Genomic DNA, 47,575 nt, shown 5'->3' on the forward strand with positions numbered 1-47,575 from the left:
CCCCCGCCCCTGGCGACCCGACCGCCGCCCCCGCCGAGCCGGCCGCGCCCGCCCCGCCCGCCGCCCCGCCCGGCCCGCTGGAGGTGCTGGAGTCGCTGGTCGGCCTGGCCGAGGTCAAGGAGCAGGTCGCCACGCTGGTCAACCTCAACAAGCTGGCCCGGCGCCGCGAACTCGCCGGCATGCCCGCTCTCCCGATGAGCCGTCATCTGGTCTTCGCCGGGCCGCCGGGCACCGGCAAGACCACCGTCGCCAGGCTCTACGGCAGCATCCTGGCCGAACTCGGCGTGCTGGCCGGCGGCCAGCTGGTCGAGACCGCCCGCGCGGACCTGGTCGCCTCCATCATCGGCGGCACCGCCCTGAAGACCACCGAGGTGTTCCGCTCCGCGCTCGGCGGCGTCCTGTTCATCGACGAGGCATACACCCTCTCGGCCGGCTCCGGCGGCAGCGGCCCCGACTTCGGCCGGGAGGCGATCGACACCCTGGTCAAGCTGATGGAGGACCACCGTGAGGAGATCGTCGTCATCGTGGCCGGCTACTCCACCGAGATGACCGACTTCCTGGCCTCCAACCCCGGCCTCGCCTCCCGGTTCAGCCGCACCGTCGAGTTCGCCAACTACTCCGACGAGGAACTCGTCACCATCGTCGAACGCGCCGCCGCGAACCACGGCTACACCCTCGCCGACGACACCCGGGAGGCCCTGCGCACCCTCTTCGAACGGCTCCCCAAGGGCGAGGACTTCGGTAACGGCCGGGCCGCCCGGAAGGTCTTCGAGGAGATGGTGGACCGGCAGGCCACCCGCCTCGCCGCCTGCCCCGAGATCTCCGACGAGGACCTGGCCCGGCTGCTCGCCGAGGACGTCACCCCCGCCGGACCCGACCCCGCCGCCCGCAAGGACGGCACCGAGCTGCTCGCCGAACTCCGCGCGATGGTCGGCCTCCCCGCCGCCAAGGAACAGGTCGAGGACCTGGTCGACCTGCTCCGGCAGACCCGCCGCCGCGAGGAGGCCGGTCTGCCCACCGCCAGGATCGGCCACCACCTGGTCCTCGCCGGCCCGCCCGGCACCGGCAAGACCACCGTCGCCAGGCTCTACGGCCAACTCCTGGCCGAACTCGGCGTGCTTCCCACCGGCCAGCTGGTCGAGACCGCCCGCGCCGACCTGGTCGGCCGCTACATCGGCCACACCGCCCAGCTCACCAAGGAGGCCTTCGATCGGGCCCGCGGCGGCGTCCTGTTCATCGACGAGGCGTACACCCTCACCCCGCGCAACGGCGGCGGCAACGATTTCGGCCAGGAGGCCGTCGACACCCTGATGAAGCTGATGGAGGACCACCGCGACGAGGTCGTGGTCATCGTCGCCGGATACGAGGACGAGATGCAGCACTTCCTCGCCTCCAACCCCGGCCTCGCCTCCCGCTTCTCCCGGCAGATCGAGTTCGGCCACTACACCGACGAGGAACTCGTCACCATCGTCGGCCGCCACGCCGACCAGGCCGGGTACACCTGCGCCCCCGAGACCGTCGCCGCCCTCGCCCACCACTTCGCCGCCGTCCCCCGTGACCGCACCTTCGGCAACGGCCGCTACGCCCGCCAGACCCTCGAAGGCATGATCACCCGCCAGGCCCGCCGCCTCGGCCGCCTCGACTTCGCCGACGTCTCCGAACTGAGCCTCCTCCTCCCGCAGGACATCGCCGACACCCGCCCCCGCAACCCCGCGTAAACGCACGCCCGGCAGCGCCGCAGCCGACCCGCAGCGCCGCCGCCCCGGGCCGGTGCCTCCGTCCCCGCCGGCACCCGCGTTGGCGCGACGTTGGCGCGACGTTGGGGCGGCCCGCGACGGTGGGCGGCAGAAGACGGTGGGCCATGCAGGCGGCTGGCCCGATGCAGACGATTGTTGTGAAGGGCTCTACCGCTGTGGCCATCGACGTTACTGCTCACCTGAAGGACACCCTCCCCACCACCGGGCCGACCGGCGGAGCGACAGCCGCACGACCGGACACCACCCCGGACACCACCCCGGGGACCGCACCCACCGCGGACGCCCTCGGCGCCGCCCACGCGCCGCGACGTGCCACCCTCGACCAGCAGACCCTGGCCGAGCTGTACCGCCTGCACGGCGGCTACCTGCTGCGCGCCATGCTGCGCGCCACCAACGGCGACCGGGGCAAGGCCGAGGACATCGTCCAGGAGACCCTGCTGCGCGCCTGGCAGAACCCGGACGCGATCCGCCGCGGCCCCGAGCACAGCCGCCCGTGGCTGTTCACGGTGGCCCGCCGGATCGCCATCGACCACTTCCGGATGCAGTCCGCCCGCCCGCAGGAGGTCGCGGGGGAGACCCCCGAGGGCCACGCCGGCGCCCACGACCCCTACGAGGAGGTGCTGGACGCCCGCGACATGGCCGTCGTGCTCGCCGAACTCTCGCCCCGCCACCGCGACGTCCTGGTCGAACTCCACATGAAGGACCGCTCGATGGCCGAGGCCGCCGCCGTCCTCGGCGTCCCCGTCGGCACCGTCAAGTCCCGCAGCTTCTACGCCGTCCGGGCCCTGCGCCCCATCCTCGAAGCCCGCGGTCTCGCCTCCGCCGACCACTGACACCCCCCCCGGTCACCGGGCCCCCACGCCCGCCCGGAACCCTCCCTCGGGCGGGGCGATCCCGTGGACGGCCCGTCTGAGCCGGCGCCCCTCGGGGGAGGGCGACGCCCGACCGGAACCCACGCCCTTGCCCGGCACCTGTCGCGCAGCCACCGACGCCTACGACCTGGGCATTCCCCGGCGTGCGAGCCGGCTGGACCCGGAGCACCTGGAACACCTTCCGGAGGTCGCAACCCAACTGTTCCGGCCTGACCTTGGCGTACTGCGGTGTTCGTGCAGGGCTGTCTCTGACACGCGTGTCCGGAGCACTTCGCCGTGGACAAGGGTGCGGAGTTGCTCGTTTCTCAGGGGCATCCACGCGCACGGTGGTTGGCCCGGAATTCCGCGCGGAGCACCGAGGCGGCGCTGAACGCGACGGGCCCGTTCAGCCCCGGTGGGTATGACTCCCGAGAGGCGGTGCGACGTCGGCAGGAGCGATCGCCCGGTCGGTACGATGACACCCCGTCCGACGGGCTGAAGGGTTCAGTCAGAGATTCGGCCTGGTCTATGTCGACTTCGAGACGCAGCGTCGCACCCCGAAGGCGTCCTATGCCTGGATCGCGACCTGATCGGCGCCCATAGGGCGCGGCACGAGAGATTGGAGCGGCTTCGGGCGCGCGCCGGTATCGAGCAACGGTGCTTACGTCCAGTGGAGTTGGCGAATCTGATCTTTGGTCGCATAGGTTGGCAGGTTGTTCGGCGGGCTGGGAGTCTTTCGGATCGAGCCACATACAGGGGTCGGCGCAGACCTCACCGGAAGTCCGACACGGTCCGCTGCTGGGGTCATCAGGAAGCCGGGGAAACGGACATTCGCGCCATCTCCCGGCCGCTCTCGTCCTCCACGAGTACCACCGTTACGGCCTGGCGTGGTAGGGCCGTCGTGATCCTCATGTGCACGGTCTCGCCCTCGGAGATACGCACGCCGCCGCCCGGGGCGCGGTTCCCAGCGGCGTCGGCGGTCATCACACGGTAGGTCCGACCGGGATTCAGACCGGTCAGTACCACGGGAATTTCGGTCCCCCATCCGTGCGAGACCATCTGCCCCTCTCGGGTCACGGCGACATCATGCTTTGGTTCCGTCGGCCACCGCCCGAGCCAGACCGCGGTGGTGATCACCGCCGCTGCTGCCACGACAGCCGGTCCCAGCAGCAGGCGGTGACGGCGGCGGACGCGGACGCGAGCTGTCTCGGCGATGCCCAGGTGGCCCTTGTCGCCGAGATCAGGCGGGCGCGGCACTTCGAGTGGGCTGCTGGACCGGGCAGGCGACCAGTTGCCGGGCGAGGCCCGTCGCAGCGTTCGAACGACGTCCCGGATTTCGGATGCCTCCCGGCGGCACTCCCGGCAGCCGTCCAGATGCCGAGTCGCGGCCTCCGGCGACGCAACCCCCAGCATCAGGCACTCGGCCAGCACCGGCCGGATCTCCCGACAGGCCGGACTCATGGCGCCAACCATCCGTTCTCCTCCAGCACCAGTCGCAGGGAACGCACTCCGTAGTACAGCCTGCTGCGCATGGTCGAGGCCGGAACACCGAGTTCCTCGCCGAGTTGCACGCACGTCTCGCCGCCGAAGTAAACCCGCACCACGGCCAGCTGCTCGGGTCGTCCGCTGGCCAGCTCGCGGCGGCGCGGAGGGAGTGCGGGGCGGGCCCGCAGGAGAGTGCGACGGCGCCTCGGTCGGGGGGAGTCGCCGGCATCGGCGGATGTCCCTGTACCTGGGGGTGGTGGACCGGGGGCCGCACTTGCGAGGACGCCCGGCCTGTGGACGTTGGGTCAGCGTTCCGAACTCGCCCACAGTCCCGCAGCCACCCAATACCGGTCAGCTCGGCTTGGTGTTGGTGTCCTGGGGTGCGGCGGCGAAGGTGAAGGCGAGTAGGGCGGTGGCGGTGAAGTCGTCCGCGGATTCGACTGTCTGCCAGGCGCCGACATGGTCCATGAAGCCGCCGCCACGACCGTCGAAGGCGGTGAAGGGGTTGCCCTGGTTGGCCGGGCAGGCGCGCATGGTGGGGAAGGCGTTGAGATCCTTGAGCTTGTCTGCCGCGTTGGGGCCGTTGACGACGCCGCCGAGGAGGATGTCGCCGTCCCCGTTGAGGTCGCCGGCGAGGTTGGCGGCCTGGTGTTCGGGGCAGCGCGGGAAGGTGGTTCCGGCGCCGATGACGAAGGAGGAGCCCCACGCGTTGGCCCCCAGGGCCCAGTTGCGCTGCTGGGTGGCGAACGCGGCGTAGCGGGAGTCGCCGGTGACCTGGTGGTAGAGCTGGGCGGTGGCGGCCAGGCCCAAGGTGTGGGGCACGGAGTCGAAGTCGGTGTAGACGGCGCCGGCCCTGAAAGGGTCGCGGGCCGCGCGGGCGCTGCCGTCGTCGAGCTGGCGCTTGAGGTCGGCGGCGAGCTGCTCGCGTGTCACTTCCGTGTGGGTCGTGCCGTCGGCGAGCAGGTGGGCGAGGTCGGCGTGGGCGAGGGCGCTGACATCGCCCAGCCCGAGCGTGCCGAGGCTGTCCGAGGTGATGTACTGCTTGGCCCAGTGTCCGGCCTGCCCGGTCCAGCCGGCCGCGCGCCCGTCCCCCAGGGCCTTGGCGGCGAGGGCGAGCTCGGCGGCGCCGAACTCCATGTCGTCCTGCCAGGAGGCCTCGGGGTAGAAGCCGTGCGGGAAGGCGGTGACCAGCTGTTCGCCGGGGTTGGTGTCGGCGAGGGCGTAGATGTGTGCGGCCTTCTCGAGTTCCTCGCGGGCCCGCTCGGGGTCCTCGGCGGCGTCGAGCTGGGCGGCCAGGGCGAAGGTCGCGGCGACGCGCCCGGCGAGGTTGGGGCTGATCGGCTTGCCGGGCGGTGCCGCACGGAAGACCGGCCGGTGCTTGATCAGGTAGTCCGGGTCCCCGGGCTTCACGTCGAGGGCGTCGTCGGCCTCCGGTAGGCGCCACACATCGTGGTCGGAGCGGATCTTGCCGCTGCCGTCGGCGGTGTCGCCCTTGCCGAGCCCGACCTGGACGTAGAGGGTACGCGACCTGTCGTCCCACATCTTGTCGAGCCAGTCCAGGCCGTGGCGTGCCTCGGCGGCGAGCTCCTGCCCGCCGACGGGGGTGGTGCGGTGCGCGAGCAGGAGACTCGCGGTGGAGTAGGAGGCGGTGTGGGTGAACTTGAGGAAGTCCCCGGCGTCATTCCAGCCACCCGAGGCGTCGATCGGGCCGGCGACGCGCTTGAGGGGAGCGGTCAGCACGCTCTCGTCGTCAGCGTAGGCGGGGGTGTCGTAGACCGTGGCCTGGCCGTCCGCCAAGTGGGACGGCTTGCGGCGCAGTTCCGTGGGGACCACGTCGGCGCCGTCGCGCTGGGCCTGGAAGAAGCGGACGTTGTCCTGGATGAGCTTGCCGAAGAGATCGTCCGCCGCGGCGATGCGGAACGTCGGGGAGACTGCGGTGACGGGTCCGGACACCTCGACGCGGTAGTCGCCGGGCTCGGCCAGAGGAGACAGGTCAAGGGTGTGGACGGCCTTGTACTTGCTGTTCCATCCCCCGGTGGACGAGCCGACCTCGCCTTTCAGGACCTCCTTCCCGGAGGCGTCGAGGACCCGGAAGGACGCCTTGGACACGGAGACGGAGGTCATGAGGTAGGCCTGCTTGGCCTCGTCGGGCGTGTAGCCGACCTGGTCGACGCGCACTACCGCCCGCGGAGCACCCGCAGCCAGCGAGTCCGCGCCCTGCGCGGACTGGACGCAGTAGACCGCGACAACGGTGGCTGCCAGGCCGGCAGCGGTCATGCCGATGATGCGCTTACGAATACGGATCTTTGCCATGCCCGCAGACTGCCAGCGGCTTCATGAGGCGAACATGAGGCAGGCGCGGCACCGACTGCGCGAGATGGTCACTGTCTCAGCTCGACGGCAGGGCATAACGCCCCAATCATGACCACCCCGGCGTTCGTGTGGTTTTCGACCCAGTAAGCTCGCCCGCCATGCGTGTACTTGTCGTCGAGGACGACCTTGAACTCGGCCCCGTGATCATCCGCGGCCTGCGCGAGGCAGGCTTCGCCGTCGACTTCGCCACCGACCTCGCCGACGCCGACTTCAAACTCGCGGTCAACACGTACGACTGCATGGTCGCCGACCGCAGCCTGCCCGACGGGGACGCCCTCACGCTCCTGGCCGCCCAGCGCAAGGCCGGCTCCACCCTGCCGGTCCTGCTGCTCACCGCCCTCGACGCGGTCAGCGACCGCGTGGCCGGGTTCGAGCACGGCGCGGACGACTACCTCGTCAAGCCCTTCGCCCTCGCCGAACTCAGCGCCCGAGTACGCACCCTGTGCCGCCGCGGTCAGCCCGCACGGCTGCCGGAACTGCGCTTCGGAGGCCTGGAGCTGGACCTGCCACGCCGCAGGGTCCGGCGCGACGGTGTGCTGCTCACCCTCACCGCGAAGGAGTTCTCGGTCCTGGAGGTCCTGATGCTGCGCGCCGGGGAGGTGGTCACCCGCACCGACCTCATCGAACGCTGCTGGGACGAGCAGACCGAACCGCTCTCCAACGTCGTCGACGTCCTGATAGGCCAGCTGCGCCGCAAACTGGGCCCACCCGAGCTCATCTCGACCGTACGCGGTGTCGGCTACCGGCTCGCCGACCCTGCCGCTGATCTGTGATGCCGTCCAGTCCCGCCGTCGCACGCCTGAACCGGGTCCGGTGGGCGACGACCCTGCTCTTCGCCGCCACGACCGCCCTGTGCCTGCTGGTCCTTGCCGTCCTGGCTTCGCGCACGGACGCCCGGTCCCGCACGAACGATCTCGACAACGGCGTCAGCCGGCGGGCCGACGGTCTCGCCCGCACCGTCTACTACGACGCGGGCGTCCTTCACCTCGACGCCCTGGCGGAGGACGAGCTGGCCCTGAGTGCGGAGCGGCTCGCCGTCATCCAGGCATCCGTGCCCGGTCGGCCCCAGATCCGTCAGGCACCTACCGCGCGCGCCGCTCTTCCCGACCAGGCCGGGATGGACGAGATCTGGCAGCAGGTCGAGCATGACCAGGAGACCGTCCTCGTTTCCTTGGAGGCCAGCGGGCGGGAGATCCATTGGGCCGCCGCCCCTGTCTGGGACGGCGACCGGATCGGCGCCGCCGTCCTGGTCGGAGCCGACCCCGCCGAGAGCCAGGCCGCCCACGACCGCCTCGTCCGCCGGCTCGCACTGGGCTGCGCCGCCCTGGTGCTGGCCGCCGCCGCCATCGGGCACCTCCTGTCCGGACGGGCCATGCGACCCGCGCTGCGCGGACTCGACCAGCAGGAACAGTTCCTCGCCGAAGCCGCGCACGAGCTCCGTACCCCGCTTGCCACCCTGCGCCTGGTGGTCGAGAGCGGCAGCACCTCCCTCACCCGAGCGCCCGCCGCCCTCGACGAGGCCCTCCGCCTCGTCGACCGCCTGGGCAGGCTGGTCACCGGGCTCCTGGCCCGGGCCCGCGTCGAGGCCGGCACCCAAGAGATCGAGCTCACCCCCCTGCGACTCGACCAGCTGGTCGAACAGACCGTCGAGGAACTGCCGGACAGCACCGGTGTCACCGTCGCCACCGAGCCCGCCGTCGTCAACGGCGACCCCGAACTGCTCGCCCAAGCCGTCCGCAACCTCGTCGAGAACGCGCTCCGGCACGGCGGCGGAACCCCGGTCGACGTGAGCGTCACCCCCGGCCGCATCACCGTACGAGACCACGGCCCCGGCGTCCCCGCCGAGGACCGGGAGCGGGTCTTCGAATGCCGTGTCACCGGAACCACCAGCAGCGGCACCGGAACCGGCCTCGCCATCGTCAAATGGGTCGCCGAACTCCACGGCGGAACCGCCCGGCTCGCCCCCGCACCCGGCGGCGGCCTGCTTGCAGAACTCCTCCTATCTGCAGACCACTGATGGATCACTGGGCCGAGTGGACTGGGCTCGACCAGGAGCAGCAGGATTGACCTGTTGGCCGGCCGAGGGCTGGCGGGTGTCCGTGAACACCGTCGCCGAGATCACGGCCGAGAACGGCTGGTACGGCCGCGAGCCGAAGAAGCGCAGTTCACTGACCCGGCAGGGCAAAGCGGAAGGCCGCCCGTGACTTGGTGGGCCAGCACTTCGACGCGGTATCGCCCGACGTGCTGTGGTGCGGTGACATGACCGCGATCGACACCGGCGAGGGAAGCCCTACCTCGCCACGGTCATCGATCTACTCTCCCGCGGCTGGCCGGGCTACGCGATGGGCGAGCGGCACTACGCCGCCCTGGTTTGTGCGTCCTTGAAGATGGCGCCGCAACCCGGGGCGGCAACGTGGACGGCGTGATCCTTCGCGTCCGCCGCCTACCAGGATCTGTGTGCCCGGCTCGGCGTCGTCCGGTCCATGGGGCGGATGGGGCTGGTCGGCTCGTGCTTCGGCGACGCCGCCGCGGAGGCCTTCAACTCGTAGCTCAAGGTTGATTACGTCCACCGGCACCGGTTCGCCACCCGGACCGGGGCACGCATCAAGATCTCCACCTGGATCGCCGACTTCTACAGCACCAGGCGCAGGTACACCCGAACCGGCGGACTCCCGCCTGCTGAGTTCGAACGCATCATCCGACAGCACCGACAACAGGCCATCCATCAGAGTGATGGCCGCATAGCGACGAACGAGAGGACAGACAACGCATGGATCCCGCGGAACGCCAGGACGGCGGGGCCGCCCCTGCGGGGACCGGCCGTGCGTCGTCAGAGCTGAAGACACCATGACGGCTCTGCCGGTTGCCGATCGATGAGGCTTTCCCGAGATGGACCTCGGCGTATCCTGGGCCCCGTCTCCCGTCAGGCGGACAGAGCCGTGGTGGCCGGCGGGGGCGCGCCGAACGGAGCCGTCCCGATCCGGGTGCCCCTCATCCGGCGAGGGCCGCGAACCCGGTGCAGAGCAGGCGGACGCTCCGGGTGAACTTCTCGTCCTGGCTCAGGCGCGGCAGCAACGGTCCCATGATCAGCGGGAATTGCTCGCAGAGCTCGGCATGGAGTTCGCCAGTGACGGGCGGCGGCGCCGTCGGCTGGTTCTGCTCCTGCAGGACGAATCCGGTGACGTGGCTGAGCAGGGTGTCGGCGGCGATGCCGCAGTGGTCGGCGGACAGACCGGCGTCGAGGAGGGTGCGCAGCAGCCGTTCCATCAGCAGGAGAGCGCCGGTGCTGAGCGTGCCGGGGCTCTCGGCCAGGAGTTGGGCACCGCCGGGGTGCTGTTTGACGCTCAGGCGCAGTGCGGTCGCCTGGGCGTGGACGCGGTCCTGCCAGGTGGCGGCGGCCGGGAGGGATGCCATTGCGTCGGTGCCGGCGTCGTACGCCCGTCGGCAGACGCGGTCGGCCATCAGCGCGAGCAACTCATCCTTGCCGCGGACGTGGTAGTAGAGGCTGCCCGCGTGGGCGTCGAGGCGGTCGGCAACCTGGCGCATGGAGAGGTTGTGGTAGCCGACCTCGGCGAAGACGGCCATGCCCGCGTCGACGATGCGGTCCTTGGTGAGCTTCATGAACCTCACCGTACAGCTACTTCAAACACTGTTCGAAAGCCGTGCTAGCTTTGCGTCGTCAAGTTTTCGAACGGCGTTGGAAAGCGCCGCGATCGGGGGAGAGACAGGCATGGGGGCGATCGTCTTCAACGTGACCACAGCGGCGCTGATGGTCATGATGGTCAACTGCGGGCTCGGGGTGGTCGGCCGCGACACCCTGCGCGGAAGGCCGCTCCCGTGGGCGGCGGTCACCCTGGCCGCACTCGCCGTCATCGGCGTCCTCCTCCAGCTCGTCTGGTCAGGTGCGATGGACGTGCTTGACGCGGACCCCGCCAGGTCCGGCTGGTGGCGCGAGTTCACCTCGGTGTTCATGCAGAACGGCGGCCTCCTCGGCGGGCTGTGGAACCTGGTCACCCTCGCAGCCGTCGCCGCGCTCGCCCACTGGTACTGGGGCGGTCCGCTCACCGTCGGCTTCTTCCTCGTCGGCGTCCTGCTGCCGAGTCGCCTCGACAGCCTGCTCGGCCTTGGCGACGGCCCCAGCACCGACCCTCGCAACTTCGCCGGCAGCTCCGGCGCCACCTACTTCCTCGGCGCCACCCTCGCGCTCGCCTTCCTCACCCGCACCCGCCTCCCCAAGGAGATCGCCTTGGCGGCCGGCGTCCCCGCCCTCGGCCTCGCGATGTGGTTCGCCCAGGAGAACGGCCACGGGTTGGTGTCCGCCTACGGCTTCGCCCTCGCGGCGGCCGTGTGGGCCGTCTGTCGCTGGCTGGGCCGTTCGGCTCCGGGGCAGCCGGCCTGACCGCGGGCCCTGCCGCAGTCGGCCAACTGGAGGGCAGCGCCCAGTAGGTCGCCGACCGCCGCCTCGGCCTCCCGTACGGAACCTACCGACGCCACCTGCGCCAGGGTCTCGACCTGCTCTGCGAGGCTCTGTGGCAGCAGGAACTGCACGGTCCTCGGCAGGTAGGCGCGCGCCTGCTTCGGCACCGGTCCCCGGAGGTCACGCAGGGTAGCGGGCCGGGGCCGCCACGACGGTGGTCGAGAATCGGACGTGGCGCGGGGATGCTGCCGATCCGTGATCCTGTGTCAGGAGCGCGCCGCCGTACCCGCGCGCCTCGTTCCCGCGGCACGCCGCGCGAAGCAGTGCCCGGTGCCGGGCGGCCGAGACCCGGCACCGGCTGCGTGGCCGCGGATCTGCTCAGCGAGCCAGCCGCCTGCCGGCCGCCACGTCGCGTCACAGAGCCGCGAGTTGCGCGTATTCGGCGGCGAGAGACTCAGCCATGGCCGACGCGGAGAACCGGGCGGCCACACTCGTGCGACCCTTGGCTGCGATCCGAGCGAGCTCGCCGTCGGAATGCTCGGCAAGCGCGAGCAGTCCCTTCGCGAGGGCCGAGGTGGACTCTGTAGGGAGCAGGAACCCGTTGGCCCCGTCGCGGATGTAGTGCGGGACGCCTCCTCGGCGCGGTCCGGCGGCGACGAGCCCCGAGTCCATCGCTTCGAGCAGCGCGAGGCCGAACTCCTCCTTGGCACTGGGGCACACGTACAAGACACGGCCGGTTTCGCGGCCGCTGGCGAGCGCGCGTTCGAGGATTCTGACCTGGCGGTTGGGCAGAGCGGGCCAGAGTGCGATGTGTCGGCGGGCTTCCGGCCGGCCGGCGAGAAGCTTGGTGATCTTGGATCGCATCTCCTTCTCGACGGGTGTGGCACCGGCCGCCGATCCGCCGATCAGGAGCATCGCCGTCGAGTGGTGCAGGCCCGACTCGAGCCAGGACTCCACCAGACGGTCCTGCTGCTTGACGGGGTGCAGGCGGCCGACGCTGAGGAACAGGCGCATCCCGCGTGCCACGGGGTCGATGCCGTCGGGGCGCTCCCCGCCCTGGAACAGTCGTTCCAGGAGCGCGGCGCTGATGTGATCGTCGTCGGAGCCCGGGGTGAACGGGGGGATTCCCTCCGGCGGAGAGGCGATGCGGCGCGTGGCCCGCGCGTCGGCGAGTTGGGGGAAGTGGACGGACAGGTCCGAGGAGCCGGTGCCGCTAGGGATGGTGACCAGCAGGTCGGAGCGGGCCACGAGGCGGTCGCCCACGAAGATCCGGTGGAGGTCCAGGCGCAGTGCCGATGCCGGTTCGCCCTGCGAGGTGCGCGGCACTCCCCGGTGCCGTTCCGCCATGGTGCGGTGCGGATCCGGTGTGGCCGTGAACACGAAACGTGAGCCGCTGCGGCGTGCGGCGTCCGCCACGGCCAGCGAGCAGTCGTCGGCGTAACGTGCGTGCACCACGTCCGGTGCCGCGCCGGGAAGGGCCAGCAGGCGTGTCGCCCACCAGGCGATGGCCGGCCGCAGGGCGAGTGCGGTGGCGGGGCCTACCGGATCGCTGCCGGGCACCGGAATCCTCAAGGCCCAGTGTTCGGAACCGAGGAGTTCGACCAGCGGCCGGCCCCTGCGTAGGCCGCGGGAGTCGGTGAGGACCAAGGTGAGGACCCGTGAGACCTGACTGGTCGCCGCCATGGCGTCGCCGAGGCCGGCGACCAGGACGCTCATGCCGCCGCTGAGGCCCGTGCCGGGCTCGTCCAGCTGACCGAGCATCATGGACTGGGCCACCACCATCCCCCGGGCGGGCCGCGCCGGCAGGCCGTCGACGGCCCGACGGAAGTCGGCGCCGAGCAGCCCGCCGGGCTCGGCCCGCTCCCACGCCGCCGACAGGAGAAGCCGCTCGTAGGGGTCCGATGGGCGGATCGGCCGTGGGGGAAGCACCGCAGGGCCGCCGGGAATGCCGGACAGGTAGCGCAGGGCCGCGTGGCGCTGCACGCTGTGGGCGCTGCGTGCGTGGGGTGCGCACTCGGCGGCGGTCAGCGGCCGCTGGCCGTGCGCCTCCGCGAGGTCGAGCAGGCACGCGGTCTCCGCTGCGTTGACGGTGGTCAGGAGCCGGCTCCTGAGGGCGGAGCGGGCGTGCGCGCGGGACCCAGCAGTGACGGTTTCCGCCCATGCTTCGGCGAGGCTGCTCCGCAGCATCGGTGTGCCTTGGGCCGCGGTCACCAGGGCGAGGGGAGGCCAAGGGGCGCCGGAGCGGGCGGCTCTGCGAAGGTCAGCCGCCAGCAGGTCGTCCGGGGGGAGCTTGCCCGCGCCGTGGCGGTCGGATCCGCGGCCGTATTCGGCCCTGGCCAGGAGCGACAGGAGGTCATCGCCCGCGGGAGCGGGCGCCGAGGGGTTCCACCAGTGGTGGCGCCACCGCGCGACCACGTCCGCCTGGGACGCCCTGGCGCGGTGTTCGTGGGACAGACCGAAGGTGTCGGCTGGCATCGTGGTAGCCCTTTCGTCGGCTGCGTTGCCAAGGACGGGTTCGGAGCCGACCGCCGGACCGGATCTGCAGGGGCACGGTTTCCCGAGCCGGGGACCCAGGGGGATGCGTGGCATCATCGAAAGGACAGCCGCTCCCGGCTGCCGGCCGCGCACTGGAACATGTCAGTTGCGGAGGATTTCCGTGCCCCGAGTCGTTGTCATCAGCCCGCCGTTCCGCTCGCACGCCGCACCTCTGAGCATCCTGGGCGCTGCCCTGCGCGACGCGGGGGCCGATGTCACACTGGCCTGCGCTCCGGCCTTCGCCGACTTGGCCGAGCGACACCGTCTCGGATTCGCCCCGCTGACCGTCACCCGCAACGCCAACCACGGCATCGCGGAGCGAACGGCCCAGGCCAACGACGAAGCCGAACGCCTGCGGGAGTTCCTGGAAGCCACACGCGACGGCGCGGTCGCGGCTCTGCTCACCCAGGCGCGCCATCGGCGGGCCGACATGCTCCCCGACCCGGACCGGATCCTGTCGGAGATCAGCGCCCTCGACGACAGCGCGCGGCCCGACTGGTACTTGGTGGACCAGCTCAGCTATCCGGTGACACTGGCCATGCACTGCCTGGGACTGCCCTACGCCACCTTCTGTCCGGGTCACCCCAGCTACATCCCGACCGGACCGGACGCGTTCTTCGGACTGCCCTATGCCTGGCCCGACACGGTTCGGCCCGATCCGCACGCCCTCGCCCGGCTGCGCACCGCCGCAGCCGTCAACGACTTGGCGTTCACCGAGGCGTTCCGACGGGTCGTCCATCGGCAAGCGGTCGAAGTCCCCGTTCCGGAGCGGGCCTTCGCCCTGTGCTCACCGCACGCGGTGGTCTTCAACTACCCTGAGTTCCCCTGGCTCCCGGCCGCGCCCGAGGGCCCCGCAGCGATCTACACCGGGCACTGCACAGCCCGGCCCGCCGCGTCGGGGCTCGACGAGTTCTGGCGGGCTACGGTTGCCCGGCTGACCTCGGGCGGGCGACCGTTGGTACTGATCGCTTTCGGTACGTTCCTTTCGGCCCGCGACGACGTCCTGCGCACGGTCACCGAAGCGGTGCTCGAGCGCACGCAGGCGTCGGTGATCGTGGCGGCGGGGAACCGCATCGAGGACCTCGTGCACGATCCACGGCTCGCGGCGGCGCCTCCCGATCGTCTGTGCGTCGCCGAGGCTGTTCCCCAGCAGGAACTCCTGGGGCACGCTTCGGTGATGGTGCACCACGGCGGCAACAACTCGTTCACCGAGTGTCTGACGGCGGGGGTGCCGATGGCCGTCCTGCCGTTCTCCAGCGACCAGTTCGCCATCGCCCACGACCTGGAGCGGGCAGGGCTGGGCGCCTGCTTGGACCCCAACACCCTCGAGGTCGACTCCATGGGCGCCGCTGTCGGGGGCCTGTTGGCGGGCCCGAGGGGCGCGCACGCGAGCAGGCGCGCCGAGGTCCTCGCCGCGGGCCCGCAGTTTGCCGCCGGGCGGCTGATGTGCCTGATGGCAGGCGTCGCGCGCACGGGTGCCGCGGCGCGGTGACGCCCCCGCTGCGGCTGGGCGGGGGCCGATTGTTCCCCGTGCCGCCTCGGTCGTCCCGCGCCCGGGCGCTGCGTCCGTCCGGGACCGGGGCCGGCGGTGCGGGCGGCACTTTGCGCGACCCGGCTGCCGTGTGGGCCGGGGCCCGCTGCGCGGGCTCATGCGGTGCGCAAGCGATGCGAGTGCCGGTTGGCGCGTGGCTGCAGGCAGGCTGAGCCCGGGAACACTGCTACGGAGTGGAGGGAGTGATGGCCATGCTCATCGTCCGCAAGCTTCACGATGCTGGCATCACCAGTGAGCACGCCTACGCGGCCGCGTTCGGCTCGGTGGGTCTGTCCTTCGTGAGCTGGATCGCGTCGATGAAGGCAGAGCACGCCGGGGTCGAACGGGCCGACCGGTGGGGCATCTTCATCGGTGAGTGGGCACCAACGTTCTTCGGCCTGGGTCTGGCCCTCGCGCAGTACGAGAACGCCCCGGCTGAGGCGGGGGACCACCGTAGCGCGTGGTCCGACCGCCGGTCCGGAGCCGAGGCCGGCTGAGTGCAGGTGCCCTGGGCGGGCGACTGCGCCGTGAGTGTTCGGTGGCGGCAGCCGTCGCGGTCCGGCGTCTCTATGTGCCGGGCCCGGGACTTCCTTCGCTGCTGGCGTCCTGTTCGAGGTAGTGCCGGTAGGCCGAGGCGACGTTCTGCAGGTAGCGCTCGGCGCCGGCCCGTTCGGCTTCGGTGAGGCCGTCGGCTGCGCCGAAGACGAGGCCGAGAAGCGGGGCCAGCTCGCCCATGACGTGGCCGAAGCCGCTCGCGGTCACGTCCAGGACCTGGCGGCGCCTGTCGTCGGGGTGGGGGCCGCAGGTCATGTGGCCCTCGGACACCAGCCGGTTCACCGACTGCGTTCCGGCGGCGCTGGTGACCCAGAGCCTGCGTGAGAGCTCGACCGGCCCGATCGGCTCCCCGGCGCCCGGGTGGGAGAACGGTTGGCTCCCTCCCGCCCCCGCTCCGGGCGCAGGGCCCTGACGCTGGAGGAGGTGCTCGACCTGCAGGCAGAACTGCGAGCCGCTCTCACCCTGCTGCTGCCCGGGCCGGTCGACGTCGGCAGCACGCCGCGTCCTGCTCCGGCCTCCCATCGGCCGACCGGTTGACCGTGCCGGGCGGCACATGGTGGTCGGGAGCGCCGAGCGGTTCACGTACCTGCCGCAGCTTGTGGCCACGGGGCACGGGGGTGGGCGGGCGGTGCAGGCGGTCGGCGGCCGCACCGGGAGCCCGGTCGTCACAGTCCTGGGCAAAACCCTGCCCGCCGACCGGACTCCGCCTACGTGATACGCGGGCTGGCACGTCCGATGGGACGGCCAGGGCCGGTTCAGTCCGCGGTTCAGCGGCACAGGGCGTCCACGGCCGCCGCCTGGTGCTGAGCGGCCGCGCCGGTCGGGATGGTGGTCACCGCGATGTTGACGGCGCGGCCGTCCCCGGTGACGCCCCCTCGGGTCCGGTACCCCGGGATGGTGCCGCCGTGGCCCCAGTACACGCCGCCGCACGACAGCGGCGTGCTCGTCAGGCCCAGGCCGTAGCGGATACTCCGCCTGGCGGCCGCTCCAGGGCGGCGCATCGCGCAGCGTGTGCACCGACCACTGCGCGCCCCTCATCCGCGGCAGCGGCGGACGCATGGTCGGCGACGGGGAGTGGTACTTCCCGCGCGAACGCGGAACACACCGCCGCCTGTTCACCTGGCTCCCCTGACACCTGCTGTGCCGCGGCCGCACCACCCCGGCCGCGGCACACTGGTGGGAGACTGGGTGGCGAACCGTCACACAACAGGGAGATATGCACCGGTGACCACCCCCGCACGCCCGACCGCCCACGCCACCGTCCCCGGAGTGCAGGACGCTCTCGGCTGGCCGGACGGATGGCAGCCCCGCGGCAGGACCGCGTGGATCGTCACCCGCGACGGCGACAGCATCGCCGCCCACCGCATCCGCCCCGAGGCCGACCAGGTCTTCGACGACGGCATCGCGTCTTCCCCGCACCGTTCGCCGAGCACGGCTACGCCTGCCCGAACGCCGACGGCTCGCTGGTGTTCGTGAGCGGGGACGCGGCACTGACGGCCGTCGACACCGCCGGCCGGCGGCTGTGGACCGTGGAGCACACCCCGTGGAGCAGCGGAGGGTCCGGCGACGGGGCGTGCGCTGCCACCCCCGACGAGCGCTACGTGCTCTCCACCATCCCCGGTCCTGTGAACGCGAACGGCTCGTACGACGGTGACCTGTGCATCGCCGTCGACGCGCGGAACGGGGAGGTGGCCGACCGGGTCGCCCTCACCGCAGCGTCGGCGACCTACACCTTCCACGGCCGGCCGACAGCCGACGGGGCGTTGCTGTTGTCGGCCGGCCAGGGACAGGAGGACGCCCTCTCCTACGCCGTCGCTTGCACAGGCGGGAAACTCAACGTCGCACCCGCCGCCCGCCCCGACGAACTCCTCGCCGGTATCAATCCCGACGGCGACCGCCTGATCACCCTCGAGCGCGCCGGCACCCGCCTCCAACTCCACGCCCTCACCGGCGACGGAACGTGGCAGGCCGCCGCGTCGATCGCCATCACGGACATCCCCGGCTCCGGCGACGACCGTCTCGTCAACCGCCCCGGCTTCCTCTCCGACACCGCCGTCATCGCCGCGGTCGCCGAACACGACTTCGCGGAAACCTCCCGCCACGTCCTCCTCGACCCGCAGACCCTCACCCTGCTCACCGAACTCACCTACCCGGCCGTTCCCGGCCCCGACCCGCTCGCTCTCGGCGACGGAACCTGGCTTACCACCACTGCCGGAGACCAGCTTTCCCGCTGGACCGTCGGCAACCTGTAGTCACGGGGGTGCCCTCAGGCATGTCCGCGCTTTCGGGTTGCCGACAGCGAGGTCGGCGCCGACCTGGACCGGGCGGGGAGTGGCAGACCTGCGCCTACCATGTCGAGGGTGCCCAGCACCGGGCCGCGATCCGCCGTCAGGCCGAGCGTGAGCAGGACCAGGATCACACCGAGCCGCCACCCGGGCCCGGTGCCGGCGGCCATCCACGGCCACCCCGGCCCGGTCGAGGAGCAGCGTTCGGCGTACTGTGACCGGCATATGTGGGCCGTGCCGCCGTGCGGCCAGCGTACGTCGCTGCTGGTGGACCAGCCCGCCCTGCTCAAGGTTCCCAAGGCGATCGACGGTGCCGGGCTGCCACCGGTCACGGTCCCGGCCTGGATGACCGCGGACCCCGAGGGCATCAGCCTGCGCGAGCAGCTGGCCGCTCGCGGCCGTGAGCGCGAGCTCGCCGGGAGCCGCTGATGACCGCAGTCACCGACCTCGGCCACATCGTCCTGCTCGCCGCCCGCCAGGCCGCCCGCACGAACGGCAAGGCCCCGTCCCATCGCACCCGCACCGTCCGTCCGGACGGACGGACGGACGCGCCGTGCGGCCGCGGGAGCAGATGCCGGTCGCGGACGTTTTCCTCGCCCTGGTCGCCGCCCACGGCTGGACCCTCGGCATCGCCGGCGGGGGCCTGCGCGGCCACTGGCCCACGATTGTCAGTGCCGAGGCTGCTGCCCACTGGCACCTCGCCGGCTACGACCCGACCACCCGCCGCCTGCGCGTGCTCGCCGACTCCCCGCCCAGCTGCGCCTCAGCGTGCGCCGCATCCTCGCTGCCCTCGAGCAGCTGCGGCCCGGCACCACGACGGCCGTCGACGTCCGCGTCGGCCCCGCCCCGTGGTGCAGCCCGACCAGGGCCCCGACGACCGGCCCACCCACGCGGCCGACCCGGCCCCCGCTCACCACATCTGCCAGGAGCTGAGCCGCCGGATGCGCCAGGACGCCACCGCCCACCGGACCGCGATCGCGGACGGCCCGGCCCCCGACGCCGACCAGCACGCCCGCCAGCAGCGCGAGCGCCATCGCGCCGCGCCCCCGCCGTCGCCTGCGGCCACGCCATCCCGCTGCGCACAGCAAAGGACCGCCTTTGAGACCGGCGCAGACTCGGTAGAGCTTGAGGTCGCAGACTCGCAAGCGGCCGGTCGTTCAGCGGGGCAGGATGCGCAGTACTGCCTCGCGTTCGCCGCTGAGCCGCAGGCCTTGCTGTACCGCGGTGCTCAGATCGAGGTCGCCGAGCAGGGTCGCGGCCAGCAGGTGCGGTGGTCCGGTCAGGGATGCGGTGGGGTGGTCGACCCGGCCGGCGTGGGTGTGCACCGAGCCGTCCTTGACTTCGATGACCAGGTCTTCGTTGCCGTCGGCGTGCAGTTGGAGGGCGATTGCCGGCTGGTCGGGGCGGTGGTCGGTGAGTGCCCGGGCGGGCATGTCCAGCCAGTGGGTGCGGAAGGTGTCGCTGCCGGCCGGCTCACGCAGCAGCGGAATTCCCCATCGGCTCAGTTCTTGCAGCACCGGTTCCAGTGCGCGGCCACGCTCGGTGAGGGAGAACAGGGTGGTGGCCACCGGCGGCGGGGCGGCCTTGCGGTGGATCAGGCCGGCTTCCTCGAGTTCGCGGAGCCGGTCGACCAGCAGGTTGCTGGCGATCCCGGGCAGCCCGTTGCGCAGGTCGGTGTGCCGGCACGGACCCAGGGCGAGCAGTTCACGGACGATCAGCAGGGTCCATCGGTCGCCGATGGTGTCCAGTGCTTTCGCGATGCCGCAGTACTGCCCGTAGGTGCGCATGCCACCACCCTACCTCGCGGCATTGAGATTCAAAACTCTCTTGTTGACTTTCTCAACAACGTCGGTCTAGCGTCGCTGCCCATGACCACCACCCTTTCCGTTCGTCGGCTCGCCTGGGCCGGCGTCGAGATCCGTCTCGGCGACACCCGCCTGCTGATCGACCCGCTCGAGAACGTCGCTCCGCTGGCGCCGGTGATGGGGCCGCCGCACCGGCCGGTCGACCCGGTCGACACCCCGCCCGGCACCCACGCCCTCATCACCCACCTGCACCCCGACCACTACGACCACGACCTGATCGCCCGGATCGCGGCCACCGGCACGATCGGCTGCCACACCCCGAGCGCGGCGGCGCTGCAGGAGGCGGGCATCACCCCCGTCGCCCAGCACCTGGGCCGCTCACGCCGCATCGGAGGGCTGACCGTCACCCCGGTGACCTCGCTGGACTGGCGCGGCAACGACTGCGACCAGGTCGCCTGGGTCGTCGAAGGAGCCGGCCGGCGGATCATCCACTGCGGCGACACCCAGTGGCACGGCAGCTGGTGGCAGATCGCCCGCGACCACGGCCCGTTCGACGTCGCGTTCGTCCCGGTCAACGGCGTCATCGCCCACTTCGAGGGCTACGCGGCCAACGTCCCGGCGACCATGACCCCCGAGCAGGGCGTCGAGGCCGCCGTCGCCCTGGGCGCCCGCACCGTCTGCGCCATGCACTACGGCCTGTTCCACAACCCGCCGTTCTACACCGAGCAACCCGACATCGAGCGGCGCTTCCAGCACGCCGCCGACGAGCGCGGCATCACCGCGGCCATCATCGCCGACGGCCGGCCCGTCCTCTGACCATCAGAAAACATCAGAAACCATCGGAAACAAGGAGCAACACATGAAGATCGTCCTGTTCGGTGCCGGCGGCAACATCGGCCGGCCCACCACCGAGGAACTGCTGCGGCGCGGCCACACCGTCACCGCGGTCACCCGGGCCGGCCACGTCGACGGACTCGAGCACAAGGCCCTGACCGTGACCACCGGTGACGTCACCGACGCCGCCGCGGTCGCCGGCCTCGCCGCCTCCCACGACGCCGTACTGTCGGCCGTCGGCCCCCGGATCGGCCAGGAGGACGACCGCGCCACGATCGTCGGTGCCGCCCGTGCGCTGATCGACGGACTCCGCCGAGCCGGCGTCACCCGCCTGGTCACCATCGGCGGTGCCGGCAGCCTGCGCACGCCCACCGGCGCCCGGGTCATGGACGACCCGGACTTCCCCGCGCTGTGGAAGGCCAACGCCCAGGCCCAGTCCGAAGCGCTCGACCTCTACCGCGGCGTGCACGACCTCGACTGGACGTACGTGTCGCCCGCCGCGGTCATCGCAGCGGGCGAGCGGACCGGGGTCTACCGCAGCGCCGGGGACACCCTGCTCACCGACGACGACGGCAACAGCCGCATCTCCTACGCCGACTACGCGATCGCCCTGGCCGACACGATCGAGAGCGGCACTGCGATCCGCCGCCGCATCACCGTGGCGTACTGAGCCATGAGCAACGACGCCGCCGACCGACACACCCGATTCATCGTCCTGCTCGCAGCGCTCGTGGCCCTGGGACCACTGTCCATCGACGGCTACCTGCCCGGACTGCCGGACCTCGCCGGCGACCTGCGCGCCGGCGCCGCGGCCACCCAGCTCACCATCACCGCCTGCCTGGCCGGGCTGGCCATCGGGCAGCTGATCGCCGGGCCGCTGAGCGACACCTACGGCCGGCGGCGTCCGTTGCTGGCGGGCCTCGCCCTCTACACGATCGCCAGCGCGCTCTGCGCGGTGGCACCCGACGTCCGGACCTTCGTCGGCCTACGCCTGGTCCAGGGCATCGGCGGGGCGTTCGGCATCGTCATCGCCAACGCCATGGTCCGCGACCGCACCTCCGGAACCCGCACCGCACGTCTCTTCTCCGCACTGACCTTGATCACCGGCCTGGCGCCGGTGTTCGCGCCGGTCCTCGGCGGCCAACTGCTGCGCGTCACGGCCTGGCCGGGGATCTTCGTGGCCCTGGCCGTACTCGGCGCCGTGATGCTGGCGGCCTGTTCCGCAGGACTGCCGGAGACCCGGCCCTCCGCGTCACGCCAGCCGCTGCCGGCTGTCGTCGGGCAGCTGCTCGGCGACCGGGTCTTCACCGGGTACGTCCTGGCCAACGGCCTGGTCTTCGCGGCGATGTTCGCCTACATCTCCGGCTCGCCGTTCGTCCTGCAGGAAATCCACGGCCTGTCACCACAGCAGTACAGCGCCGTGTTCGCCGTCAACGCCGCCGGACTCATCGCGGCCGCCCGGATCAGCGGCCGGCTGGTGGCCCGGGCCGGCGCCCGCGTGCTGCTGCGCGCCGGTCTGCTCGGCGCGACAGCCGGTGGCACCACGGTCCTGGGCGCGGTGCTGACCCGGGCACCCCTGCCCATGCTCCTGATCGGCCTGTTCGTCCTGGTCTCCAGCGTGGGCCTGGTCATGCCGAACGCCGCGGCCCAGGCCCTGGCCGACCACGGCGGACACGCCGGGTCGGCCGCCGCCCTGCTCGGCTTCAGCCAGTTCATGTTCGGCGCGGCACTTGCTCCGCTGGCCGGCGCGGGTGGCGCCACCGACGCCCTGCCGATGGGAATCATCGTCGCCGTGCTGCCGGCGCTCGCCCTGCTCACACTCGGCGTCCTCACCCGGTCGACGCCCGGTGAGCGCACCCGCAGGCCGGCTCGCCGAGGACCTGCCGGGCACCGGCGACCGCGCCGGCACATCGATCGCGGACGAGCCGGCATCCGGTGAATCGGGCCGGCGGGCCCGGGCCGCGGTCCTCCGGCACGATCACCTCAAGCTCCTCGCGACGCGCGGGCACGAGGGTTGAGCAGGTGGATCACCACGCGTGGCGCCGAGGCCGTCGCGACTGCCTCGTGCGGCCACAGACGCCCCTGAATGTCATGGCGACCTGATCCCGCGGGCCGTGAGGTGAGCGCGGACGGGCCCGGGGCTCGCGGACGGCGGTCGCTCACCCCGTTCCGGCGCATGCCTCCGCCTCTGCCAGGTACCGCGCCACCGGGCCCAGGGTCAGCATGCCGCTGGCGGCGCCGGCGTGTTCTGCACAGGCATCACGCAGGGCAGCCGCAGCGCGGGCGGCGATTCCGCGCTCGCCGAGGCGTACGGCGGCACGGGCGGTCAGGCACCACATGGCCTCCTGCATGTGGTCACGCGGTGGTTCGGGCACCGCGGCGAGGGTGGCACGGGCCTCCTCGACCCGGTCCTGGGCGAGCAGCACGAGGGGGCGCGTCCACGGCCTGTACGGGCCCCAGTCGAGGTGCTGGTCGGTGGGCGCGGGCCGGTCGTGCAGCAGGCGCAGTCCCAGCAGGGCGAGCGGAAGAAGGCCGCGGTGCAGCCCCGGCATTCCGGCCGTCCGGAGGGTGTCCTCGGCCGCGCGGTAGTGCGCCGCTGCCGTGGCGGCGGTCGGTCCGCCGGGTTCGGCGCTGCGGGCGGCCGCGGCCCGGGCCCTGAACCACCCGGTGAGGACGGGGACGAGGGGCGCCTCGGTGGTGGCGGCGAGCCGGTCGGCTGCATCGGCGTGCGAGGTCGCGGCCTCGAGGTCGCCGAGGGCCGAGGCGGATTGCAGGCGGACGAGTCGGCCGAGTACGGCGAAGTTCGGCAGCTCGTGCCGGGTGGACAACTCGAGGATCTCGGCCCCGGTCCTGTCCCGTGCCGCCGCGAGCCCGGGGCCGCTGAAGGACTGCAGGAACACCCCGTTGAGGGCGAAGGCCAGCAGGGCTGGATCGGCCAGATCCCGTGCCAGCTCCTCCGCCTGACGCGCCGCCTGTTGCGCGTGCTCCAGCTCGGTCCCGGACAGATCGGCGCTGCGGCTCTCGACGGCGACCGTGGCCAGGAGGCGGGCGCGCAGGTCGGCGGGGCCGCCTGGTCCGAGCCCGGTGAGCGTGCGCTCGGCAGCAGCGACGACGGCGCGGGACTGCTCCGGGTCATCGGCCCGGCTCCAGATGGCGGGCACGTCGTAGGCGCCGATGATGCGGGCGGTCAGAAAGAGGTCGCCCGTGCGTTCCGCTGCCTCGATGGCGGCGAGGCGATCGCGCCGCGAGTGGACGAGGGCGTCGCCACCCGCCAGTGCGAGGGTGCGGGCCAGATCCACGGTGGTGCGCGGGCCGAGCCGGACACCAGGGCCGGTCCACGCGGCATGTGCTCCTTCGGCGCGCGCGGACCCGTTGAGGATGTCCCTCTCCAGACGCTGAAGGTCGCCACCGGGGTCGAGTCCGAGTTGGCCGACGAGCATCGCGCGGGCGCGGCGGAGGGCGGCCAGCGCGTCGGCCCGGCGGCCCGCGCGGTACAGCGCGCGGGCAACCAGCTCCCAGGCCGGCTCGCGCCACGGGTGTTCGGCGACATGGGCCCCCAGTTCGGCGACGAGATCCGCCCCTTCCCCGGAGTCGAGGAGGATGCGGGCGCGCAGTTCCACCCCGTCCAACCTGAGCTCCTCCAACCGGGTTTGCTCGCGCTGCGCCCATGGGGAGCCGGTCACATCGGCGTAGGCGGGTCCGCGCCAGGCCGCGAGTGCCGTGCCGAGGTCGGTCACCGCGTCGGGGGTGCGGCGGGCCCGGGCCAGGGTGTCCTGGAACTGGTGGACGTCCACGTGCTCTCGCGGCAGGCGCAGCGCGTAGCCGGGACCTTCGGTGACGATGACGCGCGGCGGCTTGCGCGGCGGCCCGTGCGGGGAGGTCCGCGGCCCCTTGTGCGGTGGCGACCGTGACGCCGTCGGGCGACGGTGTCACCTGTACGACGGCGCCGGGCTGCACCCCGGCGCGGCGCAGGGTGTGCATCAGCCGGAGATCGGCCTGGATCGGCTCTCCGATGCGGTGTACGACCGCGCTCGCGCCGTCCGGGGCCCGCCCGAAGTCGTCGAGGCTGATCAATCCCTTCGTTCCCTCCCCGGGGGACAGTCCCGTGGTGTTCTTCCTGTCGAGCTCCTCCAGGCCCGGGATCGGGTTGCCGTAGGGGGATGTGGTCGGGTGTTGCAGCACGTGCAGGACACGGCGTTCGACGGCTTCGCTCATCACGTGTTCCCAGCGGCAGGCTTCGGTGTGGGCCTGTTCCCATTCCAGGCCGATCACGTCGACGAGCAGGCACTCGGCGAGGCGGTGCTTGCGCATGACACGTGTGGCCAGTCGGCGGCCCCGGTCGGTCAGTTCCAGGTGCCGGTCGCGGGCGACGTGCAGCAGTTCGTCGCGCTCCATCCGGGCGACGGTCTGACTGACGGTGGGTCCGCTCTGGTTCAGCTGCTCGGCGATGCGGGCACGCAGGGGGACCACGCCTTCCTCCTCGAGTTCCAGGATGGTGCGCAGGTACATCTCCGTGGTGTCGATGAGTTGAGACATGCTGCTGGTCAGGCGAGGGTTTCGGCGGTGGCGGTCAGGACGGCGCGGCCGAGGATGTGGCCGGCCATGGTGAAGCCGAGGACGGCGGGGGTGGCGTCGGGGGGGACGCCGATGGTGTCGACGTCGAGGGCGTGCACCACGATGAAGTAGCGGTGCGGGCCGTGGCCGGCCGGCGGGGCGGCGCCGATGAAGCGGGCCATGCGGGCGTCGTTGGGCAGCTGGAACGCGCCCTCGGGCAGGCCGGAGCCGGTGTCGTCGCCGGCGCCTTCAGGCAGCTCGGTGACGGTGGCGGGGATGTCGGCGACCGCCCAGTGCCAGAACCCGGAGCCGGTTGGCGCGTCGGGGTCGTAGACGGTGACGGCGTAGCTACGGGTGCCTTCCGGGGCGCCACTCCAGGACAGCTGCGGAGAGACGTCCTTCCCTCCCGGGATGCCGGAGAGGCCGGAGTACTGCTCGACCGACCATGCGGCGCCGTCGGTGACGGTCGTGCTGGTGACGGTGAAGGACGCCGCCTCCGGGAGGCGGGCGAAGGGGTTGTTGGTGCTCATTGCATCGTTCCTTTTCAGAGCGGGTTGCGGGCGGCCGGCGAAGGGGTCCGCCCGAGTGCCGTCCGGCGCGCAGCGGTGGCGGTGCCGCATGTCGGCGACGACTTCGAATCGACCATAGCAGCAATAATCGATTATTTTCCAGATCGTCTATGGTGGTGGCATGACGACCCACACCGCGGCCGCCTCGGGGAAGCCGATGCTCTCCGAGCAGGTCTACACACGCCTGCGCGACGCGATCATGCGCGGACAGTACGTCCCCGGCGACGCCCTCAAGCCGCAGGAGCTCGCCAAGGAACAGGGCGTGAGCCTGGCCGTCGTGCGCGAGGCGCTGCTGCGGGTGGTCGGCGAGGGCCTCGCCGACCGTCTCCCCAACCGCGGCTTCGCCGTTCCGGCCTTCTCCGACCGCCGCTGGCAGGAGATCGCGGAAGCCCGACGCACCATCGAACCGGTCATGCTGCGCATGTCCATCGAACGCGGCGACGTCGACTGGGAGACCCGCGTGCGGGCCACCCACCACCGGTTGGCCCGCACCCCTGCGTACGCGGAAGGGGAGGGCGAGTACTACAGCGCCGAATGGGCCGAAGCCCACCGCGCCTTCCACCGCACCCTGTTGGAAGGCTGCGGCAACGCCGTCCTGCTGGAGGCCTTCGACCGGATGTGGACCGCAAGCGAGCTGGCCCGCCGCTGGTCGGCGCACCGCGCCCCGGGCCGGGACGGCATCGCCGAACACCGCCGGCTGGAGGAGACAACGCTGGCGCGTGACGCCGACACCGCCGCCGAACTACTCACGCAGCACCTCGCGCTGACCGCGAACGCACTGACCGACTGCCCCGACCACGGACCCGCGAACCACACCTGAGGCCTGGCCCAGCTGGAGGCGTCCCGGACAGGTGAAGTCGCCGGACCTGGTCGCTCCGACCAAAACCCACTTCAAACGCCACAAAGCATCCTCAATCACCAGTACCTGTCGCGTGAGGGCCGCGTCGCCGCCCGGGGACGGCTCAGGCGCATCGACGCCCCGGCGGAGGTCGCGACCGCCTACCGCGGGTTCGCGCACCCGAACCCGCCTGCTGTTGGCGCTCGGCGTCTTCGCACGGCATCTCGGCGTCGGATGGCTGATCTGGGGGCTGGCGACCGCAGTCGGCTGGCAGCTCGTGTTCGCACCTGGGAAGCGCGGCGGCCTGCTGGAGCGCGCCTCTGCCTGACCCGCGCCTCCCAGGACGTCGGTGGTCCCACCTTTTGGGTGGCGTCTCGGCAATCGGGTTTCACGCACCAGGTCGTAAATTGACAGCCTGAGGGCTACCGCCAGCGCTTCGGCCTGGTCGAGACCCAGCGCCGCACGCCGAAGGCGTCCTACACCTGGTACCGCGACCTGATCGCGGTCCACAAGGCGCGGCACGCACGGTAGGTGGGCCTGTGGCCGACCGGCGTGACATGAGAATGGGGACGCAGAGCCCGGCCGCACCGGGCGGCGCCAACGGCGTGCTCGCAGACCTCTTGTGCAGGCTCGAGCCGGGCGGCTCGGTGACGGTCGAGGTCCGACAGCTGCCTGCGGGTGAGCGGGTGGCGTCGGCGTATGCGGGGGCCGAGCGGCAGGTCTCGACGTGCTGACCCGGGTCGAACCGGCAGCCGGGGATGGGGCCGGACGCACGCCTCTCAAGGTCCGCGAGGGTGAGGCGGGCGCGGGCGGAGTCTCTGTTCAAGGTTGCTACCAACCGGTACGTTCGCGGTGGGGAACCCCTACTGCTCGGCGGGCGCGCCAGGAGGCACGATGACGATTCCGTTCCAGGTCCGGGTCCAGGCGGCGGCCGTGAAAGCGGCCTACGCGTTGCCCGGCCCGCTGCGGAGGCTGATCGCGGGCGCGCCGGTGCGGCGGGACGGCCAGGAGCTGGCGCTGGACGCGCAGTTGCTGCTGCGTCTGCAGCAGCTCTCGGGCACCCACCTGGTCAGCCCCGGCGGGGTCGCGCACTCGCGGGCGGCGCTGGATCTGGGGCGGCATCTGGTGAGCGGCGCGCCGATCGAGCCGGTGGCGACGCGGGAGATCCGCATCCCCGTCGAGTACGGCGAGATGCCGGCCACCCTGTACACGCCGGCCGGGCTCGCCGAGCCGTCCGGGCTACTGGTCTTCTTCCACGGCGGCGGCTGGGTGCTCGGTACCCGGACGAGCCACGACAACACCGCGCGGTTCCTCGCCCAGCGGGCGGGCGTGCGAGTGCTGTCCGTCGAGTACCGGCTCGCTCCCGAGCACATCTTCCCCGCGGCCGTGGACGACGCGCTGGCCGCCTTCGACTTCGCCCACGCCAAGGCCGCCGACCTCGGCAGCGACCCGGCGCGGATCGCGGTCGGCGGCGACAGTGCGGGCGGCAACCTGGCCGCCGTGACCGCCCAGCTGGCCGCCCGGCGCGGTGGGCCCATGCCGGTGTTCCAGCTGCTGTTCTACCCGACCACCGACGCGTCGAGGCACCGGCGCTCGCGTGAGCTCTTCGCCGACGGGTTCTTCCTCACCAGCAGGCACATGGACTGGTTCGCCGACCACTACGCGCCCGAAGGCGTGGACCGTACCGATCCCCGGCTCTCGCCGCTGCTCGCCACCGACCTGGCCGGACTGCCGCCCGCGTACATCGCGACGGCAGGCTTCGACCCGCTGCGCGACGAGGGCGAGGCATACGCGCAGCGGCTGGTGGACGCGGGGGTGGTGGTCGCGCTCAGCCGCCAGCCGGACCTCATCCACGGGTACATCAACTTCCTGGGTGTCGGCCGGCGTTTCCGCGAGGCGACGGCGGAGGCGGCCGGTGCGCTTCGGCTGGCGCTGGCAGCGGGCTGAGGTTCGGCGTCTGCCCGGGGCGCTGGCGGGGGCAGGAGTCCGCTCGCCGGCGCGCCTCGGGCGAGCGCTCCGCCGAGTGCTCCGGCCGAGACCGCCGGCCGCGAGCGGGGCCGGAGCGCCAGTGTCCCCACGTCTCTGGCCGCGGAGGACCGCGCCAGCAGTCGCAGCCGGCCGACCAGGAGGCGGCCGAATCGGTGGACCGGACGGAACGTCACGATCCAAGCGTGGGCCGATTCGGGGCACGAGCACTCCCGATGTGATCGCACCGTGGCCCTGTACGCCCCTGGATGATCGACCAGGGTGAGCCTCTTGACCTCGGTGGCCCCAGCCACTAGTTTTCGGTGGAAGTCGACCCATAATCGCCGAAAGGAGGCGACCAGCGGATGTACACCAACTCCGATCTCGGTCGCCTCGCCCGCCGCACGGTCTGGGTTCCGGGGCGGATCGCGCACGGCTGCTGAGTACGCCGTTTCTGATGTGCCCGTGCGTGGCACATCCGGGCCTCCCGTCGCAACCTCCCGGAACGTCGCTGTGGCCTGCCGGCCTGCGCCCGCTCCTCTCACGTGACCTCCCGCCACGCCGCTGTGGCGTGCCATTTTGCGCCCGTTCCTCTCACGTGGCGAGTCTGAATACAGGAAGCTGCCTGAAATTGGCGAAGACGATGAATCGACCGACCGTGCACCGAAACGAAGGCCTGTCATGGTAGCGGCGCGGATCACGGTCAACGGGAAAGAAGCACCGATCTCACCGGCTGCGCCCAACACCACGGTGCTGGCCTTTCTTCGCGAGCGCGGCCTCACCGGCACCAAGGAGGGCTGCGCCGAGGGTGAATGCGGAGCCTGTTCGGTCCTGGTGGCCCGTCCCGGGGTGAACAGGCCCACCGACTGGGTGGCGGTCAACGCCTGCCTGGTCCCGGTCGCGGCGCTCGACGGCCAGGAGATCATCACCTCCGAAGGTCTGGCCACCGCCGGTGAACCCGGCAAGCCGCCCACCCTCCACCCGGTGCAGGAGGAGATGGCGGTCCGCGGCGGCTCCCAATGCGGTTACTGCACACCGGGATTCGTCTGCAGCATGGCTGCCGAGTACTACCGGCCCGACCGCTGCGCGCACGCGGACCCGGCCGACAGTACCGACCACGAGCAGGGTCCGAACGGTTTCGATCTGCACGCGCTGAGCGGAAACCTGTGCCGCTGCACCGGCTATCGCCCGATTCGCGATGCCGCGTTCGCCGTCGGTATGCCCACCGACGAGGACCCGCTGGCACAGCGTCGCGAGCAGTCCCCGCCGGCACCGGTTGCCACCGAATACGCCCAGGACGACAGCGAGTTCCTGCGGAAGAGCACCCTGGCCGAGACACTGCAGCTGCTGCGCGAGCGGCCCGACGCGGTGGTGGTCGCCGGCTCCACCGATTGGGGTGTGGAGGTGAACATCCGTTCCCGCCGGGCGGATTGCGTGATTGCCATCGACCGGCTGTCCGAACTGCGCGAACTGCGAGTCGAATCCGACCACATCGAGATCGGGGCGGCGCTGACGCTCACCGAGATCGAGCGCCACCTCGACGGCGGCATCCCGCTGCTGGCAGAGCTGTTCCCGCAGTTCGCATCCCGGCTCATCCGCAACACCGCGACTCTCGGCGGCAACCTGGGTACCGGCTCGCCCATCGGTGACAGCCCGCCGGTGCTGCTGGCGCTGGAGGCATCGGTGGTGCTCGCCGGTGCCGACGGTCAGCGCGAGGTCCCGCTGGCGGACTACTTCACCGGTTACCGGCAGAGCGTGCGCCGCCCCGGCGAGCTGATCCGCGCGGTGCGCATCCCGCGGCCGCTGTCGCCGGTCACGGCCTTCCACAAGATCGCCAAGCGGCGCTTCGACGACATCTCCAGCGTGGCGATCGCTTTTGCGCTGGACGTCGAGGACGGGATCGTCCGCAAGGCACGCATCGGCCTGGGCGGCGTGGCCGCCACCCCGATCCGCGCGCTCACCACCGAAGCGGCGCTGGAGGGCAGACCGTGGGCGGCGGAGACCGTCGAGGCCGCGGCCCGGGTGCTGCAGGCCGAGGGCACCCCGATGGACGATCACCGCGCCAGTGCCGCCTACCGCTCCGCGATGCTCGGCCAGAGCCTGCTGAAGCTGTACGCACGGACCACCGAGGCGGTGTCGTCATGAGCCAGCTGTCCGAACGCCCCGAAAAGCCCGTCGTCGGCGTCCCGGTGCCGCACGAGAGCGCCGTCCTGCACGTCACCGGCACCGCGCTCTACACCGACGACCTGATCCATCGCACCAAGGACGTACTGCACGCCTACCCGGTCCAGGTCATGAAGGCCCACGGCCGGATCACCGCGCTGCGCACCGAGCCCGCGCTCGCGGTGCCCGGTGTCGTCCGTGTGCTGACCGGTGCCGACGTGCCCGGCGTCAACGATGCCGGGATGAAGCACGACGAACCGCTGTTCCCCGATGAGGTCATGTTCCACGGCCACGCGGTCGCCTGGGTGCTCGGCGAGACCCTGGAAGCGGCCAGGCTCGGTGCGGCGGCCGTCGAGGTGGAACTCGACGAACAGCCCTCACTGATCACCCTGCAGGAGGCGATCGCGGCGGGCAGTTTTCACGGCGCCCGGCCCGTGATGCTGACCGGCGACGTCGACGCGGGCTTCGCCGACTCCGCGCACGTGTTCACCGGCGAGTTCCAGTTCTCCGATCAGGAGCACTTCTACCTCGAGACGCACGCGGCGCTGGCCCACATCGACGAGGCCGAGCAGGTGTTCGTCCAGAGCAGCACCCAGCATCCCTCGGAGACCCAGGAAATCGTCGCCCACGTGCTCGGTCTGCACAGCCACGAGGTGACCGTGCAGTGTCTGCGGATGGGCGGCGGCTTCGGCGGCAAGGAGATGCAGCCGCACGGGTTCGCGGCCGTCGCCGCGCTCGGCGCCAGGCTGACCGGTCGGCCGGTTCGGGTACGGCTCAACCGTACTCAGGATCTGACCATGTCCGGCAAACGGCACGGCTTCAACGCCACCTGGAAGATCGGCTTCGACGCCGACGGCCGCATCCAGGCCCTGGACGCCACGTTGACCGCGGACGGCGGCTGGAGCCTGGACCTCTCCGAGCCGGTGGTGGCCCGTGCGCTGTGCCACATCGACAACACCTACTGGATTCCCAACGCGCGCATCGCCGGTCGCATCGCCAGGACCAACAAGGTCTCCAACACCGCCTTCCGCGGCTTCGGCGGACCGCAGGGCATGCTGGTGATCGAGGACATCATGGGCCGGTGCGCGCCGCTGCTCGGCCTGGATCCGATGGAGTTGCGGGAGCGCAACTTCTACCAGCAGGGTCAGTCGACGCCGTACGGACAGCCGGTCCTCCACCCCGAACGGATCACCGCCGTCTGGAAACAGGTTCAGGACAACGCCGGCATCACCGATCGCAGGCGCGAGATCGCCGCCTTCAACGCCTCGAAGCCGAACACCAAGCGGGCACTTGCGATCACCGGCCTCAAGTTCGGAATCTCGTTCAACCTCACCGCCTTCAACCAGGGCGGCGCGCTGGTGCTGATCTACAAGGACGGCTCGGTCCTGATCAACCACGGCGGCACCGAGATGGGCCAGGGCCTGCACACCAAGATGCTGCAGGTGGCCGCCACCACCCTGGGCATCCCGCTGCACAAGGTGCGGCTTGCCCCGACGCGAACGGACAAGGTGCCCAACACCTCTGCCACCGCCGCCAGCGCCGGGGCGGACCTCAACGGTGCGGCGGTGAAGAACGCCTGCGAGCAACTGCGCGACCGGCTGCTGCAGGTGGCCGCCACCCAGCTGGGTTCGAATGCTTCGGATGTACGCATCGTCGAGGGCGTCGCCCGCGCCCTGGGCAGCGACAAGGAGCTGGCCTGGGACGACCTGGTGCGCACCGCGTACCTCCAGCGGGTTCAGCTGTCGGCGGCCGGTTTCTACCGGACCGAGGGTCTGCACTGGGACGCGAAGGCGTTCAGCGGCTCGCCGTTCAAGTACTTCGCCCATGGCGCCGCCGCGGCCGAGGTGGAGGTGGACGGCTTCACCGGCGCCTACCGCATCCGGCGGGTGGACATCGTGCACGACGTCGGCGACAGCCTGTCCCCGATGATCGACATCGGTCAGGTCGAGGGTGGATTCGTGCAGGGAGCGGGCTGGCTGACGCTCGAGGACCTGCGCTGGGACGCCGGTGACGGGCCGAACCGCGGCCGGCTGCTGACCCAGGCCGCGAGCACCTACAAGCTGCCGAGCTTCTCGGAGATGCCGGAGGAGTTCAATGTCACGCTGCTGGAGAACGCCACCGAAGAGGGCGCGGTGTACGGGTCCAAGGCGGTGGGTGAGCCTCCGCTGATGCTTGCGTTCTCGGTGCGAGAAGCGTTGCGGCAGGCCGCCGCCGCCTTCGGGCCCAGCGGTGTCAGCGTCGAGTTGGCCTCGCCCGCGACGCCGGAGGCGGTCTACTGGGCGATCCACGCGGCTCGCCAGGGCGATGTCTCCCGCAACGGTCACGCCCGCAACGCGTCTGCCACCAACGGCCGGGCCGGAAACGGGCACGTCGCCAGCGGCAGGATCCCATCCGGTGCTGAAGCGTTGAGCGGTGCCTGACATGACGTGGGTCGCCGCGGTGGCACGGCTGCGAGCACGTCGGGAGTCCGGCGTGCTGGTGACCGTCGCGACCGTGCGCGGCCATGCGCCGCGCGACGCCGGCGCGAAACTCGTGGTGGGGCAGACCGAGACGTGGGGCTCGATCGGTGGCGGCAACGTCGAGGCCGTCGCGATCGACCGGGCGCGGGAGCTGATCGCCGAGTCCAGGCCTGAGCCGGAGCTGATCGACTTCGCCCTGAACGACAAGGTGGTCAACCAGCACGGCGTGCAGTGCTGCGGCGGCACGGTCTCGGTGCTGCTCGAACCGCTGCCGACGGTACGAGCGGTGGCGATCTTCGGCGTCGGGCACGTCGGGCTGGAACTGGCGCGCATCCTGGCACGTCAGGACCTCGACCTCCATCTGATCGACACCCGCTCCGACATCCTCACCGAGGAGCGGCTCGACGTGCTGGCAGACGCGGTGGCGCAGGTGACCGTGCATCACACGCCGCTGCTGCCCGAGGAGGTGCTGGCGGAGTTGCCGCGCGGCACCCACGTCCTGATCATGACTCATGATCACGCCGAGGACGCCGCGCTGTGCGACGCCGCCTTGCGCACAACCCATCTCGGCTCCATCGGGCTGATCGGGTCGGCGGCCAAGTGGGTGCGGTTCCGCAAGCGCCTCGCCACCGAGGGCGGCCACGACGAGGCCAGCATCGATCGGATCAAGACCCCGATCGGGCTGGCCGACATCACCGGCAAGGATCCAGCGACCATTGCCGTGAGCGTCGCTGCCGACTTGCTGCGCACCTTCGAAGCCGAAGGGAACTGATTCTCCACTGCGTTCGCGAAGACGGGGTGATCGTTTGCCGGCGACGACAGCACCACCATGCTGTCCTTCCACCGGCCGGACATCGTCGCCGCCGGGGCACTGATCGCTTCGCTCGTCGGTATGGACGTCGAACGGGGCGAGCGGGCAGGTACGTGAGGCACCGGGCCCCGACCCGTCCTCGAGCGGACCGCCGGCAGAGCCTGGTACACGGGATGCGGGCGATGGGCACCTTGTGCGACGCGGTGATCGTCGGTCGGGGGCGCAGCGCGATTGTGTGGCTCCGAGAACGGGCTCGGTGGCCTCCCGGCCGACCTCGTGGCGGGCATGTAGGGGCGACGCCGGTTGGCTGATGACAAATCAGATAAGGATATCCATGAGTGGCTTGAGGGACGAGCACGACGAGCGACTGCGTCGACCGGCGGGAATCAGCTCGATATGGCTGGGTGACACCAAGGTGTCGTACGTGCCCGACGGCGATGTGCGGCTCCGGCCGCTGCAACTGCTCCAGGACACCACGGAGGAGGTGTGGGCCGCACATCCCGAGCACCTGGACGCCACCGGCCGCCTGGTGGGGAGCGTCGGTGGTCTGCTGGTGGAGCACGGCGACCGCGCGCTGCTGATCGACGCGGGCTTCGGCCCGCGGGCGTACGAGGCTCCCGACGGCCCCCTCGGCGCGATCCGGGGAGGTGCGCTGCCGCGCAGTCTGGCCGAACTCGGCTGCAGCCCAGAGGACATCGAAGCGGTGGCATTCACACACCTCCACTTCGACCACCTCGGCTGGGCCTGCCATCCCGCTCCTGGTGGCGAACGGCCCGTGTTCGCCCACGCCGACTACCTGATCTCCGAGCCGGAGTGGGACCGGCGCGACCTCCTGGAGGCCCAGGGCATGGCCGAGCAGGCCGCGGTCCTCGCGCAGCACGTACGGACGATCACGGACGGGCAGGAGGTCTTCCCCGGCGTCCGCGTGCGGGTCGCCTCCGGCCACACCGTCGGGCACGCCGAGTACGTCATCACCGGGGGCGGACGACGCCTGATTGCCTTTGGCGACGCCGTGATCTCGCCGATCCAGATCGACCACCCCGACTGGTCCTCGGCCTTCGACCACGACCCCGCCCTGGCCGCCGACCACCGCCGTCGCCTCGTCGCCGAGCTGGCGGAGCCCGGCACGGTCGGCTTCGGCGTCCACTTCGCCGGCGTGGTGTTCGGACACGTCCAGCTGGATGGAGACGGCCCGGCCTGGCGGCCCCTGGACGCGCCCGAACCCGGAGCGGCCGGGGCGACGCCTCGACGAGCATCGCAGCGTGGACGGTAGCGAACCCCCGCGAGGCGGCGCAGATCAGCGAACAGGCCGAGGTCGGGTTCGGCCCTGCTGTCGGCAGGGCCGGTCAGCTGTGGCTGCCTGCGATGCGGTCGGACTCGAGCGCGGCCAGAATCGCCGTGGTCACGGTGAGCACGGTGTCCGAGTCCTCCTGGGTGAGCTCCGGGAAGTCCTCCAGCAGCTGTTGCGGCAGCGGGCTGCCGAGTGCACCTTCCAGGAGCCGTGACAGGCGGAGCCCTGACTGCCGCATGCACAGACCGACATTCCAGCCGTTCTCGTCCTGTTCGATCGAGACGTGGAGCCGTGCAGCGGCGGCGAGGTTGTCGGGGGTCTCCGATCCGAAGGCCAGCAGCCCGGCCGTCAGGTCCGTGGCGAGTTTCTGCGGTGGCGTTTCAGGGTGGTCGCCCACGGCCGACAGGGCGGCTCGGAACCGGTCCCGTGCGGGATTGGCGACCGCCCGGTCGTTCTTGATCGAGGGTGATCCCAGCGCCGACAGCACCAGTTTGGCCACCCGGAGGGCGCACTCCCACTCCTGCTGGGGCAGGCCCGGCCACCGCTGTTGCACCTGTTCCGGGACATCGAGGCCGTCCGCGAGCCAGAGGACGTCCACCAGGCGGACATCGCGATCCTTCAGGCAGAGTCCGAGGTTCCGTCGCCCGTACAGGTCCTCTTCGACCGAGACAGCGAGTTGGCCGGCCGCCGCGGCGACGGCGGCCGTGTCGTGGCCGAAGGTGGGCAGTCCCGCCACCACCTGGGCGCCGAGTTGCGCGACGCCGGACTCCCAGTGCTCACCGAGACCGAACAGGGCGGCCCGGAAGCGGGACCGCGCGCTCTGCTGCATCACTGTGTGCATTCTCCTCGGATCACCATGGCGAGGCCATCACCGCGGTCACGTCGTCGGCATTGCCGTCCGTCCGCTGCCGGGTTCAGGAGCGGGCGTGCCGACGGTCGGTGGCGGCGTCGGCTGTGGACGTGCGCGAGGCCAGAGGCCGTACGTCGGGGCGGGGGAGCGAGGTGGCCCGGTGTACCAGCAGGTCGCGTAGGGCGTGTTCGGCGGTGGGGTCGGCGGGGGTGACCACGGTCAGGCACTGGTCGCCGTCCTGGAGGGTGGCCAGCATGTCGTAGCGGACGGTCAGCGGGCCGACCACCGGGTGGTGCAGGCGCTTGGTACCGTGGGCGCGCTGCCGCACCGTGTGGTCGTCCCACCAGGTGCTGAACTCGGCACTCTCCGAGCGGAGTTCGTCGATGACCTGGCGCAGCCTGGGGTCGCCCGGGTGCCTGGCCTGGTTGGCTCGCAGGTGGCCGACGGTCTCGCGGGCGACCCGTGTCCAGTCCAGTTGCATCGCTCGTACCCGCTCCACCAGGAACAGCATCCGGGCGCTGTTGGCCGCCTCGCCGGTGCCGAACTCCTCGCCGAAGAGCGCGGTGGCGGCGGCGTTGTGCGCCAGGACGTCGAAGCGGAAGTCGGTGAGGTACGCGGGCAGCAGCGGCATCCCGTCCAGCAGGACCCGCATCGAGTCCGCGACCGGCAGCGAGGCCTCGGCGCCGACCGGGGACCGGCTGCCGGCGATCACGTGCAGGTGCCGGCGTTCGGCCGGTGACAGCCGCAGCGCCTCGGCGAGGGCGTCGAGCACGGCGGCCCCCGGGGTGCCGACCCGGCCCTGTTCGAGCCGGATGTACCAGTCGATGCTGACGGCGGCGAGCTGGGCGACCTCCTGGCGCCGCAGCCCCGGGGTACGACGCCGGTCCGTGTCCGGGAGCCCGACGTCCTGCGGCCCGAGGCGGGCGCGCACCGCGCGCAGGAACTGGCCCAGCTCGGCGCGCTGAGGGGCCGGTCGGCGGGGCGCCGGTCCGCGCGGTGCCGGTCGGCTGGGTATCGGTCGGTGCTCCACGTCGTCCATCCTCCGGCATCGCCGCGCGATGTCCAGCGCGGGGCCTGGCACCCCGAGTACCAGCATCGGGAGAGCCTTCCCCGGCTGCCCGGTGCCTGGTGATCGTGGGAACCGAGCAACCCGTTCGAGGAGGACCCGATGACCAGCACCACCCGCGCCGCAGCCGATGCCGCTCCCGCCACCACCATCGCGGCCGACCCCGTGGACACGGACGCCTTCGGCTACCGTCCCGTCCGGCGAGGGGTCCCGGAGGGCGTCGCGCGGTTCACCGTGACCAGTCCGGACTTCGACGCCGACGGCGCCCTGCCGGACGACGCCTGGGCCGACGCGTTCGGCTGCGCCGGCCCCAACCGGCAGTTCGAGCTGGCCTGGAGCGGGGCACCGGAGGGCGCCAGGAGCTTTGCCGTCACCATGTTCGACCCGGACGCGCCCACCGGCGCCGGGTTCTGGCACTGGCTGGTCTGGGACCTCCCCGCCGACACCACGGGCCTGGGCCGGCCGCTCCCCGCCGGCGCGGTCGCGGGCACCAACGAGGCCGGCCGGACCGGCTACCTGGGCCCCTGCCCGCCGGTCGGTGACGTCCTGCACCACTACGAGGTCTCGGTGTACGCGCTGGACGTGCCCAGTCTGCAACTGCCGGCCGACACCCCGCCGACCGTCGCCGCCTTCACGATGTCGGGCCACATCATCGCCCGGGCCCGACTGACCGGCACGGCCCGCCGCTGACCGGAAGGGGGGTGCCCGCGGGCACCCCCACCCCGGCCGACCACCCGCGAGTGGCGGCCCGCCCGGCCGCTTCGGACGCCGGCCGGTTCAGAGGCTGTGTGCCGGCAGGGTGGTGCGGGCCGTGGCGCGTACGGGCTTGCTGCTGCGCAGCTCGAGCAGCTTCAGGCGGAGCTGTTCGGCGTCGGGGAGTTGGAGGTCCTGGAAGAGCAGCCGGGCCTGTTCCCAGGCGTCGCGGGCGGACTCGGGGTCGCGGGCGGCGCGGTGGGTCTCGCCGAGGCGGGTGAGGGTGTCGGCCTGGTGCAGGACGTGGCGGTCGCGGCGGAACAGGTCGAGTGCGCGGTGGTAGCACTCGATGGCCTGCCGGTGGTGGCCGAGGTGGTGGTGGGCGTGGCCCAGGCTGTCCAGGCTGGTGGCCTCGAAGTCCTCGGTGTCCAGGCCGTGGTGGAGTTCCAGGGTCTGCCGGCAGGAGTCCAGGGCCTGGCGGTGGTTGCCGAGCCGGGCGTGGATGCAGCCGATGGCGTTGAGGATGCCGGCCTGGCCGCGGCGCTCCCCGGACGCGCGGTACAGCGGCAGGGCCTGGCGGGCCTGGTCGAGCGCCGCCCGGTAGCGGCCCTGGCGGTCCAGCAGGAGGGCGAGGCCGTGGCGGGTGTTGGCCTCGCCGAGCGGGTCGTCGAGACATCGGTAGAGCTCGATGGCGAGGTCGAGGTGGCTGCGGGCGTTCGGGTAGGCCCGTACGAGCAGCGACAGGTGGGCCAACTGGCGGTGCACGCGGGCCTGTTCGGCCAGGTCGCCGAGGCAGCGGGCAGCGGCCAGGGCGCTGGTCCGGACCGCCCGGTAGTCGTGCCATTGCCCCCGGTGTTCCAGGAACACCCCGAGCGGTCGGGCGAGTTGGCAGACCTCGGCCGCCATGCCGCGGGTCTCGGCCTGGGCGAGCGCGGCCAGCAGGACCCGGTGCTCGGTGCTGAACCAGTACCAGGCCTGCTGGCTGTCGGCGAGGGTCTCCGGCAGCACGCCGGGGCCCGGCGGGGAGAGCGGCAACTGCTCGCGGGCCGGGGCCAGTAAGCGGGCGGCGGGATAGGCGGTGTGCAGGTAGTGGTCGAGGGTCCGGCGGGCCACCCGGTGCTGTTCCGCCGGGCTGTCGTGGACGCCGGACTGCTCGGCGGCGTAGGCGCGCAGCAGGTCGTGGCAGGTGTAGCGGCCGGGGGAGGATTCGGTCAGCAGGCAGGCGCGGGCGAGCTCGTCCAGGGCGGTGCGGGCCTGTTCGCGGGTGACGGCGGCGAGGCTGGCCGCGGCCGGCACGGTGATGTACGGCCCGGGGTGCAGGCCGAGGAAGCGGAACATCCGGGCGGTGGCCGGGGCGAGGGTCCGGTAGGACCAGGAGAAGACTGCGCGGGCGTTCGAGGTCACGTCGCCGGTGTCGAGGGCGGCCAGCCGGTTGTGGTCCTGGCGCAGTTGGGCGGCGAACACGGCAAGGGAGAAGGCGGGTTGGGCGGCCGCGTTGGCGGCGGTGATGTTGAGGGCCAGCGGCAGCCGGGCGCACAGGTCGATCAGTTCCCCGACGCTCGCCGGCTCGGCGGCGACCCGCCGCGCGCCCAGTCGGCGGGCGAGCAGGTCGCGGGCCTCCTGCGGGGTGAGCAGGTCCAAGGTGAGGCTGTGGGCGCCGTCGCGGGCGACCAGGCCGGCGAGCTGGCTGCGGCTGGTGACCAGGACCATGGAACCGGCCGAGCCGGGCAGCAGCGGGCGGACCTGCTCCGGGTCGCAGGCGTTGTCGAGCACCACCAGCATCCGCCGGCCGGCCATCAGGCTGCGGTACAGCCCGGTCTGCGCCTCGTGGTCGGCCGGGATCTGCGCGGCCGGTACCCCGAGTGCGTCGAGGAACCCGCGGATCGCGGTCCCGGCGGGCACGGGGGTGCCGGTCGGGTCGAAGCCGCGCAGGTTGACGTAGAGCTGGCCGTCGGGGAAGTTCCCGGCCGCCCGGTGGGCCCAGTGCACGACCAGGGCGGTCTTGCCGATCCCCGCGGTGCCGCCGATCGCGGCGACCACCATCGAGCGGCCCGCCTGTCCGGCCAGGGCACTCAGTTCGTCGAGCTGTCCGGCACGCCCGGTGAAGTGCACCAGGTCGTGCGGCAGTTGGGCGGGTACGGGCATCGGGCTGGCGGCGGCGCCGGCCTGTGCGGGTGCGGCCGGCGGCCGGGCGGGCGCGGGCAGCGGGGCGGCGGCGCCCGGCGCCGCTGGTACGGGTGGCAGCAGGGAGGGGTCCGCGTTCAGGATGCGCCGGTGCATGGCGTGCAGTCCGGGGCCGGGGTCGACGCCGAGCTCGGCCCGCAGCAGCCGTTCGGTCTCGCGCAGCACGCTGAGCGCCTCGGCCTGTCTGCCCGCGCCGTAGAGCGCGTGCATCTGGAGTTCGCGCAGTTGCTCGCGCAGCGGGTGTTCGGTGACGAGTGCGGCGAGTTCGGCGGCGGCGTGGTCGTACCGGCCGAGGGCCACGGCGCAGGCGAGGCGCTCCTCCTGGGCGCTCAGCCGCAGCTCGTTCAGCCTGGTGCGCTGGGCGTCGGCGTAGGGGCCTGGGACGCCCGCGAGCGCGGTCCCGGTCCACAGGGCCAGGCCCTCGGCGTACTGGCCGACCGCTCGGGCCGGGTTGCCGCCGGTGCGTGCGGCGCGTCCCTGGGAGAGCAGGTGGCCGAAGCGGGTCAGGTCGCAGCGCCGGGGTCCGGCCTCCAGGACGTACCCGCCGCCGACGGACCTGATGTGGCCGCTCCCGGCGCGGCCCAGGACCAGCCGGAGCCGGTAGATGTAGGTGCGCACCAGCCGGGTGGAGGTCGCGGGGGCGGTCTCCCCCCAGACGTCGTCGACCAGGCCGTCCAAGGTGACGTGGGCGCCCTTGCGCAGCAGCAGTGCGGCCAGGACGGCCCGTTGTTGGGGCTGTCCGAGGTCCAGCTCGGTGTCCCCCCGCCAGGCCCGTACCGGGCCCAGAACCGCGAATCGTACGTCTTCGTCGTGCATGCCGCACCCCCAGTCCAGCGCCCCCCACGCCGCCCCCGCTGGCACGGTCTGCCCTTGGCTGCCTGACGTGGTCGGGTGAGACGCAGTATCCGACAGACCGGATCATAAATACATGAATATGAACAAAATATGTATCACCGGAGCGGGCGGGCGCAGCACTCCCGACAGGACGTACCCAGCCGTACCGGAACGCACCCTCCCGCGGACGGCCGGCCCCGCATCGTTGACATTTGTCATCACCGGCCGGTGACGGGCCATCACTACCTCCTCCCGCGGCCGGAAGGGGAGCATGGTGGGCATGGGAACGACAGCGGCAGTACTGACCGCCGAAGGACTCCGGTACCGCTACGGGGAGACCGTCGCACTGGACGGCGTGGACCTCGGAGTGGACCCGGGGGAGTGCGTCGCCCTCCTCGGGCCGAACGGAGCAGGCAAGTCGACCCTGGTCACGCTCGCCGTCGGGCTGCTGACCCCGCAGCAGGGCACGGTCCGCATCCTGGGCAGCGACCCGCGCCGCGCGGCGACCCGCCGACGCCTCGGCGTGGCACAGCAGACCCTCGGCTTCCCGAACACCCTCACCGTCCACGAGCTGGTCACCGGCGCCGCCGTACGCGGCGGACTGCGCGCGGCCGCGGCCGGCCCGGTCCTGGACGAGCTCGGCCTGGCCGACCTGCGGCGCAGGCGGGTCGCCAAGCTCTCCGGCGGCCAGAAGCAGCGCGTACAGCTGGCGATGGCGCTGGTCACCGAACCGGCCCTGCTGGTGCTCGACGAACCGACGGTCGGTCTGGACACCGTGGCCCGCCGGCACTTCTGGCAGATCCTGGCCCGGCGCCGGGAACAGGGCACCGCGGTCCTGGTCACCACCCACCTGATCGAGGAGTCCGCCGCGGTCGCCGACCGCGTGGTGGTGCTCGACCGCGGCCGGGTCCTGGCGGACGCACCGCCCGACGAACTGGTCACGCGGCTGCCGGACCGCACCGTCACCGTCCGGACCGGCCTCGACCGGTCCGAACTGGAGCAACTACCGGGAGTACTGTCCGTGACCCCTGAGCACGAGCTGTCGCGCATCCAGACCCGCTCACCCGAGGACCTGCTGCGCGTCCTGCTCGACCGCGACCCGCACCTGTCCGACCTGCGGGTCCAGGACGCCGGACTGGAGGAGGCGGTGCTCGCGCTGACGGACCGCGCGGACGAAGGCACGGATGCCACCGGCACGGACGGCGGGTACGGCAGGGACGGTTCGCAGCGGGCGGCGGAGGTGACCGGGTGAACGCCGGGCTGACGGTACGGGTGTTCGGCGTCGAGCTGCGCGACGAGCTGCGCGCGATCGTCCGGGAACCCACCTCCCTGTTCTTCAGCATCCTGATGCCGGTCGGCTTCTTCGTCCTGTTCAACCTGCTCTACGGGCACGACACCACCCAGGGGATCTCGGCCGGCACCGCCATGGTCGCCACCTTCGGCACCTACGGCGTGATCACCGTGGCCGCGCTGCAACCGGGCATCGGCGTCGCCCAGGACCGCGACCTGGGCTGGCTGCGGATGAAACGGGTCTCCGCGGTGCCGATCGGCATCAGCCTCGGCGCGAAGGCGATGGCCGCACTGCTGTACGGGGTCGGCGTGCTGCTGCTGATGGGGGTGGCGGCCGCCGCGTTCGGCACCCTGCACGCCTCGGTGTGGGCGATGCTGCGGGTCGCGCTGGTGCTGCTGCTGGGCACCGTCCCGTTCACGCTGATCAGCGTCGCGGTCGGGCTGCGCTTCCGTACCAACGCGACGATCGCGCTGCTCAACGCGCTGCTCTTCCCGCTCGCGGTGCTGTCCGGCCTGTGGATCCCGATCCAGTTCCTGCCCCATGTGATGCGGCAGATTGCCAAGTTCCTGCCCACCTACCACCTCGCGCAGCTCGGGCTCTCGCAACTCGGCCACGGCCCGGTCCTGCTCCACGTCCTCGCCCTGTTGCTGACCACGCTGGGAGCGGCGGGGGTTGCCGTGATGGCCTATCGTCATGCCCGGATATGAGTACCGACCATGAGGTGAGCACCCGTCAGGAACCCGCTCCCGGGTCCGTCGCCGCCAGGCTGCGGACCTGGGAGTGGGTGTACCTGGGCTACCTGCTCTTCGTGCTGGTGCAGCCCTACTTCGCCCCCGAGGGGTCGTGGTGGGAGTGGCCGCTGGCCGGCGGGGTGTGCGTGGCGACGATCGCGCTGTACGGGGCGAAGCTGCTGCGCGGCCCGGCCGCCGGGCACGTCTGGACGGCGATCGTGCCGATGACGGTGGTCGGCGCGCTGGCCACACCGTTCAACACCAACGCGAGCCTGGTGTTCGTCTACGCGGCGGCCGTCGCGGGCGACACCCTGCCGTGGCGCGACGCGCGGCTGTGGTTCACCGGGCTGACGGTGCTGAACACCCTTGCCGCGCTGGTCTCCTGGGTGCCGATGCCGTACCGGCTGTGGGGCTTCGTGTCGGCGTCGGTGCTGATCTGGGTGATCGGGCTGCTGGAGCTCAAACAGCGCGACCGGCAGCAGGAGTTGGAGAACCAGCGGCTGCGCACCGCGCAGGTCGAGCTGCTGGCGACGCTCGCCGAACGCGAACGGATCGCCCGGGACCTGCACGACCTGCTCGGGCACTCGCTGACCGCCGTCGTGATGCGCGCCCAGCTGACCAAGGAACTGGTCCTGGCCGACCCGCAGCGGGCGCGCGCGGAGGCGGAGGAGATCGAACGCAACGCCCGGGAGGCGCTGGCCGCGGTGCGCAGCACCGTCACTGGCTGGCGGCAGACCAGCATCCGCGCCGAACTGGAGGCGGCCCGCCGGGCGCTCGCGGGGACCGGCGTCCGGCTGCGGGTCGACTACGACGACGGGCTGATCCTGGTCGCGGCCGCCGAGCACGAACTCGGGCTGGTGCTGCGGGAGGCCGTCACCAACGTTGCCCGGCACGCCCGGGCCTCCACCTGCCGGATCGGGCTGGGACTGGACGTGGACGAGGAAAGGGTGCGCCTGGTGATCGCGGACGACGGGATCGGCGGCACGGCCCCGGAAGGCACCGGGCTGACCGGGGTACGGGAGCGGATCGCCAAGCTCGGCGGCGCGGTGCAGCGCACCGGCTCGGCCGGCACCACGCTGACCATCACGGTGCCGCGTCAGGCGGCGGCCCGGTGATCCGGGTGGTGCTGGCCGAGGACCAGAGCATGGTGCTGGGCGCGTTCGCGGCGCTGCTCGACCTGCAGCCGGACATCACCGTGGTGGCGACCGCCACCAACGGCGACGACGCGCTGGCCGCGGTCCGCGCACACCGTCCGGACGTGCTGGTGACCGACATCGAGATGCCCGGCCGCACCGGCCTGGAGCTCGCCGCGGAGCTGAACACCCTCGGCGACCCCACCCGGGTGCTGATCGTGACCACCTTCGCCCGCAGCGGCTACCTGCGGCGCGCGGTCGACGCCGGGGTGGCCGGCTACGTCCTCAAGGACGCGCCGATCGGCGAACTGGCGGGCGCCCTGCGCCGGGTCCACGCGGGCGAACGCGTGGTCGCCCCTGAGCTGGCGGTGGCCGCCTGGGACGCGGCCGACCCGCTGACCGAGCGGGAGCGCGAACTGCTGCGCGCGGTCGCGGACGGCGCCAGCAACGTCGAGATCGCGGCCCGGCTCTTCCTCGCCGAGGGCACCGTCCGCAACTACCTGTCCAGCGCGATGGCCAAACTCGGCGCCCGCAACCGCACCGAGGCGGCCCGGACGGCACTGACCCGCGGCTGGCTGTAGGCGGCGCGGGTGCTGTTCGCACTGATCGTCAACAGGGCGCTGGCCCGTCATCGAAGCTTGCCACCCCCATCGAAAATCACCTATGGCGCCGACGTCGACGGTTTGGCGGCCATCGATGACTATGCCTGCTGCCGCGCGACGGACTGGCTCGCGCGGAAATGGCTGGTGCACTCGCCGCAGCGGGATTCAGCCCCAAGATCGGTGGTGCCGAGTCGGTGCCGCATGCTCTCCGTCCTTGGCGGGCCGGCTGCCGGGACTATTCGCGCTGCCATAGCACGGTCAGGGGCCACCAAGGAGCTCGTCGGCCACACCCACATCGGAGTCACCGCCACCGGCTACGCCCACGTCCGCCTGCGCCTCCAGCGCGACGCCATCGACCTTCTCGGCCGCACCCTCGGCAGGCCCTCCGAGACCGCCCCCGACCCCGACGACAGCGACGAACCGCCACTTTGTGCAGCACCCGTCCGCTGACGTTGCCGTCAACGACTGGCGTCAAAACCCCCAGAGCCCCCACCAGAATCTGGGCGGTTTCTAGGGGTTGTTGCAACACGTGGTCAGTTTGATCAGGCCGCGAGCAGTTTATGCAGGCGCTCGGCTGGGGTTTCCCAGCCGAGCGTTTTGCGTGGGCGGCCGTTGAGTTCGGCGGCGACGGCTGTGAGGTGTTCGGGGCCGTGGGCTGACAGGTCGGTGCCCTTGGGGAAGTACTGCCGCAGCAAGCCGTTGGTGTTCTCGTTGGAGCCGCGCTGCCAGGGGCTGGCCGGGTCGCAGAAGTAGACCGGGACGCCGGTGGCGACGGTGAACGAGCCGTGGGCAGCCATCTCGCTGCCCTGGCCCCAGGTCAGCGAGCGCACCAGGTGTGTCGGCAGGGTTTGCGCGGTTTCCACCAGGGCGTCACGGACCTGCTCGGCGCTGCGGCCGTTCGGCAGGTGCAGGAGCATCACATAGCGGGTGGCCCGTTCGACCAGGGTGCCGATCGCGGACCGGCCGGTCCCAATGATCAGTCGGGTAGCCGGGGCCCACTCCTGGGACCCCGGCCCCCTCAGAACCGTGCAAGCAGCTTTCACCGCACACGGCTCAAGCAAGCCCCAGGGGCTCTCGGGCAGGCGAAGGCTCGGGACGTGTCAGCTCGACGGCTCCGCTCCGCCGTTGACACTGGGTGTGGAGGAGACGGATTCGTTGATCGCCCGGCGTGCTCCCGCCCAGGAACGCGACGTACTGCTTGGAGATCGCCTTCCTGATGACGGCCCGCCACGTCTCCCACTCCTGAGGGCTTCGCGGCGGGTGGTCGGCGTGCAGCAGGAGCCCTCCGCAAGCTGGGCAGCGACCGCGCTGAGCCTGAAGCAGGCGCACGGTCATACCGTCCACCGGCGGAGGCGGTCCCTTGCGACGCCGCGCGGCCCAGTACGACTCCAGGGCCGGGTCATCCGGAGACGCCCTGCCCTTGACCAACTGGTGCCGGACGATCTTCGTCCAGGAGAACTTGAGCAGGTAGGCGCCGCTGTCGCGGTTGCCGAACACCCACCGGTCCTTCCTGGTCTTGTTGAACCGGCCGAAGTACTTGCTTGAGACCCAGTGCTTCGGCTTGTTCGGGTGGCTGTGCTTGGCCCACTTGCAGGCGAGCGTCCACATGTAGTTGTCCAGCGCCGTGAAGACCTCGCTGGACACCACCGTCCGGTAGTAGGCCGACCAGCCCCGCACGATGGGGTTGATCTTCTTGAGCACGCCCGCAGCGTTGGCCCCTCGCAGGGCCAGCATCTCGGCGTGCAGCCGTTCCCGGATCCGTCGTTGCGCCGCTGTGCTCGGCTTGATCAGCAGTTTGCCGTGATACCGGCGGACGTTGAACCCCAGGAAGTCGAACCCGCTCTCCGCGTGGACGATGCGTGTCTTGTCCTCGTGGAAGGCGAGCCCCCTGGGCGTCAGCCATGCGGCCAGCCGTTCCTTGACCAGTTCGGCCTGCTCACGGCTGGTGCACATCGCGACAAAGTCGTCTGCGTATCGCACCAGCACGGGGCTTCCGCTCTGCGCACTGCCGGCGTCTCGGCCGGCGGTGAAGTAGCGGACCCCTGCGGCTTCCTCCATCCCGTGCAGGGCCACGTTGAAGAGCAACGGGCTGATCACCCCGCCCTGCGGAGTTACCTCCTCGGTCGGGGCGAACCGACCCTTGTCCACGACCCCGGCCTTCAGCCACTGCCGGACCAGTCCCCGGGCGGGGAAGGTGCCGAGCGCGGCCATCAGCCGGGCGTGGTCGATTCCGTCGAACGCCGCCGTCAGGTCCGCGTCGAGCACCCACACACGCTGCGGGTTCTTCCCGTTCAGCGTGGAGTAGATGGCCCCGATCGCGTCGTGGCAGCCGCGGCCGGGCCGGAAGCCGTACGACTCCTCGGCCCGGCGCCAGTCGATCGACGCCCAGTCCGGATGTCCGCCCTCGGGTCCGTTCACCGTCGCGGCAGCAGCCGGGACGGCCGAGACCGCTCCGTCCGCATCCGTCTTGGTGTCCAACTTGTCCCTCGGTTCCGTTGTCTTTGTCCAGTGAGTCCACACAGGCTCACCCGGCCCACGTCAGCACCCTCTCGGGTCCAGGCAGCAGCCTGTATCCGGACGGTTATGCGAGGCGACCGGCGGAGAGGCCGATCATGCTGCCCCGGGTTCCCGTTTCCTTTCGGCTTCCAGCGTTCGCTTCTTGGGCCATCCTGTTCCCGCTGGGGAGTTGAGCCTTCCTCACGGTCGGCCGACCGAGCCACGCAGGCTCGGACCCCAACGGGGTTTCCACGTTCCACACGAGTGAGATACGACCGGGGGGGGCTCTCTTTACCCCGAGGCGGCGGTGTCCACCTGGCCGGAGTGACCTCTACCGGCCAGCGCCTGCCGCTTCTCAGCGGCCAGCCATGCACCCCGCTGGTGCTTTCCATCGGCGGGGCTTGGGATCACGAGGCATCAACGAGAGTTCACTTGCGTTCACCCGTCCGGTCTTCCCCTTGCCGGTAACTCCCGGATGGAACAGGAGTCCTTGGGCTTTCCCCTGAGCTTCGCACCACGCCGTTACCGGCATCGCACGTCAAGGGCGGGGACGGGTCATACGGACACGTGGGCTTTACCCAAAGCCGGGTAGTTAAGGGATTTCCGCTGGTGGCAAG

The 47,575-nt window shown here is 71.8% G+C and carries 38 protein-coding genes and 4 pseudogenes; 27 read left to right on the forward strand and 15 right to left on the reverse strand.

The features are described from left to right. From AA75_RS08115 to AA75_RS47150, 3 genes and pseudogenes are all read left to right on the forward strand, one after another. The coding region (locus AA75_RS08115) for an AAA family ATPase (protein ID WP_149038012.1) at positions 1-1,718 on the forward strand (1,718 nt) is incomplete at its 5' end. 194 nt (positions 1,719-1,912) lie between these two features. Beyond that, positions 1,913-2,590: a sigma-70 family RNA polymerase sigma factor gene (locus AA75_RS08120; protein ID WP_033819139.1), complete on the forward strand. Its 678-nt coding sequence runs from the start codon at positions 1,913-1,915 to the stop codon at positions 2,588-2,590. Between the two features lie 512 nt (positions 2,591-3,102). Next, positions 3,103-3,198, forward strand: a pseudogene (locus AA75_RS47150) (family 1 glycosylhydrolase); the annotation flags it as partial. A 217-nt stretch (positions 3,199-3,415) separates the two neighbouring features. On the opposite strand, the gene AA75_RS08125 reads toward AA75_RS47150, so the two are convergent. Next, positions 3,416-4,081 (reverse strand): hypothetical protein, encoded by a 666-nt coding sequence (locus AA75_RS08125; RefSeq protein WP_033819140.1) that lies wholly within the window; start codon positions 4,079-4,081, stop codon positions 3,416-3,418. Positions 4,082-4,444: 363 nt separating this feature from the next. Continuing rightward, positions 4,445-6,406, reverse strand: a complete 1,962-nt coding sequence (locus tag AA75_RS08130) for a glycoside hydrolase family 9 protein (RefSeq protein WP_033819141.1) — start codon at positions 6,404-6,406, stop codon at positions 4,445-4,447. A gap of 158 nt (positions 6,407-6,564) precedes the next feature. Between AA75_RS08130 and AA75_RS08135 the strand changes: the two genes are divergently transcribed. Genes AA75_RS08135 through AA75_RS49125 form a run of 3 tightly spaced genes read left to right on the forward strand, consistent with a single transcriptional unit; the run spans position 6,565 to position 8,670 of the window. Then, positions 6,565-7,239: a response regulator transcription factor gene (locus tag AA75_RS08135; RefSeq protein ID WP_033819142.1), complete on the forward strand. Its 675-nt coding sequence runs from the start codon at positions 6,565-6,567 to the stop codon at positions 7,237-7,239. Continuing rightward, a complete protein-coding gene (locus AA75_RS08140; protein ID WP_051811999.1) occupies positions 7,239-8,483 on the forward strand; it encodes a cell wall metabolism sensor histidine kinase WalK in 1,245 nt (414 codons plus the stop codon). Before AA75_RS08135 ends, AA75_RS08140 begins: the two co-directional genes overlap by 1 nt. 46 nt (positions 8,484-8,529) lie before the next feature. After that, positions 8,530-8,670, forward strand: coding sequence for a hypothetical protein (locus tag AA75_RS49125; protein WP_158515460.1), 141 nt, complete (start codon positions 8,530-8,532; stop codon positions 8,668-8,670). Positions 8,671-9,457: 787 nt separating this feature from the next. On the opposite strand, the gene AA75_RS08145 is transcribed toward AA75_RS49125, so the two are convergent. Next, positions 9,458-10,087: a TetR/AcrR family transcriptional regulator gene (locus AA75_RS08145; RefSeq protein ID WP_033819143.1), complete on the reverse strand. Its 630-nt coding sequence runs from the start codon at positions 10,085-10,087 to the stop codon at positions 9,458-9,460. Positions 10,088-10,196: 109 nt separating this feature from the next. Between AA75_RS08145 and AA75_RS08150 the strand changes: the two genes are divergently transcribed. Then, complete coding sequence (locus AA75_RS08150; protein WP_051812000.1) at positions 10,197-10,865, forward strand: hypothetical protein; 669 nt, start codon at positions 10,197-10,199, stop codon at positions 10,863-10,865. A 432-nt stretch (positions 10,866-11,297) separates the two neighbouring features. On the opposite strand, the gene AA75_RS08155 is transcribed toward AA75_RS08150, so the two are convergent. Beyond that, positions 11,298-13,358: a glycosyltransferase gene (locus AA75_RS08155; protein WP_051812001.1), complete on the reverse strand. Its 2,061-nt coding sequence runs from the start codon at positions 13,356-13,358 to the stop codon at positions 11,298-11,300. Between the two features lie 103 nt (positions 13,359-13,461). Here AA75_RS08155 and AA75_RS08160 point away from each other — a divergent pair, with 103 nt between their 5' ends. Together AA75_RS08160 and AA75_RS08165 are read left to right on the forward strand one after the other, a co-directional pair. Next, positions 13,462-14,910: a glycosyltransferase gene (locus tag AA75_RS08160; protein WP_233288962.1), complete on the forward strand. Its 1,449-nt coding sequence runs from the start codon at positions 13,462-13,464 to the stop codon at positions 14,908-14,910. Between the two features lie 251 nt (positions 14,911-15,161). After that, on the forward strand, positions 15,162-15,446 hold the full coding sequence (locus tag AA75_RS08165) for a hypothetical protein (protein ID WP_149038018.1): 285 nt from the start codon (positions 15,162-15,164) through the stop codon (positions 15,444-15,446). Positions 15,447-15,516: 70 nt separating this feature from the next. On the opposite strand, the gene AA75_RS50805 is transcribed toward AA75_RS08165, so the two are convergent. Both AA75_RS50805 and AA75_RS45300 read right to left on the reverse strand, forming a co-directional pair. Next, positions 15,517-16,026: a MarR family winged helix-turn-helix transcriptional regulator gene (locus tag AA75_RS50805; RefSeq protein ID WP_149038014.1), complete on the reverse strand. Its 510-nt coding sequence runs from the start codon at positions 16,024-16,026 to the stop codon at positions 15,517-15,519. Between the two features lie 245 nt (positions 16,027-16,271). Next, positions 16,272-16,469, reverse strand: a pseudogene (locus AA75_RS45300) (serine hydrolase); the annotation flags it as partial. 259 nt (positions 16,470-16,728) lie between these two features. Between AA75_RS45300 and AA75_RS08175 the strand changes: the two are divergent. The 3 genes from AA75_RS08175 to AA75_RS47160 all read left to right on the forward strand — a co-directional run bounded on the left by AA75_RS08175 (position 16,729) and on the right by AA75_RS47160 (position 18,218). Beyond that, complete coding sequence (locus AA75_RS08175) at positions 16,729-16,980, forward strand: hypothetical protein (RefSeq protein ID WP_033819145.1); 252 nt, start codon at positions 16,729-16,731, stop codon at positions 16,978-16,980. Then, positions 16,977-17,756, forward strand: coding sequence for a hypothetical protein (locus tag AA75_RS08180; protein WP_033819146.1), 780 nt, complete (start codon positions 16,977-16,979; stop codon positions 17,754-17,756). The genes AA75_RS08175 and AA75_RS08180 overlap by 4 nt, the downstream gene beginning before the upstream one ends. Before the next feature lie 108 nt (positions 17,757-17,864). Then, entirely contained in the window at positions 17,865-18,218 is a 354-nt protein-coding gene (locus tag AA75_RS47160; protein WP_149038015.1) for a hypothetical protein, read from the forward strand. A 728-nt stretch (positions 18,219-18,946) separates the two neighbouring features. Here AA75_RS47160 and AA75_RS08195 read toward each other — a convergent pair. Next, the gene (locus tag AA75_RS08195; RefSeq protein WP_033819149.1) at positions 18,947-19,576 is read right to left on the reverse strand and encodes a helix-turn-helix domain-containing protein; all 630 of its coding nucleotides are present in this window, start codon (positions 19,574-19,576) and stop codon (positions 18,947-18,949) included. Between the two features lie 81 nt (positions 19,577-19,657). On the opposite strand from AA75_RS08195, the gene AA75_RS08200 reads away from it, so the two are divergent. Genes AA75_RS08200 through AA75_RS08210 form a run of 3 tightly spaced genes read left to right on the forward strand, consistent with a single transcriptional unit; the run spans position 19,658 to position 22,367 of the window. Beyond that, positions 19,658-20,410 (forward strand): MBL fold metallo-hydrolase, encoded by a 753-nt coding sequence (locus AA75_RS08200; RefSeq protein ID WP_033819150.1) that lies wholly within the window; start codon positions 19,658-19,660, stop codon positions 20,408-20,410. A gap of 43 nt (positions 20,411-20,453) precedes the next feature. Further along, entirely contained in the window at positions 20,454-21,098 is a 645-nt protein-coding gene (locus AA75_RS08205; protein ID WP_033819151.1) for an NAD(P)-dependent oxidoreductase, read from the forward strand. A 3-nt stretch (positions 21,099-21,101) separates the two neighbouring features. Next, complete coding sequence (locus AA75_RS08210) at positions 21,102-22,367, forward strand: multidrug effflux MFS transporter (protein ID WP_063794303.1); 1,266 nt, start codon at positions 21,102-21,104, stop codon at positions 22,365-22,367. Positions 22,368-22,587: 220 nt separating this feature from the next. On the opposite strand, the gene AA75_RS51695 is transcribed toward AA75_RS08210, so the two are convergent. From AA75_RS51695 to AA75_RS08220, 3 genes and pseudogenes are all read right to left on the reverse strand, one after another. Next, a complete protein-coding gene (locus AA75_RS51695) occupies positions 22,588-24,270 on the reverse strand; it encodes an AfsR/SARP family transcriptional regulator (protein WP_233288965.1) in 1,683 nt (560 codons plus the stop codon). 16 nt (positions 24,271-24,286) lie between these two features. After that, a pseudogene (locus AA75_RS51700) lies at positions 24,287-24,964 on the reverse strand (metal-dependent transcriptional regulator); the annotation flags it as partial. Between the two features lie 8 nt (positions 24,965-24,972). Continuing rightward, positions 24,973-25,512: a YbhB/YbcL family Raf kinase inhibitor-like protein gene (locus tag AA75_RS08220; protein WP_033819152.1), complete on the reverse strand. Its 540-nt coding sequence runs from the start codon at positions 25,510-25,512 to the stop codon at positions 24,973-24,975. Between the two features lie 160 nt (positions 25,513-25,672). On the opposite strand from AA75_RS08220, the gene AA75_RS08225 reads away from it, so the two are divergent. The 6 genes from AA75_RS08225 to AA75_RS08255 all read left to right on the forward strand — a co-directional run bounded on the left by AA75_RS08225 (position 25,673) and on the right by AA75_RS08255 (position 35,060). Then, a complete protein-coding gene (locus tag AA75_RS08225; RefSeq protein WP_033819153.1) occupies positions 25,673-26,371 on the forward strand; it encodes a GntR family transcriptional regulator in 699 nt (232 codons plus the stop codon). Positions 26,372-27,283: 912 nt separating this feature from the next. Next, complete coding sequence (locus AA75_RS08235) at positions 27,284-28,336, forward strand: alpha/beta hydrolase (protein WP_033819155.1); 1,053 nt, start codon at positions 27,284-27,286, stop codon at positions 28,334-28,336. A 699-nt stretch (positions 28,337-29,035) separates the two neighbouring features. Beyond that, the gene (locus AA75_RS08240) at positions 29,036-30,499 is read left to right on the forward strand and encodes a xanthine dehydrogenase small subunit (RefSeq protein ID WP_033819156.1); all 1,464 of its coding nucleotides are present in this window, start codon (positions 29,036-29,038) and stop codon (positions 30,497-30,499) included. Beyond that, the gene (gene xdhB / locus AA75_RS08245) at positions 30,496-32,937 is read left to right on the forward strand and encodes a xanthine dehydrogenase molybdopterin binding subunit (RefSeq protein ID WP_033819157.1); all 2,442 of its coding nucleotides are present in this window, start codon (positions 30,496-30,498) and stop codon (positions 32,935-32,937) included. Before AA75_RS08240 ends, xdhB begins: the two co-directional genes overlap by 4 nt. A 1-nt stretch (position 32,938) precedes the next feature. Further along, a complete protein-coding gene (gene xdhC, locus AA75_RS08250) occupies positions 32,939-33,748 on the forward strand; it encodes a xanthine dehydrogenase accessory protein XdhC (RefSeq protein ID WP_149038016.1) in 810 nt (269 codons plus the stop codon). Between the two features lie 373 nt (positions 33,749-34,121). Next, positions 34,122-35,060 carry an MBL fold metallo-hydrolase gene (locus AA75_RS08255; protein ID WP_199520280.1) on the forward strand — a complete coding sequence of 313 codons (939 nt, stop codon included), beginning with the start codon at positions 34,122-34,124 and terminating at the stop codon, positions 35,058-35,060. 73 nt (positions 35,061-35,133) lie between these two features. Here the strand turns inward: AA75_RS08255 and AA75_RS08260 are convergent, their stop codons facing one another. Further along, a complete protein-coding gene (locus tag AA75_RS08260; RefSeq protein ID WP_149038017.1) occupies positions 35,134-35,919 on the reverse strand; it encodes a hypothetical protein in 786 nt (261 codons plus the stop codon). A gap of 73 nt (positions 35,920-35,992) precedes the next feature. Continuing rightward, positions 35,993-36,958, reverse strand: a complete 966-nt coding sequence (locus AA75_RS08265) for a helix-turn-helix transcriptional regulator (protein WP_233288963.1) — start codon at positions 36,956-36,958, stop codon at positions 35,993-35,995. A 138-nt stretch (positions 36,959-37,096) separates the two neighbouring features. Between AA75_RS08265 and AA75_RS08270 the strand changes: the two genes are divergently transcribed. Continuing rightward, on the forward strand, positions 37,097-37,684 hold the full coding sequence (locus tag AA75_RS08270) for a YbhB/YbcL family Raf kinase inhibitor-like protein (RefSeq protein WP_082526339.1): 588 nt from the start codon (positions 37,097-37,099) through the stop codon (positions 37,682-37,684). An 87-nt stretch (positions 37,685-37,771) separates the two neighbouring features. Here the strand turns inward: AA75_RS08270 and AA75_RS08275 are convergent, their stop codons facing one another. Next, the gene (locus AA75_RS08275) at positions 37,772-40,687 is read right to left on the reverse strand and encodes a BTAD domain-containing putative transcriptional regulator (RefSeq protein WP_051812003.1); all 2,916 of its coding nucleotides are present in this window, start codon (positions 40,685-40,687) and stop codon (positions 37,772-37,774) included. Positions 40,688-40,985: 298 nt separating this feature from the next. Here AA75_RS08275 and AA75_RS08280 point away from each other — a divergent pair, with 298 nt between their 5' ends. Genes AA75_RS08280 through AA75_RS51705 form a run of 5 tightly spaced genes read left to right on the forward strand, consistent with a single transcriptional unit; the run spans position 40,986 to position 44,912 of the window. Then, complete coding sequence (locus AA75_RS08280; RefSeq protein ID WP_082526340.1) at positions 40,986-41,957, forward strand: ABC transporter ATP-binding protein; 972 nt, start codon at positions 40,986-40,988, stop codon at positions 41,955-41,957. Next, on the forward strand, positions 41,954-42,703 hold the full coding sequence (locus AA75_RS08285) for an ABC transporter permease (protein WP_199520281.1): 750 nt from the start codon (positions 41,954-41,956) through the stop codon (positions 42,701-42,703). Before AA75_RS08280 ends, AA75_RS08285 begins: the two co-directional genes overlap by 4 nt. 14 nt (positions 42,704-42,717) lie before the next feature. Then, positions 42,718-43,842 (forward strand): sensor histidine kinase, encoded by a 1,125-nt coding sequence (locus tag AA75_RS08290; protein ID WP_199520282.1) that lies wholly within the window; start codon positions 42,718-42,720, stop codon positions 43,840-43,842. Next, positions 43,839-44,441: a response regulator transcription factor gene (locus AA75_RS08295; RefSeq protein ID WP_033819161.1), complete on the forward strand. Its 603-nt coding sequence runs from the start codon at positions 43,839-43,841 to the stop codon at positions 44,439-44,441. The genes AA75_RS08290 and AA75_RS08295 overlap by 4 nt, the downstream gene beginning before the upstream one ends. A 9-nt stretch (positions 44,442-44,450) precedes the next feature. Further along, the gene (locus AA75_RS51705) at positions 44,451-44,912 is read left to right on the forward strand and encodes a hypothetical protein (RefSeq protein ID WP_233288964.1); all 462 of its coding nucleotides are present in this window, start codon (positions 44,451-44,453) and stop codon (positions 44,910-44,912) included. Positions 44,913-45,004: 92 nt separating this feature from the next. Here AA75_RS51705 and AA75_RS08305 read toward each other — a convergent pair. Then, positions 45,005-45,442, reverse strand: a pseudogene (locus AA75_RS08305) (IS30 family transposase); the annotation flags it as partial. Positions 45,443-45,515: 73 nt separating this feature from the next. After that, positions 45,516-46,940: a reverse transcriptase domain-containing protein gene (locus AA75_RS08310; protein WP_051812004.1), complete on the reverse strand. Its 1,425-nt coding sequence runs from the start codon at positions 46,938-46,940 to the stop codon at positions 45,516-45,518. Between the last annotated feature and the right edge of the window lie 635 nt (positions 46,941-47,575).

The organism is Kitasatospora sp. MBT63, from assembly GCF_000710465.2.
Lineage (GTDB): Bacteria > Actinomycetota > Actinomycetes > Streptomycetales > Streptomycetaceae > Kitasatospora.

Excerpts from the sequence above, each read along its gene's own strand:
- AA75_RS08125 (WP_033819140.1), bottom strand. The coding sequence starts at position 4,081 with ATGGTTGGCGCCATGAGTCCGGCCTGTCGGGAGATCCGGCCGGTGCTG.
- AA75_RS08130 (WP_033819141.1), bottom strand. The coding sequence starts at position 6,406 with ATGGCAAAGATCCGTATTCGTAAGCGCATCATCGGCATGACCGCTGCC.
- AA75_RS08135 (WP_033819142.1), top strand. The coding sequence starts at position 6,565 with ATGCGTGTACTTGTCGTCGAGGACGACCTTGAACTCGGCCCCGTGATC.
- AA75_RS08140 (WP_051811999.1), top strand. The coding sequence starts at position 7,239 with ATGCCGTCCAGTCCCGCCGTCGCACGCCTGAACCGGGTCCGGTGGGCG.
- AA75_RS08145 (WP_033819143.1), bottom strand. The coding sequence starts at position 10,087 with ATGAAGCTCACCAAGGACCGCATCGTCGACGCGGGCATGGCCGTCTTC.
- AA75_RS08150 (WP_051812000.1), top strand. The coding sequence starts at position 10,197 with ATGGGGGCGATCGTCTTCAACGTGACCACAGCGGCGCTGATGGTCATG.
- AA75_RS08155 (WP_051812001.1), bottom strand. The coding sequence starts at position 13,358 with ATGCCAGCCGACACCTTCGGTCTGTCCCACGAACACCGCGCCAGGGCG.
- AA75_RS08160 (WP_233288962.1), top strand. The coding sequence starts at position 13,462 with ATGCGTGGCATCATCGAAAGGACAGCCGCTCCCGGCTGCCGGCCGCGC.
- AA75_RS08165 (WP_149038018.1), top strand. The coding sequence starts at position 15,162 with ATGCTCATCGTCCGCAAGCTTCACGATGCTGGCATCACCAGTGAGCAC.
- AA75_RS50805 (WP_149038014.1), bottom strand. The coding sequence starts at position 16,026 with ATGGGAGGCCGGAGCAGGACGCGGCGTGCTGCCGACGTCGACCGGCCC.
- AA75_RS08195 (WP_033819149.1), bottom strand. The coding sequence starts at position 19,576 with ATGCGCACCTACGGGCAGTACTGCGGCATCGCGAAAGCACTGGACACC.
- AA75_RS08200 (WP_033819150.1), top strand. The coding sequence starts at position 19,658 with ATGACCACCACCCTTTCCGTTCGTCGGCTCGCCTGGGCCGGCGTCGAG.
- AA75_RS08205 (WP_033819151.1), top strand. The coding sequence starts at position 20,454 with ATGAAGATCGTCCTGTTCGGTGCCGGCGGCAACATCGGCCGGCCCACC.
- AA75_RS08210 (WP_063794303.1), top strand. The coding sequence starts at position 21,102 with ATGAGCAACGACGCCGCCGACCGACACACCCGATTCATCGTCCTGCTC.
- AA75_RS08220 (WP_033819152.1), bottom strand. The coding sequence starts at position 25,512 with ATGAGCACCAACAACCCCTTCGCCCGCCTCCCGGAGGCGGCGTCCTTC.
- AA75_RS08225 (WP_033819153.1), top strand. The coding sequence starts at position 25,673 with ATGACGACCCACACCGCGGCCGCCTCGGGGAAGCCGATGCTCTCCGAG.
- AA75_RS08235 (WP_033819155.1), top strand. The coding sequence starts at position 27,284 with ATGACGATTCCGTTCCAGGTCCGGGTCCAGGCGGCGGCCGTGAAAGCG.
- AA75_RS08240 (WP_033819156.1), top strand. The coding sequence starts at position 29,036 with ATGGTAGCGGCGCGGATCACGGTCAACGGGAAAGAAGCACCGATCTCA.
- xdhB (WP_033819157.1), top strand. The coding sequence starts at position 30,496 with ATGAGCCAGCTGTCCGAACGCCCCGAAAAGCCCGTCGTCGGCGTCCCG.
- xdhC (WP_149038016.1), top strand. The coding sequence starts at position 32,939 with ATGACGTGGGTCGCCGCGGTGGCACGGCTGCGAGCACGTCGGGAGTCC.
- AA75_RS08255 (WP_199520280.1), top strand. The coding sequence starts at position 34,122 with ATGAGTGGCTTGAGGGACGAGCACGACGAGCGACTGCGTCGACCGGCG.
- AA75_RS08260 (WP_149038017.1), bottom strand. The coding sequence starts at position 35,919 with ATGCACACAGTGATGCAGCAGAGCGCGCGGTCCCGCTTCCGGGCCGCC.
- AA75_RS08270 (WP_082526339.1), top strand. The coding sequence starts at position 37,097 with ATGACCAGCACCACCCGCGCCGCAGCCGATGCCGCTCCCGCCACCACC.
- AA75_RS08275 (WP_051812003.1), bottom strand. The coding sequence starts at position 40,687 with ATGCACGACGAAGACGTACGATTCGCGGTTCTGGGCCCGGTACGGGCC.
- AA75_RS08280 (WP_082526340.1), top strand. The coding sequence starts at position 40,986 with ATGGGAACGACAGCGGCAGTACTGACCGCCGAAGGACTCCGGTACCGC.